The sequence below is a fragment of the Massilia genomosp. 1 genome (assembly GCF_011682185.1).
Lineage (GTDB): Bacteria > Pseudomonadota > Gammaproteobacteria > Burkholderiales > Burkholderiaceae_D > Telluria_A > Telluria_A rubra.
Map to the genome: position 1 here is coordinate 1 of NZ_WHJF01000035.1, position 57,671 is coordinate 57,671.

The 57,671-nt window shown below is 64.4% G+C and carries 45 protein-coding genes (1 of these 45 running past the window's edge); 16 read left to right on the forward strand and 29 right to left on the reverse strand.

Annotated elements, in window-relative coordinates; genetic code table 11:
• Nucleotides 1–123 precede the first annotated feature (123 nt).
• From F1735_RS15050 to F1735_RS15090, 9 genes are all read right to left on the reverse strand, one after another.
• On the reverse strand, nucleotides 124–1,236 hold the full coding sequence (locus tag F1735_RS15050) for an NADH:flavin oxidoreductase/NADH oxidase (RefSeq protein ID WP_167237695.1): 1,113 nt from the start codon (nucleotides 1,234–1,236) through the stop codon (nucleotides 124–126).
• Between the two features lie 56 nt (nucleotides 1,237–1,292).
• A complete protein-coding gene (locus tag F1735_RS15055; RefSeq protein ID WP_167237696.1) occupies nucleotides 1,293–2,312 on the reverse strand; it encodes a succinylglutamate desuccinylase in 1,020 nt (339 codons plus the stop codon).
• Nucleotides 2,313–7,019, reverse strand: coding sequence for an NAD-glutamate dehydrogenase domain-containing protein (locus tag F1735_RS15060; protein WP_167237697.1), 4,707 nt, complete (start codon nucleotides 7,017–7,019; stop codon nucleotides 2,313–2,315).
• A gap of 126 nt (nucleotides 7,020–7,145) precedes the next feature.
• On the reverse strand, nucleotides 7,146–8,486 hold the full coding sequence (gene astB / locus F1735_RS15065) for an N-succinylarginine dihydrolase (protein WP_167237698.1): 1,341 nt from the start codon (nucleotides 8,484–8,486) through the stop codon (nucleotides 7,146–7,148).
• 8 nt (nucleotides 8,487–8,494) lie between these two features.
• Nucleotides 8,495–9,958 carry a succinylglutamate-semialdehyde dehydrogenase gene (gene astD, locus F1735_RS15070; RefSeq protein WP_167237734.1) on the reverse strand — a complete coding sequence of 488 codons (1,464 nt, stop codon included), beginning with the start codon at nucleotides 9,956–9,958 and terminating at the stop codon, nucleotides 8,495–8,497.
• A gap of 22 nt (nucleotides 9,959–9,980) precedes the next feature.
• Nucleotides 9,981–11,015 carry an arginine N-succinyltransferase gene (gene astA, locus F1735_RS15075; protein WP_167237699.1) on the reverse strand — a complete coding sequence of 345 codons (1,035 nt, stop codon included), beginning with the start codon at nucleotides 11,013–11,015 and terminating at the stop codon, nucleotides 9,981–9,983.
• 11 nt (nucleotides 11,016–11,026) lie between these two features.
• Nucleotides 11,027–12,058, reverse strand: a complete 1,032-nt coding sequence (locus F1735_RS15080; protein ID WP_167237700.1) for an arginine N-succinyltransferase — start codon at nucleotides 12,056–12,058, stop codon at nucleotides 11,027–11,029.
• 72 nt (nucleotides 12,059–12,130) lie between these two features.
• A complete protein-coding gene (astC, locus tag F1735_RS15085; RefSeq protein WP_167237701.1) occupies nucleotides 12,131–13,384 on the reverse strand; it encodes an acetylornithine/succinylornithine family transaminase in 1,254 nt (417 codons plus the stop codon).
• Nucleotides 13,385–13,767: 383 nt separating this feature from the next.
• Nucleotides 13,768–14,718 (reverse strand): GlxA family transcriptional regulator, encoded by a 951-nt coding sequence (locus F1735_RS15090; RefSeq protein ID WP_167237702.1) that lies wholly within the window; start codon nucleotides 14,716–14,718, stop codon nucleotides 13,768–13,770.
• Between the two features lie 225 nt (nucleotides 14,719–14,943).
• Between F1735_RS15090 and F1735_RS15095 the strand changes: the two genes are divergently transcribed.
• The 4 genes from F1735_RS15095 (at nucleotide 14,944) to F1735_RS15110 (ending at nucleotide 17,983) form a co-directional block, all read left to right on the forward strand.
• Nucleotides 14,944–15,411, forward strand: coding sequence for a MarR family winged helix-turn-helix transcriptional regulator (locus F1735_RS15095; RefSeq protein ID WP_167237703.1), 468 nt, complete (start codon nucleotides 14,944–14,946; stop codon nucleotides 15,409–15,411).
• A complete protein-coding gene (locus F1735_RS15100; protein WP_126073913.1) occupies nucleotides 15,408–15,689 on the forward strand; it encodes a hypothetical protein in 282 nt (93 codons plus the stop codon). Before F1735_RS15095 ends, F1735_RS15100 begins: the two co-directional genes overlap by 4 nt.
• 128 nt (nucleotides 15,690–15,817) lie before the next feature.
• Nucleotides 15,818–16,651: an HDOD domain-containing protein gene (locus F1735_RS15105; protein ID WP_167237704.1), complete on the forward strand. Its 834-nt coding sequence runs from the start codon at nucleotides 15,818–15,820 to the stop codon at nucleotides 16,649–16,651.
• Nucleotides 16,652–16,954: 303 nt separating this feature from the next.
• The gene (locus F1735_RS15110) at nucleotides 16,955–17,983 is read left to right on the forward strand and encodes a LacI family DNA-binding transcriptional regulator (protein ID WP_167237705.1); all 1,029 of its coding nucleotides are present in this window, start codon (nucleotides 16,955–16,957) and stop codon (nucleotides 17,981–17,983) included.
• 108 nt (nucleotides 17,984–18,091) lie between these two features.
• Here the strand turns inward: F1735_RS15110 and F1735_RS15115 are convergent, their stop codons facing one another.
• The 9 genes from F1735_RS15115 to queA all read right to left on the reverse strand — a co-directional run bounded on the left by F1735_RS15115 (nucleotide 18,092) and on the right by queA (nucleotide 28,838).
• On the reverse strand, nucleotides 18,092–20,443 hold the full coding sequence (locus F1735_RS15115; RefSeq protein WP_167237706.1) for a GH36-type glycosyl hydrolase domain-containing protein: 2,352 nt from the start codon (nucleotides 20,441–20,443) through the stop codon (nucleotides 18,092–18,094).
• 21 nt (nucleotides 20,444–20,464) lie between these two features.
• Complete coding sequence (locus F1735_RS15120) at nucleotides 20,465–21,307, reverse strand: MFS transporter (protein WP_229505794.1); 843 nt, start codon at nucleotides 21,305–21,307, stop codon at nucleotides 20,465–20,467.
• Nucleotides 21,308–21,534: 227 nt separating this feature from the next.
• Complete coding sequence (locus F1735_RS15125) at nucleotides 21,535–22,149, reverse strand: glutathione S-transferase family protein (protein ID WP_167237707.1); 615 nt, start codon at nucleotides 22,147–22,149, stop codon at nucleotides 21,535–21,537.
• 62 nt (nucleotides 22,150–22,211) lie between these two features.
• Nucleotides 22,212–22,907: a helix-turn-helix transcriptional regulator gene (locus tag F1735_RS15130; RefSeq protein ID WP_167237708.1), complete on the reverse strand. Its 696-nt coding sequence runs from the start codon at nucleotides 22,905–22,907 to the stop codon at nucleotides 22,212–22,214.
• A gap of 103 nt (nucleotides 22,908–23,010) precedes the next feature.
• Entirely contained in the window at nucleotides 23,011–24,030 is a 1,020-nt protein-coding gene (secF, locus tag F1735_RS15135; protein ID WP_167237709.1) for a protein translocase subunit SecF, read from the reverse strand.
• 24 nt (nucleotides 24,031–24,054) lie between these two features.
• Nucleotides 24,055–25,938, reverse strand: a complete 1,884-nt coding sequence (gene secD / locus F1735_RS15140) for a protein translocase subunit SecD (protein WP_167237710.1) — start codon at nucleotides 25,936–25,938, stop codon at nucleotides 24,055–24,057.
• Between the two features lie 55 nt (nucleotides 25,939–25,993).
• The gene (gene yajC, locus F1735_RS15145) at nucleotides 25,994–26,329 is read right to left on the reverse strand and encodes a preprotein translocase subunit YajC (protein ID WP_167224776.1); all 336 of its coding nucleotides are present in this window, start codon (nucleotides 26,327–26,329) and stop codon (nucleotides 25,994–25,996) included.
• A gap of 334 nt (nucleotides 26,330–26,663) precedes the next feature.
• On the reverse strand, nucleotides 26,664–27,803 hold the full coding sequence (gene tgt / locus F1735_RS15150; protein ID WP_167237711.1) for a tRNA guanosine(34) transglycosylase Tgt: 1,140 nt from the start codon (nucleotides 27,801–27,803) through the stop codon (nucleotides 26,664–26,666).
• A gap of 12 nt (nucleotides 27,804–27,815) precedes the next feature.
• Nucleotides 27,816–28,838, reverse strand: coding sequence for a tRNA preQ1(34) S-adenosylmethionine ribosyltransferase-isomerase QueA (gene queA, locus F1735_RS15155; protein WP_167237712.1), 1,023 nt, complete (start codon nucleotides 28,836–28,838; stop codon nucleotides 27,816–27,818).
• 114 nt (nucleotides 28,839–28,952) lie between these two features.
• On the opposite strand from queA, the gene recG reads away from it, so the two are divergent.
• Nucleotides 28,953–31,004 (forward strand): ATP-dependent DNA helicase RecG, encoded by a 2,052-nt coding sequence (gene recG / locus F1735_RS15160; protein ID WP_167237713.1) that lies wholly within the window; start codon nucleotides 28,953–28,955, stop codon nucleotides 31,002–31,004.
• A gap of 83 nt (nucleotides 31,005–31,087) precedes the next feature.
• Here the strand turns inward: recG and F1735_RS15165 are convergent, their stop codons facing one another.
• From F1735_RS15165 to pyrC, 3 genes are read right to left on the reverse strand one after another with little or no spacing between them, the layout of a single operon-like run.
• A complete protein-coding gene (locus F1735_RS15165; protein WP_167237714.1) occupies nucleotides 31,088–32,071 on the reverse strand; it encodes a Gfo/Idh/MocA family protein in 984 nt (327 codons plus the stop codon).
• A 9-nt stretch (nucleotides 32,072–32,080) separates the two neighbouring features.
• A complete protein-coding gene (locus F1735_RS15170) occupies nucleotides 32,081–32,872 on the reverse strand; it encodes a DUF3025 domain-containing protein (protein ID WP_167237715.1) in 792 nt (263 codons plus the stop codon).
• Nucleotides 32,873–32,875: 3 nt separating this feature from the next.
• Nucleotides 32,876–33,925 (reverse strand): dihydroorotase, encoded by a 1,050-nt coding sequence (gene pyrC / locus F1735_RS15175; RefSeq protein WP_167237716.1) that lies wholly within the window; start codon nucleotides 33,923–33,925, stop codon nucleotides 32,876–32,878.
• 157 nt (nucleotides 33,926–34,082) lie between these two features.
• On the opposite strand from pyrC, the gene F1735_RS15180 reads away from it, so the two are divergent.
• Nucleotides 34,083–34,355: a YlcI/YnfO family protein gene (locus F1735_RS15180; RefSeq protein WP_167237717.1), complete on the forward strand. Its 273-nt coding sequence runs from the start codon at nucleotides 34,083–34,085 to the stop codon at nucleotides 34,353–34,355.
• Nucleotides 34,352–34,651: a type II toxin-antitoxin system RelE/ParE family toxin gene (locus F1735_RS15185; RefSeq protein ID WP_167237718.1), complete on the forward strand. Its 300-nt coding sequence runs from the start codon at nucleotides 34,352–34,354 to the stop codon at nucleotides 34,649–34,651. Before F1735_RS15180 ends, F1735_RS15185 begins: the two co-directional genes overlap by 4 nt.
• A gap of 17 nt (nucleotides 34,652–34,668) precedes the next feature.
• Here the strand turns inward: F1735_RS15185 and F1735_RS15190 are convergent, their stop codons facing one another.
• A complete protein-coding gene (locus F1735_RS15190) occupies nucleotides 34,669–35,394 on the reverse strand; it encodes an amino acid ABC transporter ATP-binding protein (protein ID WP_167237719.1) in 726 nt (241 codons plus the stop codon).
• Between the two features lie 206 nt (nucleotides 35,395–35,600).
• Here F1735_RS15190 and F1735_RS15195 point away from each other — a divergent pair, with 206 nt between their 5' ends.
• From F1735_RS15195 to F1735_RS15205, 3 genes are all read left to right on the forward strand, one after another.
• A complete protein-coding gene (locus tag F1735_RS15195) occupies nucleotides 35,601–36,860 on the forward strand; it encodes a dicarboxylate/amino acid:cation symporter (RefSeq protein WP_167237720.1) in 1,260 nt (419 codons plus the stop codon).
• Nucleotides 36,861–36,985: 125 nt separating this feature from the next.
• Nucleotides 36,986–38,293, forward strand: a complete 1,308-nt coding sequence (locus tag F1735_RS15200; protein WP_167237721.1) for a metal-dependent hydrolase family protein — start codon at nucleotides 36,986–36,988, stop codon at nucleotides 38,291–38,293.
• Between the two features lie 66 nt (nucleotides 38,294–38,359).
• Complete coding sequence (locus tag F1735_RS15205; RefSeq protein WP_373888530.1) at nucleotides 38,360–39,400, forward strand: type II asparaginase; 1,041 nt, start codon at nucleotides 38,360–38,362, stop codon at nucleotides 39,398–39,400.
• 47 nt (nucleotides 39,401–39,447) lie between these two features.
• Here F1735_RS15205 and F1735_RS15210 read toward each other — a convergent pair whose 3' ends face one another.
• Complete coding sequence (locus tag F1735_RS15210) at nucleotides 39,448–41,286, reverse strand: ABCB family ABC transporter ATP-binding protein/permease (RefSeq protein ID WP_167237723.1); 1,839 nt, start codon at nucleotides 41,284–41,286, stop codon at nucleotides 39,448–39,450.
• 62 nt (nucleotides 41,287–41,348) lie between these two features.
• Between F1735_RS15210 and F1735_RS15215 the strand changes: the two genes are divergently transcribed.
• Entirely contained in the window at nucleotides 41,349–41,798 is a 450-nt protein-coding gene (locus F1735_RS15215; RefSeq protein WP_167237724.1) for an acyl-CoA thioesterase, read from the forward strand.
• The gene (locus tag F1735_RS15220) at nucleotides 41,799–43,364 is read left to right on the forward strand and encodes an alkaline phosphatase D family protein (RefSeq protein WP_167237725.1); all 1,566 of its coding nucleotides are present in this window, start codon (nucleotides 41,799–41,801) and stop codon (nucleotides 43,362–43,364) included. It abuts the gene before it with no gap.
• Nucleotides 43,365–43,379: 15 nt separating this feature from the next.
• Here F1735_RS15220 and F1735_RS15225 read toward each other — a convergent pair whose 3' ends face one another.
• The 4 genes from F1735_RS15225 to F1735_RS15240 all read right to left on the reverse strand — a co-directional run bounded on the left by F1735_RS15225 (nucleotide 43,380) and on the right by F1735_RS15240 (nucleotide 50,241).
• On the reverse strand, nucleotides 43,380–45,068 hold the full coding sequence (locus F1735_RS15225) for a long-chain fatty acid--CoA ligase (RefSeq protein ID WP_167237726.1): 1,689 nt from the start codon (nucleotides 45,066–45,068) through the stop codon (nucleotides 43,380–43,382).
• A gap of 102 nt (nucleotides 45,069–45,170) precedes the next feature.
• Entirely contained in the window at nucleotides 45,171–46,853 is a 1,683-nt protein-coding gene (locus F1735_RS15230; RefSeq protein WP_167237727.1) for a long-chain fatty acid--CoA ligase, read from the reverse strand.
• A 237-nt stretch (nucleotides 46,854–47,090) separates the two neighbouring features.
• On the reverse strand, nucleotides 47,091–48,149 hold the full coding sequence (locus F1735_RS15235) for an aminopeptidase (protein WP_167237728.1): 1,059 nt from the start codon (nucleotides 48,147–48,149) through the stop codon (nucleotides 47,091–47,093).
• 19 nt (nucleotides 48,150–48,168) lie between these two features.
• Complete coding sequence (locus F1735_RS15240; protein WP_167237729.1) at nucleotides 48,169–50,241, reverse strand: molybdopterin-containing oxidoreductase family protein; 2,073 nt, start codon at nucleotides 50,239–50,241, stop codon at nucleotides 48,169–48,171.
• A gap of 152 nt (nucleotides 50,242–50,393) precedes the next feature.
• Here F1735_RS15240 and F1735_RS15245 point away from each other — a divergent pair, with 152 nt between their 5' ends.
• Complete coding sequence (locus F1735_RS15245) at nucleotides 50,394–51,593, forward strand: M20 aminoacylase family protein (protein ID WP_167237730.1); 1,200 nt, start codon at nucleotides 50,394–50,396, stop codon at nucleotides 51,591–51,593.
• On the opposite strand, the gene F1735_RS15250 is transcribed toward F1735_RS15245, so the two are convergent.
• Nucleotides 51,590–52,495: an NAD(P)-dependent oxidoreductase gene (locus F1735_RS15250; RefSeq protein ID WP_167237731.1), complete on the reverse strand. Its 906-nt coding sequence runs from the start codon at nucleotides 52,493–52,495 to the stop codon at nucleotides 51,590–51,592. The genes F1735_RS15245 and F1735_RS15250 overlap by 4 nt on opposite strands.
• A 157-nt stretch (nucleotides 52,496–52,652) precedes the next feature.
• Here F1735_RS15250 and F1735_RS15255 point away from each other — a divergent pair, with 157 nt between their 5' ends.
• Nucleotides 52,653–53,213 carry an acyloxyacyl hydrolase gene (locus tag F1735_RS15255; protein ID WP_167237732.1) on the forward strand — a complete coding sequence of 187 codons (561 nt, stop codon included), beginning with the start codon at nucleotides 52,653–52,655 and terminating at the stop codon, nucleotides 53,211–53,213.
• Nucleotides 53,214–53,281: 68 nt separating this feature from the next.
• Here F1735_RS15255 and F1735_RS15260 read toward each other — a convergent pair whose 3' ends face one another.
• Nucleotides 53,282–55,312 (reverse strand): esterase-like activity of phytase family protein, encoded by a 2,031-nt coding sequence (locus F1735_RS15260; protein WP_167237733.1) that lies wholly within the window; start codon nucleotides 55,310–55,312, stop codon nucleotides 53,282–53,284.
• Nucleotides 55,313–55,481: 169 nt separating this feature from the next.
• On the opposite strand from F1735_RS15260, the gene F1735_RS15265 reads away from it, so the two are divergent.
• The gene (locus F1735_RS15265; RefSeq protein ID WP_229505796.1) at nucleotides 55,482–56,693 is read left to right on the forward strand and encodes a M20/M25/M40 family metallo-hydrolase; all 1,212 of its coding nucleotides are present in this window, start codon (nucleotides 55,482–55,484) and stop codon (nucleotides 56,691–56,693) included.
• A gap of 269 nt (nucleotides 56,694–56,962) precedes the next feature.
• Nucleotides 56,963–57,671, forward strand: partial view of a M20/M25/M40 family metallo-hydrolase gene (locus tag F1735_RS15270; protein WP_187364255.1) — the 5' end (the start) only. Its footprint extends 878 nt past the window's final position; only the first 709 of its 1,587 coding nucleotides appear in the window; the start codon lies at nucleotides 56,963–56,965; its stop codon lies beyond the right edge, outside the window.

A 57,671-nucleotide genomic window follows, 5' to 3' on the forward strand; every position in this document is an offset into this window, starting at 1 on the left:
TTGCTCGTCCTGGGTAAGCACAATCTCCGTCGCAATTCGCATTAGCTTTCTCCTGGTTGATGCACAAGAATAGCGCCTCATCCGCGATATTTCAATACGAAGCACTGAGAATGCAACACTACACTAGCGCTGGCCCAGCGTGGTCGGCCCGAACAAGTCCTTGTACTCGCGCGGCTGCGAGCGCCAGTACTGGGGCGGCGCGTCCACCTGGGCGCCCAGCTGCGCGGCCGCGTGCCACGGCCAGCGCGGATCGAACAGCATCGCGCGCGCCAGCGCCACCACGTCGGCGTCGCCGCGCGCGACAATCCCTTCGGCCTGGCGCGCCTCGGTGATCAGGCCCACGCCGATGGTCGGCATGCCGGTTTCCGCGCGGATGCGGGCGGCGAAGCCGATCTGGTACGACGGCCCCACCGGGATTGTTTGCGCCGGCGAGATGCCTCCGCTCGACACGTGAATGAAGTCGGCGCCGGCGGCGCTCAATTCCTGCGACAAGCGCACACTCTGCTCGATATCCCAGCCGCCATCGACCCAGTCGGTGGCCGAAATACGCACGCCGACGGCCATCGTGGCCGGCACCGCCGCGCGCACGGCCGCGAACACTTCCAGCGGAAAGCGCATGCGGTTTTCCAGCGCGCCGCCATACTGGTCGCTGCGCTGGTTCGACAGCGGCGAGAGGAACTGATGCAGTAAATAGCCATGCGCGGCGTGCAGCTCGATCGCGTCCAACCCCAGCGCGTGGCTGCGCTGCGCCGCCGCCACGAACGCATCGCGCACGCGCGCCAGGCCCTCGTCGTCGAGCGCCAGCGGCACCGTTTCGCCGTCCGCATGCGGTAGCGCCGACGGCGAAACGGTCTGCCAGCCGCCATCGTCGATGGCGATATTGGCGCCGCCTTCCCACGGTACCTGGCTCGATGCCTTGCGCCCCGCGTGCGCCAGCTGGATCGCCAGGCGGATCGGCGCGTGACGGCGCATGGCGGCCACGATCGGCGCCAGTGCGGCGGCATGCTGGTCCGACCAGATACCCAGGTCCTTGGGAGAAATGCGTCCTTCGGGCGAGACGGCGCTGGCCTCGAGGAACAGGATGGCCGCCCCGGACAAAGCCAGGTGGCCCAGATGGATCATGTGCCAGTCGCTGGCGATGCCTTCGTCGGCGGAGTACTGGCACATCGGCGCGATCGCGATGCGGTTGGCCAGCGTGACTGGCCCCATGCTGAAAGGTGTGAAGAGAGTACTCATGGAATGCCCCGAAACGCTTGTAAGAAACGGTACGGGGCGTGCCATGCCCATGCCGGCTAACGCGTCCGCACCACCATCAATCCGGCGCGCAGACCGACGCGCACATCCGGGTTCGGGAATACTACCAGTTCCTCCGGATGTTTGACGGCGTACACGATGTCGCCATCGGTGGCGATCACCTGCCCTTGTTCGAGCGCGGTGAAGTTCTGGGTGCTGCGGTCGAACGCCATCTTGAAGCCGTCACTGTGCTTGATGATTTCCTGCGCCACCGCGAACACGTGCGGTTCGACCTTGGGCCCGGCCGGGCTGGCGCCGCGCAGCAGGTCGTCAAGCGCGGTGCCGACGTCGGCAAACAGGCTCAGGTCGTTCTGGCCCAGGGTACCAACCCGGCCCAGTTCCACCGTGCTGGCCGCCGCACCGTGAAACTCGGCCGAGTAATAACTATACGTTCCAGCCGACTGCGGATTCATGACGATGGCGCCAATCGCCGCCTGGCCCAGCCAGGCAATCAGCGCGCACTTGCCCTCTTCGGCAATCAGGTCCGGCACGATCGCAAAGGTCCGGTAGACCGACGGGCGGATGGCCGTGTGCAGGTCGAGGTGCCAGCGATCCGGCCCGGCGCCGGCGAAAAAGTCCACGGTGGCGGCGATCATGGTGTCCGCCCGCGCCGCTTCCGCCGCGCTGGCGAGCGTACCGCGAACCGGACGGAACATCCGGTTCAGGTCCGCATCGATGAAACGCTTGCCGGCCGCGATGGCGTCGATATTGCCGACGCAGACCATCAGGTCCACCGCCAGCGCATCCGGCCCTTGCGAGAGCGCGTCCAACACATACGCCAGCACTTCGATCGGGCCGGTTTCGTCGCCATGCACGCCGACCGACACGATCACGCTGGCGCAGGCGGGCGCCTGCCCGGACTTGATCGTCACGATGCCCGGCGCCGGTTGCAGCACCGCGAAACCAGCTTCGGTAAAGCGCTTGGCCAGCACAGTGAAGTCGGCGCCGGCCAGCGCCCGCACGGCGGCCGGAAGCGCTTGCGCGCCCCCGTTTGCCGTTGGTGCAACATAGGCGGTCATTTACGCCGCCACCGGCGCCGCGTTGGTCGCCTCGGACAAGGCCCACACGTCCAGCATCGCCTGTTCCAGGTCGAGCGCCGGCGCGTAGCCCGACAAGCCCATGGTGTTGGTCACCACTTCGACCGCTTCCAGGGTGTCGCTGCCGTTGCTGGAACGGGCCAGCACTTGCTGCAGCAGGCGTTGCTGGGTGCGGCGCAGCGCCTGCATCGCGTAGTTGCGCAGCTGCTCTTGCGATTTGCTGTGCGGCGCGAGTTTCAGGCCACGTTCGAGCGTATCGATGCCGGCCTGGCCGCGCAGCGCCATCCCCACCTGCAGGAATTGCGCCAGGCTCATGCCCGCAGGACGGTTGACCGACACCGCCGCGAACAGGAAGGTCGCTACCGCTTCGATCGCGTCGACCGCTTTCCAGGCTTGCGTGAACGACGCAGGCAGGGAAACGAAAGCGTCGGCATCGGCCGTTGCCGGCATCAGCTGCCTGAGCATTTCCGGCTGCGAGAACAGGCGCGACAGTTCTTCCATGCCGCCCGCACGCTGATGATCGCCAGGAACCGACAGCACGCCTTCGACGATCGCCTTGAACAGCACGCGGGTGCGCGCATCGACCTTGATCGACACGGCGCGCGGCACCGTCAGCGCATCGGCGTCGAGCGCGCCGAAAATCGGCGCCAGGTGCAGCGCGGACCACGACTGGCCCCAGGCCTTGACGACGTCGGTCTCGTCGATCTGGTGCGCGCTGGCGAGCTCGCGGATCATCAACGGACCGCAGCGGTTGACCGATTCATTGGCCAGCACGGTGGCCAGGATGGCGTTGGCCAGCGGGTGCGCCAGCGCGTTGCGGGTGGCGACCAGCTGCGCCGGGAAGTAAGGCTTGAGCACCGACTCGGCCCAGCTTTCGTCCGTCAGCGGCAGCGCGGCCAGCAGGCGCTTGAAGCGGTTCTTGACGTTGGCGATCACCACCGCCAGTTCCGGCGCGGTCAATCCCGCGCCCACCGTCTTGCGGCGCTGCAGTTCGGCGTCGGTCGGCAGCTGTTCCAGTTCGCGCGAGAGCGCACCCTCGGCTTCCAGGCTGGTGATCAGCGCGGCGTAAGCGTCCACCACGGCAGGGTCGAGCTGGGCCTGCACTTCGCGCACCAGCAGGTGGGTTTGCAAGGTGTTGTCGCGCAGGACCAGGTGTTCGATCTCGCTCGTCATCTCGTTCAGGATGCGGTTGCGGTCCGCTTCGGGCAGTTCACCGGCATTGACTTCGGTGTCGAGCCAGATCTTGACGTTCACTTCATGGTCCGAGCAATCCACGCCGGCCGAGTTGTCGATCGCATCGGTGAAGATGCGGCCACCGGCGAGGGCGAATTCGATACGGCCGTTCTGGGTTGCGCCCAGGTTGCCGCCTTCGGACACCACCTTGCAGCGCAGCTGGTTGCCGTCGACGCGGATATTGTCGTTGGCGCGGTCCTTGACCTGCGCGTGGGTTTCGGTCGAGGCCTTGATGTAGGTACCGATGCCGCCGTTGTAGAACAGGTCCACGGGAGCGAGCAGGATGCGGTGCATCAGTTCTTCAGGCGGCAGCACGGTCTCGGCGATATCTAGCGCGGCGCGCACTTGCGGCGAGATCTCGATCGAACGGGCGCTGCGCGGGAACACGCCGCCGCCAGCCGAGATCAGGTCCTTGTTGTAGTCTTCCCAGGACGAGCGTGGCAGCGCGAACATGCGCTCGCGTTCCGCGAACGAGGTGACCACGTCCGGCGTCGGGTCGAGGAAGATGTGGCGATGGTCGAACGCGGCCAGCACCTTCAGTTGGCGCGACAGCAGCACGCCGTTGCCGAACACGTCGCCCGACATGTCGCCCACGCCGACCATGCTGATCGGGGTGGTGTTCATGTCGTGGTCCATCTCGTAGAAGTGGCGCTTGACCGCTTCGAACGCGCCCTTGGCGGTAATACCCATCTTCTTGTGGTCGTAACCGTTCGAGCCGCCCGACGCAAAGGCGTCGCCCAGCCAGAAGCCGCGCTTGACCGCGATGCTGTTGGCGATATCGGAGAAGGTTGCGGTGCCCTTGTCGGCGGCCACCACCAGGTACGGATCGTCCTGGTCGTAGCGTACCGTGTCGCTTGGGGGCACGATGACGCCGCGCACGCGGTTGTCGGTCACTTCCAGCAGGCTGGAAATGAACAGGCGGTAGACTGCTTCGCCTTCGGCGGCGATGGTTTCACGCACGGCGTCCTTCGGCATCTGCTTGCAGACAAAACCGCCCTTGGAGCCGGCCGGCACGATGACCGCGTTCTTGACCATCTGCGCCTTGACCAGGCCCAGGACTTCGGTGCGGTAGTCTTCCATGCGGTCCGACCAGCGCAAGCCGCCACGGGCCACAGGGCCGCCGCGCAGGTGTACGCCTTCGAAGCGGCGCGAGAACACATAGATCTCGCGGTAAGGACGCGGTTCCGGCACCAGCGCCAGGCTGCTGGTGTCGAACTTGAAGATGATCTTGTCGCCTTGCTGGTCGTTCTGGAAGTAATTGGTACGCACGGTGGCCAGGATCAGGTCGACCAGGGCGGCGACGATTTCCTCGGTGTCGGCGTGGTTGACGGTGGCCAGGCTGGTCTTGATGGCGGCGACGCGCTCGGCCGCGGCCAGGCGCTGATTCTCCGGCACCGATGGATCGAAGCGCTGCACGAAGCCTTCGACCAGTTCCTTGACCAGCACCGGCTGGCGGCGCAGGGTGTCGGCCATGTAGCGCACCGAGAACTTGCTGCCGGTCTGGCGCCAGTAGCTGATGTAGGCGCGGATCAGCTGCACTTCGCGCATGCGCAAGCCGCCTTCGATCACCAGGCCGTTCATGCGGCCGTCTTCGGCTTCATTGTTGAACAGCGAGGCAAACAATTCCTGCGCCACGGTCACGACGTTCGGCTGGGCCAACTTGGCCGCGCTTTCGGCGTCCACCGCCAGGCTGGTGACGAAATGGCGGCTGCCGTCGGCAACGGCAATCGCGTAGGTCTGTTCGCGGTCGATCGCAACGCCGGCGTTGTGCAGCGCCGGCAGGATGCGCGAGAGCGACGGCACGCCGTCCACCGAGTACAGGCGGATGGTGGCGCTGCCGGCGTCGTCCAGTTCCACGCGCACCGACACGCGGCCGGCGTGGCCGTTGTGCAGGATCGCGTTCAGGTCGCGCAAGGCGACCGCCGGCGCGGTGGCGCTGACGTAGTTGACCGGCAAGGTCGAGCACAGTTTGCGCAGGGTGCCGCGGGTCTGTACATCGAACACGTTGTCGGTCAGGGCGGCGAACTTGTCGTGCCAGCCGTCGAGCACCGCCAGGAGCGGCTGCTGGATATCGGTTTCGAGGTCGAGCGGGTTGCGCGCGGCGTGGGCGATCAGGTACACGCGGGCCAGCGGACCGTCGGCCACCAGGGTTTGCGAACGCACATCGGTCGCGCCCGAGCTTTCTTTCAGCGCGTGGGCCAGGCTGGCGGCCACGCTGGCGCTGTAACGCTCGCGCGGCATGTAGACCAGCACATTCAAGTGGCGCGCGTAGACGTCGCGCCGTGCAAAGACCTTGGCGCGCGGCTGCTTGTACAGCGAGACGACCGAGCTGCACACCTGCGAGAGCCATTCGGCGTCCGCTTCCACCGTTTCGGTGCGCGGCAGCGACTCGAGGATTTCGAGGAATTTCTCGGCGCGGAAGCCTTCCTGGCGTACGCCGGCCAGGCTCAGGACCTTGGCCACGCGGCCGCGCGCGAACGGCAGGCGCGCCAGCGGGGTGGCGGTGGCGGCGCGGGTGAACAGGCCGACGAAGCAGTGCTCGCCGCGGATATTGCCTTGGGCATCGGTGTCGCGCACGCCGATGAAGTCGAGCGGCTGGTCGCGGTGCAAGGTGCCTTCGACGTCGGCCTTGACGATCGAGAGCGCGTCGGGGCGCTTGGACAAGGTGTCGAAGTCGCCCGGGATGTTGGCCAGGCAGGTGCCGTAGACCGGATGCGAGGTATCTTGCAGCACGCCGATGCGGCTCGGGATATCGCGTTCGAGTTCGCGCTCGCCGGCCTTGACGACGTAATAGGCGTAGCCGAACGGCTCGAAGCCTTCGTTCTTGGCCCACTCCAGAAAGGCTGCGACTTCCTGGCCTTCGGTGCCGTTGGCGGCGGCGGCGGCGGCGACGGCGGTGAGGCGGTCGCCCATGGCCACCGAGTCGCGCCGCACCACGGCGGCGTCGCGCGCGACCATGTGCAGCCTGGCGACCAGCGCGGCCAGTTCGTCGGCGCCCAGGTCTTCGGCCAGCAGGCACAGCACCACGGATTCGAGCGGTGCGCCGGCTTCGCCGACGCCGAGCGCGACGCCGCTGGCGTCGCGGCGCACGGCCAGCACGGCGTTCATGACGCCATTCACGGCCACGCGCTGCTTGCGCATCGCCATGACGATGGAGTCGACCAGGTAAGGCATGTCATCGTTGATGACCAGGAGGGCGGTCGCTTGCGCGCCACGCCCGTCGGAGTAGCGCAGCTGCGCGATCTGGCAGCCGGGCGCGGTGCGCCGCGCCGCTTGCGTAAAGCCGTCGCGCAGGACCGGCGCCAGGTTGCCCGGCGACGTGCCCGCAAGGTCTTCGTCGTCGAGCGAACCGAGCCAGGCGCTGATCAGGGCCGTCACCTGGCCGTCATCGGCAGGCTGGCTCGCAGTGATCAGGTCGAGCGTCTGTTTACGCAAATCTTGTGGCATCTGTTTCATCTTTGCTTCTCCGTTGCTTGGTTTGTATTCCATCGTTCCGGCGCCAGCTTGTGACGGCGCTTTCGCGATTTGCAGGCAGGCGGGTTTACCCGCCCAAATAAGGGGCACCGTCCGGCTGGCGGCATTCTACGTCAGGTCATACAGGCCGGGCAGTCCCAGGATGCGGCTCAATTGCTCCAGCGCGGCGCTGCATTCGAGCGCCAGCTGGGGGTCGGCCAGGTCTTTCGGTTCGAGGTGGTCGCGGTAGTATTGTCCGACCCAGGCGACCAGGGTGTGGTACAGGGCGTCGGTCATGATCACGCCCTGGTGCATGGCTCCGATTTCGGCGTCAGTAAGGGCCACGCGCAGGCGCAGGCAGGCCGGCCCGCCGCCGTTGCGCATGCTCTGGCGCAGGTCGAAGTGAATCAGCTCGTCGACCGGGCCGCCGCTGGCGACCAGTTCTTCGAGGTAGCGCGCCACGGCGCGGTTTTCCTGGCATTCCTGGGGAATGACCAGCGCCATCGCGCCATCGGGCTTGGTGAGCAGCTGGCTGTTGAACAGGTAGCTGGCCACCGCGTCGCCCACCGCCACCACCTGGGTATCGACGCGGATCGCGGTCAGTTCGGTGTCGACGCCGGCCAGGGCATTCCTCAGCGCGTTCAGTACCGCGCCTTCATCGTGGAAGGCTTGCTCGTGATAGAACAGCACATTGCCGTTACCGACCGCGATGACGTCGTTGTGAAACACGCCCTGGTCGATCACGTCCGGATTTTGCGAGGCGAACACGGTGCGCGCCGAGTCCAGGCCGTGCAGGCGCGCGATGGCTTGCGACGCCTCCAGGCTCTGGCGGGCCGGGTACTTTTTAGGCGCCGGCGCGGACGGATCGAATTCGACCCGGCCGTAGGTGAAGAACTCGACGCCCTTGCCGCCGTGGGTGGCGCAGAAGCGCGTGTGGTTGGCCGCGCCTTCGTCGCCGAAGGCCGACGTTGGCGGCAGCGCCTCATGCACCGCGAAATGACGCTCGTCCGGGAACAGCGCGCGCAGGGTGCGGGTCGACTGCAGGTGCTCTTCCGAGCGGTGCAGCTTGTTGTTCAGGTTGGCGGCCGTGAAGTGCGCGCGGCCGTCGAAAGTGTCGGCCGACGGGCTGACCGTGGCCGCGTTGGCGGTCCACATGGGGGACGCCGAATAGGCGCACGCCAGGATGACAGGCGCCTCGCGGTAGGCGCGCGCCAGCACGTCGGCGTCGGTCCCGCTAAAGCCGATGCGGCGCAGCAGGCGGAAGTTGGGACGCGCCTGCGGCGGCATGACCGCCTGCGCGAAGCCGCGCGCGGCCAGCTCGCGCATCTTGGCCAGGCCCTGCAGGGCCGCTTCGCGCGGGTTCGACGCGCTCTTCACATTGCTGAAAGAGGCGACGTTGCCGAACGACAGGCCGGCGTAGTTGTGGCTCGGGCCGACCAGGCCATCGAAGTTGAATTCGCGTGCGCTCATGGCGGGTCCTAGAAGCTCAAGCCGGGCGAGAGCTTGGCCGGCAGTTCAAGTTCGCTCGTTTCGATCGAGGCGACCGGGTACGCGCAATAATCGGCCGCGTAGTAGGCGCTCGGGCGATGGTTGCCCGACTTGCCCACGCCGCCGAACGGCGCGCTGCTGGCAGCGCCCGTGGTCGGGCGGTTCCAGTTGACGATGCCGGCGCGGGCCTGCACCGAGAACTGCTTCCACAGCGCTTCGTCGTTCGACAGCAGCGCGGCGGCCAGACCGAATTCGGTGGCGTTGGCAAGCTTGACGGCGCTGGCGAAATCCTTGACGCGGATGATCTGCAACAGCGGGCCAAACCACTCTTCGTCCGCAATGCCGGTAGCGTTGGTGACGTCGACGATGCCGGCCGTGACGAAACCGGCATTCGGATCGAGCTGCTTCATTTGCAGCAGTACCGTGCCGCCCTTGGCGGCCATGTCGGCCTGCGCTTGCACCAGGCGCGCGGCGACCGCGCTCGAGACCACAGGGCCCATGAACGGCTGCGGTTCGGCGTTGGAGGCGCCCACGGTGAGGGTCGATGCCACTTCGACCAGGCGCTTGACGAACGCTTCGCCGGCCGGGCTGTCCTGCACCACCAGGCGGCGCGCGCAGGTGCAGCGCTGGCCGGCCGAGATGAAGGCCGACATGACGGCGTGATGCACGGCGGCGTCGACATCCTTGACGTCCCACACCACCAGCGGATTGTTCCCGCCCATTTCCAGCGCCAGCATCTTGCCCGGCTGGCCGCCGAACTGCTTGTGCAGCGCGACGCCGGTCTGGCAAGAGCCGGTAAACAGCACGCCATCGAGGCCCGCATCCTGGCCCAGGGCGACGCCGGTATTGCGCCCGCCGTTGACCAGGTTGATCACGCCGGCCGGCAAGCCGGCCTGCTGCCACAGCTGCACGGTCTTGATGGCCGTGCGCGGGGCGTATTCGCTCGGTTTGAACACCACCGTGTTACCGGCGATGAGGGCCGGGACGATATGCCCGTTCGGCAGGTGGCCGGGGAAGTTGTACGGTCCGAACACGCCGAACACGCCGTGCGGACGGTGGCGCAGCACGGCATTGCCGTCGGCGACCTTGGCCGCCACTTCGCCGGTGCGCGCGCCGTAGGCCTGCACCGAGATGTCGACCTTGTTGGCCATGGTCGCCACTTCCGTGCGCGCTTCCCACAATGGTTTGCCGACTTCTTCGGAGATGGTCTGCGCCAGCTCTTCGGCGTTGGCCTTGAGCAGGTCGCGGAAACGCCCGCAGAGGGCGACGCGCTCGTCGAGCGGGGTCAATGCCCAGGCCTCGAAGGCCGCGCGCGCGGACTGCACCGCGCGTGCCACGTCGTCGGCGGTGGACTCCAGGCTGGCCCAGGTCTGCTTGCCGGTGGACGGATCGATGGTGACCAGTTCGGCGCCGCCGCCGGCGAGCCATTCGCCGTTGATGAAGTTACTTGCGATGTTACTCACTACCTTGCTGGCATCAGACATGGACATTTTTCCTTACATTGAGTGACAGCGTGCGAACCGTGTCGCCGCCTTGGCAATGCAGCAGCGCCTGTTCGTCCGGCGTCAGGGCGAGCTTGCCCGAGACCGGATTGGCGTGTGCGACGATCATGCGAAAATCATTGAGCTTCGTGTTCGATACCAGCAGCGGATCGGTGTCCGTCGGCGTGGCGGTTTCATCGACCGTGGCCACCGTGCTGTCGCGCATGGCGCGCAGTTCCGACACGCGCGCCTGCAGCACCGGGCCGGCGTCGAAAATATCGACATAGCCTTCGAAGTGCATGCCTTCCTGCTCGAGCAGGCGGCGCGCGGGCGCGGTCGACAGGTGTACCTTGCCGATCACTTCCTGCGCGTCTTCCGGCAGGTAAGCGACGTACAGCGGCTGGCGCGGCATCAGCTCGGCGATGAAGGACTTCTTGCCCATCGCCGTCAAGTGGTCGACGTGGTTGAAATCCATCTTGAAGAAGTGGCGCCCAAGGCCTTCGTAGAAGGGCGAGCTGCCATCCTCGGCCTGGTAGCCGCGCATCTCGGCGATCAGCTTGGCCGTGAACAGGTGCGGGAACTGGGCGATGAACAGGAAGCGGCTTTTCGAGAGCCACTTGCCATTGTTCCCGCTGCGGTAATCCGGATGCAGGAACAGCGAGCACAATTCGGTGGCGCCGGTCAGGTCGTTCGACAGGTACAGGGTGTCCATGCGCGTGAACACATCGAGCTCGCGGCTCGAATGGACCAGGGTGCCGATGCGGTAGTTATAGAACGGCTCGTCCAGCCCCACCGCGCCCTTGATCGCGCACACGCCGGCCAGGCGCCCGCTGGTGGTGTCTTCCATGACGAACATGTAGTCGCGCTGTTCGGGCGGGATGGTCTCGGCAAACGAGGCCACGGCCACCGAGATGCGGTCGCCCAGCATCTTGCGGTCCGGCTTGAGCGTCGTCATGCCGCTGCCGACCTGGTGCGCCAGTTCGATCAGGGCATCCAGATCGGACGCGTGAATTGCGCGTACAACTAGCATAGGGTTCTCTTTCAGATTCTGACGCAAATGACGTTATCGCCCGGGGCCACCATCAGCGCATCCTGCGCGTCCTGCGGCAGGAACACGCTGTCGGACCCTTCGGCGGACGGGCACGAGACGGTAATGGCGCGGAAGTTCTGCTCGTTGCTGGCGGCGACCGCGTAGGTCACCGGCGGCTCGGACGACATGCCCGCATCGAACGGCGCCACGCGGCGCAGCATCGAACCGGCAAAGGTGCGCAGCGCGTTCTTGTGCGCTTGCAGGATCGGGCCGCCATCGAAAATGTCGACATAGTCGTCGGCCTCGAAGCCTTCTTCGGTGAGCAGGTTGAACGCGAGTTCGCCGTCGCCGTGGATCTGGCCCATGGCCGCCTGGGCGTCGCCCGGCAGCAGCGGCACATATACCGGATAGTGCGGCATCAGTTCGACGATCAGGGTGCGGTTACGGGCGCCGCCGATGACCCGTTCGGCCTCGAGGAAATCCATCTTGAAAAATTTGCGGCCGAGCGCTTCCCAGAACGGCGACTGGCCGTTCTTGTCGGTGACGCCGGCCAGCGGCACGAAGAAGCGGTCGCCGAAGCGGTGCGGGGCGAGCACCGCGAACAGCAGGCGCGCGCGCGACAGCAGGGCCGCTTCCAGCCCGGCGTTGCCGCGGTTGCTCACGTAAAAGCCGGACAACTGGGAATAGGCGGTCAGCTCCGAGCAGAGCGTGAGCGCATGCACGCTGTGGCTGATATTGAGGTCGCGCGAGACCTGCTGGATCACATCGTTACGGAATGAAAAATAGGTGCCGTTGGAACCGGCCGACGCGAAGATGGCGGCGGTGCCGACGATGGCGCGGGTGGCCTGCTGTTCGAGCACGAAGAGATACGACTCCTCGCTCGGGATGTCGACATGGGCGGCGAACGAGGCGATCGAACGCTCGACCGAAGCGGCGATTTTTTCGCGCGTCTTCGGCAGGGTATGCACGCCCGGCATCGTCACTGCTGCCAACGTTTCGAGGGCGTCGATATCCGACAGTTCAACCGGACGGACAACAAACATGTGATTTCCCTTTATAGGCAAAGCGTGCCGCGGCCGGCCGCGGCGAGTGCCGCGCCGGCCGTCGGTAACTGATTACTTGGCGGGAGCCGCGTTCAGCATGCCGTCGACGGCGGCGCGCAGGATGCGGTCGGCTTCGTCGATCTGCTCGTCGGTGACGATCAGCGCGGGCGCGAAGCGCACCACGTCGGTGCCGGCGATGAGCAGCATCAGGCCGAGTGCTTCGGCGGCCTTGGTGATGTCTTTGGCTCGGCCCTTGAACGGTTCCGCCACCGGCAGGCCGATCAGCAGGCCGCTGCCGCGCACTTCACCGAACACCTGCGGGTAATCGATGGCGAGTTTGCGCAGCTTGGCGAAGATTTTTTCCGACGCCTCTTTGACGCGCGCCAAAAAGGCCGGCTGGTTGATCGTCTCGAGCACGTTCAGCGCCACGGTGGCCGCCAGCGGATTGCCGCCGTAGGTGGTGCCATGCGAGCCGACGCCGAAGTGCGCCGCGATCTCGTTGGTGGTCAGCATGGCGCCGATCGGGTAGCCGTTGCCGAGCGCCTTGGCGCTGGTCAGGATATCGGGCGTGACGCCCTTGTCCATGTACGCGTACAGCGCGCCGGTGCGGCCCACGCCCGATTGCACTTCGTCGAAAATGAGCAGCGCGCCGGTCTGGTCGCACAGTTCGCGCAGCGCTTTCAGGTAAGCCGGATCGCCCGGAATGACGCCGCCTTCGCCCTGGATCGGCTCGACGATGACCGCGCACACATCGTCGCCGATGGCGGCGCGCGCCGCTGCGATATCGTTGTACGGAATATGGTCGATCTCTTGCGGCAGCGGTTCGAACCCTTCGGTGTACTTCGGCTGGCCGCCGACCGACACGGTAAACAGGGTGCGGCCGTGGAACGACGACAGGCACGAGATGATGCGCGACTTGTGCGGGCCGAATTTGGTGTGGGCGTACTTACGCGCCAGCTTCAGGGCGCCTTCATTCGCTTCCGCGCCGGAGTTACAGAAGAAGGCGCGGTCGGCGAAGGTCGCTTCGGTCAGGGCCAGGGCCAGGCGCAGGACCGGCTCGTTGGTGTAGCCGTTGCCGAGGTGCCAGACCTTGTTCAGCTGAGCGGTCAGGGCGGCGACCAGGGCCGGATTGCAATGGCCGAGGCTCGACACGGCGATGCCGGAGGTGAAATCGAGGTAATGCTTGCCGTTCTGGTCCCACAGGTCGAGGCCGGCGGCGCGCACGGGCACCATGGCGGCGGGCGCGTAGGTTGGGACGAGGACGTCGTCGAAGGTTTGTCTGGTCACCGGCCGCGTGGTTGCACCCGTTTCAAGCTTTGCGTTCATGGCATTCCTCATCCAATGTTAGTAGGCGTCCCCGGGCGAAACCGCTGGGCACGTCGAACCATTATAAGAAGAGCAGCCCCAAACATCTTTTGAATACGCGACAAGCATTTTCATTTTTGCTCGCCGCCAAAACGTCCAAAACCCGCAAACCGGGGTCAGAGCTTTAAATCGAAACATTTCTCGATCGGGCGCAGAGTTCCAACTCGCAACTAATTGCCCACAAACCTATAAAGTCGCGGCCGACGCGCCCCCACAGTGGAAAAGTATTGACGTGCGCGCTCATGACTTAGGAGCGATACGGAGCGCTAACCGCTATAAGGAAACATTTCTAATTAAAGCTCTGACCCCGGTTGTAGGAGGTTGCCGCGATTAACGTTAGGAATTCAAGCGGGCGGGGCGGCGAGTTTGCGCTGGCGTTCTTCGCGCGGGGTGTTGCCGAACAGGGCGCCAAACGCCGTCGAAAAGTGCGAGCCGCTCGAGAAGCCGCACATCAGCCCGACCTGCACAATGGAATAATGCGTGTCGAGCAGCAACTGGCGCGCGCGCTGCAGGCGTAATTCGAGGTAGTAGCGCGATGGCAGGCTGCCCAAATACTGCTTGAACAAGCGCTCCAGCTGGCGCCGCGAGATGCCGACCAGGTTGGCGATGTCGTCCGTCGAGAGCGGCTCTTCGATGTTCGCTTCCATTAAGGTCACCGCTTCGGTCAGCTTCGGTTGCAGCGCGCCGAAGCGGGCCTGCAAGGCCACCCGCTGCCGCTCTTCCTTGCCGCGCACCCGGTCGATGCACAGCGTTTCCTTGATGCGCGCCTGGACCCCCGCCCCGAAGATGATCTCGACCAGGTTCAGCGCAAAGTCGATGCTGGCCGCGCCGCCGCAGCAGGTGAGCCGGTTGTCGTCGATTTCGAACAGGTTCGGTGTAAACATGGCGCGGTCGGCCACCGTGTCGACCTCGGCATACAAGGCCCACGGCAGCGCCGTGCGCACGCCGTTGAGCACGCCAGCGTCGGCCAGCCACAACACCCCCGCCCCGACCCCGCCCCAGAACGGTGCGGCGCGGCAGCGCTCGATCAGGATGCGGCTGTTGGCCGGTTTCAGCGAGGCTTGCGCTTCGTCGGCCACCAGCAGCACCAGGTGCCAGTGGCGCTGGGCGTCGGCGGCGAATTTGTCGGGGCTGCGCACGTCCACGTGCAAGCGCTCGGGACCGAGGATCTTGGCAGCCAGGCGCAGCGGCTGGAACAGGCCGGCCCAGGTCAGCGCGTCAGGCTCGCCGGCATTGATGAGGAGCACGCGCAGCGGTGTTTCTTGCGCCAGGCGGGCGAGTTTAGTGAGTGGCATCGGACGGGCATGGGTGCGGCATGACAAGGGGTGCGGCGCCCGCGAGGCGCCATCGGATTTCATTGGCTCACTATCATACCGGAGATCAACCATCCTGCCCGGACCAGGCTGGCCGCCGGCACGCTGTAGCAAATCAGCATCAACAGCAGGCGCGGTGCGGCGCACAGGCCACACGAGCGAGCGCGCCGCCGTCAAACCGGGCGCAGCCAGCTATAATCACGGCCTATGGGGGAACGATATTTAAGGAGTGTGCGCTTGCTGGCCGAGTGCCTGCAAAGCTTCGAGCGCTTTTCGGGCGAGTCGGTGCGCCAGTGCGGCTTGACGCATGCCCAGTTCGATATCATCGCCACGCTCGGCAATACGCAGGGCATGACGTACAAGGAACTGGGCGAGAAAACCTTGATCACCAAGGGTACGCTGACCGGCGTGATCGACCGCTTGGAACAGAAGGGCCTGGTTGTGCGCGAACGCAGCTGCGACGACAAGCGCTCGTTTTACGTGCGCCTGACCGACCGCGGCGAGGGCGTGTTCCGGGAAGTCTTTCCCAAGGTCATCGCGCATGGCAGGCAACTGTTTTCATCGTTGTCGGACAGCGATTTCGATGACATCGACGCCAGCTTGCGCAAACTGAAACAAGTCATCGCCGACCATGCCGTTTGCCCCACATTACAACAACACAAGGAAGAAGATTGAAAACCACCCTGCTCGAAGGCAAAAAGCCCGCTCACTTTGACAAACACATCATCGGCAACCTGCTGCTCAACGTCGCCACGCCGGACGAAGTGCGCCAGGAAAAAATGTTGATCGGCGTGCGTAACGAAGCCGGGGAAATCTATCGCCTCATCGGCGCAACCAAGCTCAACAGTTTCATGAACGCCGTCGAGGAATTGTTCGACCTGGGCCTGGTCGATGAGCTGGAAGATACCGAAGCGACCCAGGACGGCTGCGACGCCATTTTCAGCGAGCCCTGAACGCAAGCCCGGCCGTGAGCCCGGGGTGAGCCTGCTGGACGAGACGCTCCCCGGCGCCCGCTCAGATAAATGCTTTAGAGCACGTTTTTACGACAAACACGGCTGGGTTATCGGAGTATAATTTTTTCATGGACAGACTCGAAGCGTACAAGAGCATTGCTGCTCAAGCAAGCCGGGGGGAACTGAGTTTCCCGACCAATGTCGACGCCACGCTGAAGTTGCAGCGCGCATTGAACGATCCCGACTGTCATGCCGACGTGGCGGCCCGCCTGGTGCAGGCCGAGCCGCTGCTGGCCGCGCGCACCGTGGCGATCGCCAATTCGGTCGCCTACAACCGATCCGGCAATGAAGTGACCAACGTGCGCACCGCGGTGCAGCGGGTGGGGTTTCGCACCCTCAACGCGCTGGGCGCGGCGGTCATCGTGCGCCAGCTCGACAGCAAGATTACCCAGCCGGCCCTGCGCGCCAAGGCCAACCAATTGTGGCAGCACTCGGCCCACGTGGCGGCGCTGTCGCAGGTGATCGCGCGGCGCGTGGCCAACCTGGACCCGGAAACGGCGATGTTCGCCGGTATCGTGCATGAGGTGGGCGGTTTTTACATGCTCTCGCGCGCGGATGAGTTTCCGGGCCTGTTCGAAGGCGAGCCGGACGACTGGATCGAACATGGCGAACAGATCATCGGCCGCTGCGTCCTGCAACGGCTGGGCGTGCCGGCGCCCGTCATGGCGGCCATCGAGGCGCTCTGGGTCGGCATGCGCGCCTTGCCGCCCGAAACCCTGGGCGACACCCTGCTGCTGGCCAACGACCTGGCACCGGTTCCGTCGCCCCTGTACGAGCGCGCCGCCGCCACCTCGCGCCAGGCGGCGGCCACCATCGACTTCGTCATCGGCGATGGCACCCTCAACAGCATCCTGGAAGAGTCGGCCGCCGAAGTGAGCAGCCTGACCTCGGCCCTGATGTAATCCGCCGGCGCGGCGTCCTGCCGCGCCGCGCCGTTCCCTTTGGACGCTGACACCGCTTTACCTTGCACCGCTTTTCGCCAGGGCAAAAAAATGCCCGCTGTATTAAAGCGGGCGAAGTCCAAAACTAGGGATGTCCTGAAAGAGACAGTTCCACTATAGTCCGCCGCCCGCGCCAGCTCTGTGCGGGAACACACACAAGTAGTTAATTCCCTTAGGCAACTTTAGATGTATTGACGGAAAGCATGCCGGGCGGGGTAAAATCCGGCAAAAGTTTTCAAAAAATTATCGGAGTCGGCCAAGCGCATGAGCAAAACAAGCACGATCAAGAGCCGCGCCAGCGGCAAGGCCACGCTGGCGTCGGTGGCGGCGCGCGCCGGGGTGTCGGCGATGACGGCTTCGCGCGCTTTGAGCCAGCCGGAGCGGGTATCGGACGCCGTGCGGGCGCGGGTCGGGCTCGCCGTTGCCGAACTCGGCTACGTGCCGAACCGCGCCGCGCGCGCGCTGGCCTCGGCCCAGTCGAACGTGATCGTGGTGCTGGTGCCGTCGCTGTCGAACGCGGTGTTCACGGCCGTGCTGGAGGGGATCGAGGATGCGATCGGCTCCGGCAATTACCAGCTACTGATCGGCAACACCCGCTATTCGGATGCCGAGGAAGAAAAGCTGCTGGGTATTTATCTGCAATCGAATCCAGATGGCATTTTGCTCTCCAGCCTGAGCCAGAGTGCGCGCGTGGCCCGGATGCTGGCGGCGTCCAACGTGCCGCTGGTGTCGATGATGGACCTGGGGAGCGCGCCGGGCCAGTTGTCGGTGGGGTTTTCGCAGTTCGACGCGGGCCGGGCGATGACGCGCTACCTGATCGGCAAAGGCCACAGGCGCATCGGTTTCATCGGCGCCCAGCTCGATGAACGCACCCTGCGCCGCGCCGACGGCTACCGCAAGGCCATGGACGAGGCGGGCCTGCTTGATGCGCGCCTGGAGCTGATGGTGGGCGAGCCGTCGACCATCGCGCTGGGAGCGCAGCTGGTGCAACGCATGCTGGCGCAGGCGCCGGACTGCGACGCGGTTTTCTGCTGCAATGACGACCTGGCGCATGGCGCGATTTACCAGTGCCAGCGGCGCGGGATCAAGGTGCCGGAGCAGCTGGCGGTGTGCGGGTTTAACGACTTGCCGGCGTCGGCCTGGATGACGCCGTCGGTGACCACGATCGCCACGCCGCGCTACCGGATCGGGTTCGAGGCGGCCAGCTTGCTGCTGGCGCTGATCAAGGGCGAGGCGCCGCCGGCGGCGCAGGTCGACCTGGGCTTTACGCTGATGGCGCGCGAGAGCGCGTAGCGTCGCCGTCGTCGTACCCGCGCAGGCGGGTACCCAAGTTCCTGTGCGGAGCGGCGATGCCTTGGGTACCCGCCGGGGCGCCCAGCCCTGCGCGGGTACGACGGACGTCTACGGCACGAAGACATCGAGCCGGTAGTGCGCCCCCGCCACGATGCCCGTCATGCGCGCCTGCGGCAAGAACTTTCCCTCATGCCTGACCATCACGCTCTTCACATCGGCGCGCTCGACATGCACCTGGAAGCGCGCCCCGCGAAACTCGCGCTCCACATCCATGCGCTGCCAGGCGGCCGGCATCTGCGGCTTGATCGTCAAGCCGTCCGCATCGCCCCGCAAGCCGCACAAGCCCTCGACGATGCAGCGGTACATCCATGACACGGTCCCGGTATTGAACAACTGGCTCGACCTGCCCGCCGTCCTCGGATACTCGCGGTGCGCCCCCCGGTAGTAATTGGGAATGAACACCGGCAGCTGCCCGCGCCGCAGGTAGTCGGCATCGTCCGGCCCCGGAATCATCTGGCGCAGCAGCATGTGCGCGCGCTCGGTCTGGCCGATGCCGTACAAACTGAAAATGTAGAAAATCGCCGCATGGTTGTACACCGCGCCATTTTCCGCCGACCCGGGATGCTTCTGCGTCACCCGTCCGACGTCGTCGCGCATGGCGCTGTACGGCGGCGCGAACATGGTCACGCCGTAGGGCGAATACAGCTGGCGCTCGACTTCGGCCAGCATGCGCGCCGTCTGCGCGCCGTCCGCCGCCCCGCCCAGGATCGCCCATGCCTGCGGATTGAGGTAGATGCGCCCTTCGGCATCGGTGCTCACGCCGAACTTCACGCCGTCATCCGTGATGCCGCGCGCGAACCAGGCGCCATCCCACAGATGCGCGTTGGCCGCCGCATTCATGGCCGCCGCGCCATCGCCAAAGTGCCGCGCCCGCGCAGCGTCCCCGCGCTGTTCGCACACGCTGGCCCACAGCGTGAGCGCATACGCCGCCGCCAGCGTCAGCCAGCCGGACACGCCGCGCCCCTTGTAGCCGACCATGTTCATCGGATCGCACCAGTCGCCCTGGGCGATGAATGACAGCCCGCGATGGTCGCGTTCGGCCAGCAGCCAGTCCATGGCGCGGCCGACGCGCGCGAACGCGCTTTCGCTGCGGCCCTGCGCATCGTGTACCGCTTCATCGAGCATGGCCATGTCGGCCGTCTCGTCGAGGTAAGCCTGCAGGCACACCGGCAGCCACACGCAATGATCGGTGTGCGGCACCTGGTTGATGTATTTGAGCTGCGCGCCGGCCGCCAGCAAGATCCCGTCGGGCATGGCGCCGGACGCTTCCTGCTGGCTGAGCGCATGCAAAAAGGCCGCGCGCATCACCGACGGGCGCACGAAGCTCATGCCCATATTGTCCTGCAGGTAGTTGCGCGTCTGCGGATCGGTGCTGAGGCGATTCACGTCGCCATGATAGAACACCTGGCGCGGCAGCCAGTGGTTGACGAAGTTGTCAAACTCCTTGTCGGGCGTGGAGATGCGTACGCAACCGCGTCCGCCGGCCACATAGGCCTCGGCCTGCGCGGCGGCGCGCGCGAAGCCGTCTTCGCTCAGCCAGGCGCTGCGCAGGGCCGCGATCTCGGCGTCGTCGAACGCGGGGCCGAACAGGAAGCGCTGGCCGCTGGCCGCGCCGGCGTCGAGCGCCAGCCGGTACTGCACCACCGCCGCCGGCGTCTCGTAGCGGGCGTCGCCACCGGCCAGCGCCGCACCTTGCAGGGCCGACGGATTGTGCAGGCCGCCCTCCCCTTCAAAGGCGGCCTGGTTGGCCTCCCACGAATCGGGCGCCTGCTCGCACAGGAAGAAGGTCTTGTCTTTCAAGTCCTTGTTCTTGAAGTAGTCGGCCACTTTCTGATACGGCGTGACGCTGCTGGCGACGATGCCGCCCAGGTCGGCGCGGTACTCGGCCGACTGGTTCATCCACGACATGTACCCGATCGGGAAATACGGCGTGACGCTGATCCGGCGCGGGCGGCCTGACAAATTGGTCACGTTCAGCGACCACAGTTCGACCACCTCGTCCGGCGGCAGGCAAACGCGCAGCTCGATGCCGATGCCGAGGTGCTCGATGCGCCAGGCCAGGTCGCTCTGGCCGGCAGAGAAGGCAAAGCGCTCGAGCGGCGCGCGTACCGGCTCGTAGGGCGCCGAAAACAGCTCGCCCGTGTCTTCATCCTTCACATAAAAGAAGCGCCCCGGATGGTGCGCGAAATAGGCCTGTTCCGGCTGCATGAAGGAGGTCGCTTCCATGTTCGGCGCATGCGCGTATTTGGCCGGTTCGGGCTGCATGAACCGGGCCACCGCGTAGCCGCGGCAGGTCACCTGGATCATCATCTTGCGGTTCCACAGGAAGCCGGCGGCATGCGGCATCGCGGTCGGGCTGCTCAATTCGTAGCGGGCGCCGTCGTCGGTGGGGCGTAACATAAAACGTCTCCAGAAATGGCCTTACAGCGGCGCCTTGCGCGCCGCCAGGTCGGCCTGGACCTGGCGCAGTCTGGCGCTGTCGAGGTTATAGAAAAACATGACCGCCACCGCGAGCAGGGCGAACATAGCGGGAATGATGGACATCAGCCAGTCGATGCCGGCCTGCGAGCCGCCCGACTGCGCCGCATTGGGCACGTAGCCGAGCTTTGTGAAGACCGCCCCGATGACGGCCAGCGCCAGCGCGGTGCCGAGTTTTTGCGAGAACGTGGCGGCGGCGAAGGTTATCGCGGTGGCGCGGCGGCCGTTGCGCCATTCGTTGTAGTGGGCGCTGTCGGCATACATCGAGAACGCCAGCGGCGACTTCGGTCCCAGCACCAGGCCGAGGGCGACCTGCAGCGCGTACATGGCCGTGATCTGCTCCGGGCCGACGAAGAAGAACGCCGCCGACAGCAGCGCGGTGAGCGACATCAGCACCATCATCAGGGTCTTCTTGTCGGCCAGGCGCGTCAATACGGGCGTGAGCGCGGCGCCGGCGGCGGCGGCCGCCATGTAGGCCGGCAGGAAGGACGCCAGCAGGTCGGGCCGGCCCACCACATATTTGAAGTAATAGGCGGCCGTAGTGGTGCGCAGGGCGATCGACACCATGATGATCAGCGCCAGGAAGAACAGCACCATCGACGGACGGTTGCCGGCCAGGTCGCCAATATCGTCGCGCACGCGGGTCCGCTGGCGCGGCGGCGGCGCGATGCGTTCGCGCGTATTGAAAAAGGTGGCCGCGAACAGCAGGGATGCGAGCACGCCCCACAGCAGCATGGTCAATTGCCAGCCGCGCCGGGTCGCGTCGATTCCATCCCCGCCGCCCAACTGATTTTTTCACGCCACGGCAGCGGTGTTGCAATCAACGGGGGCCCTCCTAGGCGGACGCCGATGTTAGCGCTAACATCAGATGCCTCGAGTATGCCCATTCCGTCCACGCGTGTCAATCAAGAAAAACCGGGGTCAGAGAAAAACCGGGGTCAGAGCTTTAACTTGAAACATTTCTAATTAATGCTCTGACCCCGGTTGCAGGCGCAGTCGCGGCTTGTGCAGGTTTATGCGGGGCCGGAGTTTTTCCAGAGGTCAAGCTGGCGCAGGCGGTCGAACCAGCGCATCAGGTTGGCGAACTCGCCCAGCGGCAGCTTGGCCCGTTCCAGATACATCAGCGGCGTCACGACGCCGATATCGGCCAGGCTGAGCGCGTCGCCCACCAGCCAGTCGCGCTGCGCCAGATGGCCGTCGAGCACGGCGCCGAGCTGGCGCAGTTCGGCTTCGGCCCGTGCTACCGTGGCCGGGTCGGCCTCGCCCATGCCGATCATGGCCTTCCATATGTGTTCGAACGACAGGATGCTGATCGTCTCGGCAAAATGCTGGCTGCCCCAGAACAGCCAGCGGTTCACATCGGCCCGCACCCGCGCATCCTGCGGATAGAGTTGCTGGCCGGGGGCGAGGTCGCACAGGTATTGCATGATCGCGCACGATTCCGACAGCAGGAAGTCGCCGTCCTCGAGCAGCGGCACTTTGCCATTGGCGTTGATTTCGCGCAGGCGCGCGCGCTCGCTGTCGCTCCCCAGGTCGACATTGACGATGTCCAGCGGCAGGCCAAGCTGCTCGGCGACCATCAGTACGCGGCGGCCGTTCGATGACAGGTGGTTGTGGTACAGGCGCATGGCGCAGCTCCGTGAAAAGTTGTTGGAGCGGCCATGATAGGGGCGCTGTGCGTCAGTTTCTGTCAGGAGTCGTCGTCTTCAATGCATAACTCTTCGCGCCAGCGCTTGAGCAAGTCGCGCCGGTGCGCCGGATAGCGCTCGCCGCTGGCCACGGCGGTGGCGATGCGGTCGATGCGGAAGTGGCGGTTGGCGCCGCGCAGTTCGCACCAGGCGGCCAGCACGCGCGCGCCTTCGAAGAACGCCAGCGCGAACGGCCACACGGTGCGCTCGCTCGCCACTCCCGCGGCGTCGCGGTAGCCGATGCGCAGCTTGTGCTGGTCGCGGATGGCTTCGCGCGCGGGCCGCACGAACACGGTGGTATCAAGCGCGCCGGGACCGACCGGCACCCACAGGCTGGTCTCGGCGATGCAGTCGCGCAGGTCCTTCGGGGTGGCCGTGGCGATCTTGGCCAGCGCGTTCGACGCCGCGTCGGCCAGCGCGTCGTCGCCCTGGCGCCGCACCCAGCGCGCGCCGAGCACCAGCGCTTCGAGTTCGTCGGTCGAAAACATCAGCGGCGGCAAGAACAGCCCGGCGCGCATCATGTACCCGACCCCCGCTTCGCCGTCGACCGGGGCGCCCAGTTCGCACAAGGTCTGGATGTCGCGGTAGATGGTGCGTTCGGACACGCCCAGGCGCTCGGCCAGCACGGCGGCGGTGACGGGACGGCGGTGCCCGCGCAGGGCATCGAGCAGCAGGAACAGGCGGTTGGTGCGGCTCATGGCGGCGCGCGGTCGTCAAGCATCATGGTTCGGCTGAGGGCAGGTATGAAAAATGCCGCGCAGCGTGAGCCGGGCGGCATTGTCGAAGCAGGCGAAATGGCGCTTACACGACGGCGCCGTCGGTTTCGTCCTTTTCCTTGATCGGCTTGATCAGGTCTTCACGTTTCACGCCCAGCCACATGGCAATGGCGGCGGCCACGAACACCGACGAGTAGATGCCGAACAAAATACCGATGGTCAGCGCCACGGCGAAGTAGTGCAGCGTTGCGCCGCCCAACAGCAGCATCGACAGCACCATCATCTGGGTACAGCCGTGGGTGATGATGGTACGCGAGATGGTGCTGGTAATCGCATTGTCGATGACTTCTTCGACGCTGGCCTTGCGCTGCTTGCGGAAGTTTTCGCGGATCCGGTCGAAAATGACCACCGATTCGTTGACCGAGTAACCGAGCACCGCCAGCACGCCGGCCAGCACCGCCAGCGAGAACTCCCACTGGAAGAAGGCGAAGAAGCCGAGGATGATGACCACGTCGTGCAAGTTGGCGATGATGGCCGAGACGGCGTACTTCCACTCGAAGCGAATCGCCAGGTAGATCACCACGAACAGCACCACCATGAGCAAAGCGCTCACGCCATTGTGGGCCAGTTCGTCGCCCACCTGCGGGCCGACGAATTCGACCTTCCGGAGACTGAGCACGTCGGCGCCGCTTGGGGAATGGCAGACATCCTTGGCCACGCTCTGGCCCTTGACCACGGTGTCGATGCGGGTGACGGCGCCGCCTTCGGATGCGCACAGCGCGGCGAACACCTTCTGCGAACCGGTCGAGCCGGTCACCGTCTCGATGATCGGCAGGCGCAGCATGACGTCCTGCGCGGTGCCGAAGCTGGACACTTCAGGCTGCTCGTAACCGAGCTTGATCAGGTCCGTGCGGATCTTCTCCTGGTTGGCGGCGGCCGGGTATTTGAGCTCCATCACGGTGCCGCCCTTGAATTCGACCGACAGGTGCAGGCCCCTGGAGAACAGGAAAAACACGGCCGCCACGAAGGTCAGCGCCGAAATCACGTTGAAAATCAACGCATGGCGCATGAAGGGAATATCTTTCTTGATGCGGAAAAATTCCATCTTGAGTCCTGTTGTAGTAAGTGCTTATGATTTCGTGACCGACAGGCCAGGAGTCCAGACGGTACCGATCGAGACCTTGTTCAGCTTTTTCTTGCGGCCGTACCAGAGGTTGACCACGCCGCGCGAGACGAACACGGACGAGAACATCGAGGTCAGGATACCCAGGCAGTGGACCACGGCGAAACCGCGCACCGGGCCGGAACCGAACACCAGCAAGGCGATACCGACGATCAGGGTGGTCACGTTGGAGTCCAGGATGGTGGCCCAGGCGCGGTCGAAACCGGCGGCGATCGCCTTCTGCGGCGATTCGCCGGCGCGCAGCTCTTCGCGGATCCGTTCGTTAATGAGCACGTTGGCGTCAATCGCCATGCCCAGCGCCAGCGCGATCGCGGCGATGCCCGGCAGGGTCAGGGTGACCTGCATCCACGACAGCAGCGCCAGCAGGAACAGCAGGTTCGAGGCCAGCGCGACGACGCTGAAGGCGCCGAACATGTGGTAGTAGATGATCATGAAAATGGCGATCGCGGCGAAGCCGTACACGGTCGAGTACAGGCCTTTGGTGATGTTCTCGGCGCCCAGTTGCGGGCCGATGACCCTTTCTTCGATGATTTCCATCGGCGCCGACAAGGCGCCCGAGCGCAGCAGCAGCGCCAGTTCGTTGGCTTTTTGCGGGGTGCCCATGCCGGTGATCTGGAAGCGGCTGCCCAGTTCACTGTTGATGACCGGCGCCGACAGCACGTTGTACTTGCCTTTTTCCTTGAGCAGGATGGCCATGCGCTTGCCGATGCGCTCGCGCGTGGCGATGCGCATCTTGCTGCCGCCGTTGCCGTTCAGGTCCAGGCTCACCGCCGGCTGGTTGTTCTGGTCCATGGTGCCGATGGCGCTGGAGATGTATTCGCCGGTCAGGATGATGTCTTTCAGGAGCACGATCGGGGCGCCGCGTTCGTCGGTGAACAGTTCCGACGTGAGCGGAATGTTGGCGGCCGATTCCATGCCCGGCACCACGGTATCGTCGACCATGCGCATTTCGAGCGTGGCGGTGCGGCCGATGATGTCCTTGGCGCGCGCCACGTCCTGCACGCCGGGCAGCTGGACCACGATGCGGTCGCGCCCCTGCTGCTGGATGATCGGTTCGGACACGCCCAGTTCATTGACCCGCTTCGACAGGGTCAGGATGTTTTGCTTGACGCCTTCTTCGATGGTGCGCTGCAGCGCTTCCGGCTTGAGCGCGACGATCAGTTTCAGACCGTTGGCATCGGAGGCGTCGGTCAACAGCAGGTCGGCCGACTCGCCGATGATCGAGCGTGCCTTGGCGCGCCGGGCGGCATCGTCAAAACGTACTTCGATGGCCTGGCCGACGCGGGTGATGCCGCTATGGCGCGCCTCGTCCTTGTTGTCCTTGCTGAGCAGCTGGCTGCGCACGCTCTGCTGGATACCCGTGATCTTGGTTTCAGTGGTCGCGGCCACGTCCACCTGCATCAGGAAATGCACGCCGCCGCGCAAGTCCAGGCCCAGGTTCATCGGCAAGGCGCGCAGCACCTGCATCCAGTGCGGCGTGTTCTTCACCAGGTTGACGGTGACGATGTAATCCGGTTCGGCGGGGTTGCGGTTCAGGGCGCGTTCGAGCGCCAGCTTGGCCTTGAACTGGGCGTCGGTGGTGGCGAAACGCGCACGCACGGACGTGCTGTTTTCATTCCCGTCCAGGCTCACACCCTCGTGCGCGATGGCGGCCGCCTTGAGGGCCGCTTCCACCTGTTCGCTCGTGCTGTTGGTGATCTTGAGGATCGAACTGCCGGTCGTCACCTGGAGCGCAGGCGATTCGACGAAGTAGTTGGGCGCCGTGTACAAGGCGCCCAGCAACAGCGCAATGACGATGAGAATGTATTTCCAGACGGGATAGCGATTCATAGTGTTCCAGCGTTCAATGTTGAGCAGTCAGGCGGCGCGCGGCCGCGCGTCGGGCTTACAGGGACTTCAGCGTGTCTTTCGGCAGCAGCGTGGTGATCGAACTTTTCTGCACAACGATATGGGTGTTGTTGGCGATCTCGATGGTGATGTAGCTCTCGTTGACCTTGACGACTTTGCCGAGGATGCCGCCGGCGGTGACGACTTCATCGCCCTTGGACAGGGCGTCCATCATCGATTTCTGCTCTTTGGCGCGTTTTTGCTGGGGGCGGATCATCAGGAAATACATGACCACGAACATCAGGATCAGGGGCAGGAAGGTGCTCATATTACCCATCAAACTGGTATCGGCGGCAGCGGGAGCAGCTTGCGCATAAGCGTTGGAAATAAACACGGGAGACTCCGATATTGAGGTTAGTTTCGTTAAAAAATCAGCGCTGTATTCTAGCACCGCATGCTCGCGGCAAGCCAATCTGGCCTATGTGGCTGCCAACTTCGTTTTTGCAAGCGGGTGAAAGTTATTTAATTTTCAACAACTGCCCGCCATGTTGCTGGTCTTCTACAATCCGTAGCACCGTTTTCGCCCATCATCCTCAAGACCGTCATTCCCGCGCAGGCGGGAATCCAAGGCATCTTAGCTGAGCGACGGTACCTTGGATTCCCGCCTGCGCGGGAATGACGGGCCTTAAGTTAACGCCATTAGGGTCTGTCCCCGGTTTTACAACTTGTTAAACCCCGCGGGCGCGGCCGGCGTTGAATTCGAGACGGAAGGCGTGGAAACGGTCGGCGTCGATGGCGTCGCGCATTTCGCTCATCAGCTTGAGGTAGTAGTGCAGGTTGTGGATCGTGTTCAGGCGCGCCCCCAGGATCTCTTTCGAGCGGTGCAGGTGATGTAAATACGCGCGCGCGAAGTTCTTGCAGCAGTAGCAGTCGCAGCTTTCGTCGAGCGGCCCCTGGTCGTCCTTGTAGCGCGCGTTCTTGATCTTCACATCCCCGAAGCGCGTAAACAGCCAGCCATTGCGCGCATTCCGGGTCGGCATGACGCAGTCGAACATGTCGATCCCGTTGGCCACGCCGGCCACCAGGTCTTCCGGCGTGCCCACGCCCATCAGATAGTGCGGCTTGTTGGCCGGCAGGCGCGGGCCGACGTGTTCGAGCATGCGCATCATGTCTTCCTTCGGCTCGCCCACCGACAGCCCGCCGATGGCGATACCCGGAAAATTGATCTCTTCGAGTCCGGCCAGCGATTCGTCGCGCAGGTTTTCGAACATGCCGCCCTGGACGATGCCGAACAGCGCGTTGGGATTCTCGCCCTGGGTGAACTCGTTCATCGAGCGCTGCGCCCAGCGCAGCGACATGCGCATCGATTGCGCCGCTTCCACCGAGGTGGCCGGACGGCCGTCGATTTCGTACGGGGTGCATTCGTCGAACTGCATGACGATGTCGGAGTTGAGCGCGCGCTGGATCTGCATCGAGATCTCGGGCGACAAAAACAGCTTGCTGCCGTCGATGGGCGAGGAGAACTTGACGCCCTCCTCGGTGATCTTGCGCATCGCGCCGAGCGAAAACACCTGGAAGCCGCCGGAGTCGGTCAGGATCGGCTTGTCCCAGCCCATGAAGCCGTGCAGGCCGCCGAATTTGTTGAGCACCTCGGTGCCCGGGCGCAGCCACAGGTGGAAGGTGTTCCCCAAAATGATCTGCGAGCCGACCTCCTTGAGTTCGACCGGCGACATCGCCTTGACCGAGCCGTAGGTCCCGACCGGCATGAAGATCGGGGTGTCGATGACGCCGTGATTGAGCGTGAGGCGACCGCGCCGCGCGTGCGACAGGCCGCTGGTGTCGGTCTTGAGAAGTTGGAAGTCGAGCATAGGGTGTGGGATCTACTTGTTGTCGGTCGTGAGCAGCATGGCGTCGCCATAGCTGAAGAAGCGGTATTCGCTGGCGATGGCGTGCGCATAGGCGGCGCGGATGGCCTCATACCCGGCAAAGGCCGACACCAGCATCAGCAGGGTCGACTTGGGCAGGTGGAAGTTGGTGATCAGGCGCGTCACCGTCTTGAAGGTGTAGCCGGGCGTGATGAACAGGGCCGTGTCGGCGCTGCCGGCCACCAGTTCATCCGACTGCGACGCCGATTCGAGCGCGCGCAGGCTGGTGGTGCCCACCGCCACGACATCGCGCCCGGCCGCTTTGGCGGCGCGCACGGCGTCCACGGTTTCCTGCGGCACGGTGTACCACTCGGTGTGCATCTTGTGCTCGGCCAGCGCTTCGACCCGCACCGGCTGGAAGGTGCCGGCGCCCACGTGCAGGGTGACGTAGGCGAAATTGACGCCCTTCGCGCCCAGGGCGGCCAGCAGCGCCTGGTCGAAGTGCAGGCCGGCGGTCGGCGCGGCCACCGCGCCCGGCGCGCGCGAATACACGGTCTGGTAGCGCGTTTCGTCGAATTCGTCGGCATCGTGTTCAATATAGGGCGGCAGCGGCAGGCGCCCGTGCGCTTCGATCAGTTCGAACACGTCGCCATCGAACACGAGGGTGAAGAATTCGCCGGCGCGCTCGCCGGCGGTGACGTTGAAGGCGTCGGCCAGGCGGATCCGGTTGCCGGGCTTGGGCGACTTGGAGGCGCGCACCTGGGCCAGCACGGTGCGGCTGTCGAGGATGCGCTCGACCAGCACCTCGACGTTGCCGCCGGTTTCCTTGACGCCGAAAAAGCGCGCCTTGAGCACGCGCGTGTCGTTCATCACCAGGAGGTCGCCGGGGGCGAGCAGGTCGACCATGTCGGCGAACTGGCGGTCGACCAGGGCCGTCCCGTCCAGGTGCAACAGGCGGGAGGCGCTGCGGTTCGGCAGCGGTGTTTGCGCGATGCGCTCGGCGGGCAGGTCGAAATCGAAGTCGGAGAGCGAGTACATTCTGCTAATTTTGTAAAAAAGAGGGTCAAGAGCCGTACAATAAGGGCTCACGCGTGCAGGGCAACCCTCTATTTTACCCGCTTACGCACCGCCGTTGCTTCACCTTGCTTCAATATGCCGCCAACCAAACCGAAAACGCCACCGAAAACCAACGAAAGCAAGCTCGCCAAGCTGGGCCTGCACACCGACATGGACCTGGTGCTGCACCTGCCCATGCGCTACGAGGACGAAACCGTCGTGGTGTCGATCCGCGAAGCGTGCCTGCGCGGCGGCCATGTGTCGCAGGTCGAGGGCATCGTGACGAAAAACGAGATCAGCTTGCGCCCAAGGCGCCAGCTGCTCGTCACCATCGCCGACGAGAGCGGCGACCTGCTGCTGCGCTTCATGAATTTTTACGGCAGCCAGGTCAAGCAACTGGCCGAGGGCACGCGCGTGCGCGCCCGGGCGGAACTCAAGCATGGCTTCTTCGGGGCCGAGATGGTGCATCCATCGTACAAGGTGATTAACGAAGGCGCGCCGCTGCCGACCGTGCTCACGCCCGTGTATCCGTCTGGCGAAGGCTTGTCGCAGGCGATCTTGCGGCGCGCGATCGCCGATGCGATGAAGCGCATCGACTGGCGCGACACCCTGCCGCCGGCCCTGCGCGAAGAAATGAACCTGACCGATTTCGAGCCGTCGGTGCGCCTGCTGCACTATCCGCCGCAGGAAATCGACGCCCATTCGCTGGTCGAGCGCTCGCACCCGGCCTGGATCCGCATGAAGTTCGACGAACTGCTGGCGCAGCAGCTTTCGCTCAAACGCGCGCAGCGGGCGCGCCGGGTCAAGGGTGCGCCGGTGCTCAAGGCCGTCGGCGCGCTGTCGGAGGCGTTTCTGGGGCAGTTGCCGTTCAAGCTGACCGGCGCGCAGCAGCGCGTGCTGAAAGAAATCCGGGCCGACCTGAAAAACGGCTATCCGATGCAGCGCCTGCTGCAGGGGGATGTCGGCAGCGGCAAGACGGTGGTGGCGGCGCTGGCCGCCGCGCAGGCCATCGACAGCGGCTACCAGGCGGCCCTGATGGCGCCGACCGAAATCTTGGCCGACCAGCACTTCCGCAAGATCGCCGGCTGGATGGAGCCGCTCGGGGTGAAGGTGGCGTGGCTGACCGGCAGCCTGAAAAAGAAGGACAAGCTGGCCGCCACCGCCATGGTGGAGTCGGGCGAGGCGCAGCTGGTGATCGGCACGCACGCGCTGATCCAGGATACGGTGCAGTTTGCGAAACTGGGGCTGGTGATCGTCGACGAGCAGCACCGTTTCGGCGTGGGCCAGCGCCTGACCCTGCGCAACAAGGGCAGCAACGGCAAGACGCCGCACCAGTTGATGATGTCGGCCACGCCGATTCCGCGCACCCTGGCGATGACCTATTACGCCGACCTGGAAGTGTCGATCATCGATGAACTGCCGCCGGGGCGCAGCCCGATCGTCACGCGCGCGATCGACCAGAACCGGCGCGACGAAGTCATCGAGCGGGTCCACGCGGCGGCGCTGGAGGGGCGCCAGATTTACTGGGTGTGTCCCCTGATCGAGGAGTCGGAGGCGCTGCAGTTGCAGACCGCCACCGATACGCACGCGATGCTGGCCGAGGCCCTGCCCGACTTGCAGGTGGGGCTGGTGCATGGGCGCCTCAAGGCGGCCGAGAAGCAGGAGGTGATGGATGCGTTCACCGCGAACGAGGTGCAGGTGCTGGTGGCCACCACCGTGATCGAGGTGGGGGTGGATGTGCCGAATGCGTCGCTGATGGTGATCGAGCACGCGGAACGCTTCGGCTTGTCGCAGCTGCACCAGTTGCGCGGCCGGGTGGGACGCGGCTCGGCGGCCAGCGTGTGCTTGCTGCTGTATCAGAGCCCGCTGGGGCCGATCGCCAAGCAGCGCTTGATGACCATGCGCGAGACCACCGATGGATTCGAGATTGCGCGCAGGGACCTGGAGATTCGCGGGCCGGGCGAGTTTTTAGGGGCGCGCCAGTCGGGCCAGGCGATGCTCAGGTTCGCCGACCTGGAGACCGACCAGTGGCTGGTGGAACAGGCGCGCGACGTGGCGCACAAGCTGATTCACGAGGCGGTCGATGATGTGGTGGAAGCGCACCTGGCGCGCTGGCTGGGGGGCAAGGAAGAGTTTTTGAAGGTGTAGCGCTCGTCGCCGCCGTCCCTGTTGTTCCCGCCGCCGTCCCCCGTCGTTCCCGCCGAGTGCCGCCTTGGCGCGGGAACGACGTGTCAAAGGTCCGCCGGATAGCGCAAGCCGATCTGGCCGCGCATCGTATCGAGGACCCCCATCAGATGCAGCGTCTCGTCGAGCGGCATGCCGGGGCTCTCCAGCAGCCCTTCTTTCAAACAGCGCCCCACTTCCATCGCCTCATGCACATACCCGTTGCCCAGGTACGGCGTATCAATCGTGCGCGCGCCGTCCGCCGTGGTCACGGTCACCGACTGCGCCCGGTGGAACATGGTGTTCATCCGTACCTGCCCCAGGCTGCCGGACACGGTCAGCTCCGCCGGCGTCCTGGCCCTGAGCGAGCAACTGCACACCGACATGCCTCCACCTTGGTGCCGCATGGTGAAGCCGGTCTGGATATCGACCCCGGTCTCGCCCATCAGCGCCATGGCCCGCACCTCGGCCACGGGTCCGAGCAGCGCAGCGGCAATCGAGAGCGGATAAATCCCCAAATCGAGCAGCCCGCCGCCGCCCAGCGCCGGATTGTTCAGGCGATGCAGCCGGTCCTGCGTGCCCGCGAAACCAAAATCGGCCGTCACCTGGTGTACGGTGCCGATCTCGCCGGACGCGATGATGCGCCGCACTTCGGCCAGCGCCGGCATGAAGCGCGTCCACATCGCCTCCATCAGGAACAGCTTCTTCTCGCGCGCCAGCGCCACGATGTGTTCCGCTTCGCCCAAGTTCATGGTGAAGGGCTTTTCGCACAGCACGCCCTTGCCGCCATTGAGGGCCATGACGGCATTGTCGACGTGCATCGGGTGCGGAGTGCCGATGTAGACCACGTCGATGTCCGCCGCGTCGGCCAGCGCCTGGTACGAGCCGTAGCTGGCAAGCGCGCCAAATTCGGCGCCGAAGGCTTGCGCGCTTTCCAGGCTGCGCGAGGCCACGCCGGCCAGCAGCGCGCCCGGCGTGTCGCGCAAGGCCGTCGCAAACGCGCGCGCAATCTTGCCCGTGCCCAGAATTCCCCAACGTACCGCTTCAGTCATGTGTTCTCCTCAAACGGCCCGCTTGGGCCGAAATACCGTGGTGTCGGCGTAAAACGCGTGGTCCTGCCCTTCCCACCAACCGGGCACGCCAAGCACCGGCAAGGGAGTAAAACAGGCAGTGCTCAATCCTTGGTCCGCCAGTTCGGCGGCGACCCGGCCGTCGATCCAGGCGCGCCGCTGGTCGTGCGACAGCGCGAAGTAATCGTCGCCGGCCACCACCACGCGCGTGTGCGCGGTGATCGCCTTGCGCGGCGCGACCAGCTTTTCCATCAGCGCGTGCCCGAACAGCCAGACTTCGGCGTCCGGCCCAAAGGCGCCACGCCGTTCGTATAGTGCCTCAATCCAGCCGTGCGCGCGCAGGGCGGCCACCAGGCGCTCGCCCTGGCCGCCGGTCCGCACCACCAGCAGCGCCGCGTTTTCGTCGAAAATGGTGGCGCCGTCGCGCGCCGCGCCACGCGACTTGCCCACCCCGGCCAGCGCGATCTGCGCCGCCTGCAGGGCGTTCAATTGCTGCTTGATGCGCGGGAAGGTCAGCCACACAAGGCCATTGAAGAAGTCGTGCAGGTTCTCGCGCGTGGGCACGCAGCCGGTGGCGCCAATGAATTCTTCGTAGGCGCGCCCGTCCGGCAACTGGTCCTGCGGCACGAAGCGCAGCGGCAGGCCGCGCTGGTTGACCAGCGCCAGCGGCGCGGCAGCCGCGTTCAGGGCCTCGGCCACGCTGCCGACCTCAAGACCCAGGCGCGCAAACGCGGGGCGCACCGCGTCGTACCACGGGCGCGCCCAGTCGATCTGCGAGAGCATCGCTTACAGCAGCTTCCAGTTAATCTGTTCGCCGGCGTTGAGCGGCGCCAGGGTGGAGTCGGCCATCGGCACGGTCTGTGGCAAGGTCCAGGCTTCGCGCTTGAGCGTCACCTGCTCGGTGTTGCGCGGCAGGTCGTAGAAATCCGGGCCGTGGAAGCTGGCGAAGGCTTCGAGCTTGTCGAGCGCACCGGCGCGTTCGAACGCTTCGGCATACATCTCCATCGCGTGCAGCGCGGTGTAGCAGCCGGCGCAGCCGCACGAGGTCTCCTTGGCGCCCACCGCGTGCGGGGCCGAATCGGTGCCCAGGAAAAAGCGCTCGTCGCCGCTGGTGGCGGCCGTCATCAAGGCCAGGCGGTGTTCTTCGCGCTTGAGCACCGGCAGGCAGTAGTAATGCGGTCGAATGCCGCCCTTGAAGATCTCGTTGCGGTTGTACAGGAGATGGTGCGCGGTGATGGTGGCGGCGATCGGGCCGTCGGCTTCGGCCACGTACTGCGCCGCGTCCCTGGTGGTGATGTGCTCGAAGACGATTTTCAGTTCCGGCATATCGCGCCGCAGCGGACGCATGACGCGCTCGATGAAGACTGCCTCGCGGTCGAACAGGTCGATCTCCTGGTCGGTCACTTCGCCATGCACCAGGAAGGGCATGCCGACTTCCTGCATGACGTCGAGCGTCTTGTAGCAGCGCGTCAGGTCGGTCACGCCGGCGTCGGAATTGGTGGTGGCGCCGGCCGGGTAGAGCTTGACGGCGTGGACAAAGCCGCTGTCCTGGGCGCGCCGGATGTCGTCCGGGTCGGTATTGTCGGTCAGGTAGAGCGTCATCAGCGGCTCGAAGCGCATGCCGGCCGGCAGCGCGGCCAGGATGCGCTCGCGGTAGGCCTGGGCCATGGCGGTGGTGGTGACCGGGGGTTTGAGGTTGGGCATGACGATGGCGCGGGCGAACTGGCGCGCGCTGTGCGGCAGCACGCTGGCCAGGGCGGCGCCGTCGCGCAGGTGCAGGTGCCAGTCGTCGGGACGGGTGATGGTCAGGCTCTGGGGGGTATCGATGGTGGACATGGCGGCTTTCGGAAAACGGATGCGGTATTTTAACCTCCGAAGGCGACCAATCGCTCGTGATTCATCCAAGAAACATGGCGCACGTTTGAACCTGCTGCTTGCATCCACATCAGAAGCTTGAGATACTGCGTTGCAAATGCAACGCATGGAGGTCACCTTGAAAACTGCCAACTTTCCTTCTCTACGAGTCGCACCAGAATTGCGCGAAGCAGCCGAAAGCGTACTGGAGAGCGGCGAATCCCTGTCCAGCTTTGTCGCGCAATCGGTGACACTGCAGATTCGGCAGCGCCGCGCGCAACGCGACTTTATCGAACGCGGTCTCGCCTCGCGCGACGCGGCACTGCAAAGCGGCGAGTATTTCAGTGCCGACGATGTCCTGCGCGACCTCGATGAAGTCATTGCCGACGCCGAGGCCCGGGCGGTCAAATGAGTTTTCGCGTCAGGTATACAAAAGAGGCTCGGGCCGACTTGCGCCGCCTGTATGCCTACCTGGCCGCCAAGGACATTGGCGTGGCCAGGCGGGCGCGTACGATCATTGCCAAAGCCATGACGCTACTGGAGGAATTTCCCTTCACCTGCAGAAAAGCGGCTGCCGACTCGCCCCGTCTCAGGGAGTTGCTCATTGATTTTGGCGGCGCAGGGTATGTCGCCCTGTTCGAGATCGAAGACGCACACACCGTCACCATTCTCGCGGTGCGGCACCAGCGAGAAGACGACTTCCTGTAATCGCAGGCGCGCCAGCGTCAGTGAATGATCCGGGCCAAAAACTCGCGCGCGCGCTCGGAACGCGGCGCGGTGAAGAATTCCTGGGTCGGGCTGTCTTCGACGATGCGGCCGTGGTCCATGAACAAAATGCGCCCGGCCACCTTGCGCGCAAAGCCCATTTCGTGGGTGACGACCATCATGGTCATGCCTTCCTGCGCCAGGCCGACCATCACGTCGAGCACTTCGTTGATCATTTCCGGGTCGAGCGCGGAGGTGGGCTCGTCGAACAGCATGGCGATCGGGTCCATCGACAGCGCGCGCGCGATCGCCACGCGCTGCTGCTGGCCGCCCGATAACTGGCTGGGGTATTTATCCTGCTGCGCCAGGAGGCCCACCCGGTCCAGGTACTGCAAGCCCTTGGCGGTCGCTTCTTCCAGGCTGCGCCCGAGCACCCGGGTCTGGCCGAGCGTCAGGTTGTCGCGTACCGACAGGTGCGGGAACAGCTCGAAATTCTGGAACACCATGCCGATACGCGCGCGCAGTGCCGACAGGTCGGTCTTTTTGTCGCCCACCGAGACGCCGTCGACCCGTACTTCGCCCTGCTGAAACGGTTCGAGCCCGTTGACGGTCTTGATCAGGGTCGACTTGCCGGACCCGGACGGGCCGCAGATGACCACCACGTCGCCCTTGCCCACCTCGGTCGTGCAGTCGGCCAGCACCTGGAACTGGCCATACCACTTACTGACATTTTTTAGTTCGATCATGTTGTTTTTCGTCTGTTCTAATAGAGAAGGTGCGAGCTTGACAGCACCTGCGGCCCCTAGGATACTGCGGAACTTGCCAAGAAAATCATCACATAACTGGCTGGTTCGCTCACAAAATACCGCTATTTTGCCCGAGAATGCAGGGAAACCGGCTTTCCGCTGTCCCTGACGCCACCGAATCGACTCAAATACAGGACGCACAGCCCATGAACCAGAAAAACCGCCTTACCCTCTACATCCTTCTGGCCCTCGTGCTCGGGGTGGTGCTCGGGTATGTCATCAATGTCAGCACGCCAAACCCGGCCGCCTTCGCCGAATACATGTCGCTGGTAACCACGCTGTTCCTGCGCCTGATTAAAATGATCATCGCGCCGCTGGTGTTTTCGACCCTGGTGGTCGGCATCGCCAAGATGGGCGACGCCAAGGAAGTCGGCCGCATCGGCGCCAAGGCGCTGGGCTGGTTCGTGCTGGCCTCGATCATGTCGCTCTCGCTCGGCCTGATCCTGGTCAACCTGTTCCGTCCCGGCGACGCCATGGTGGCTCACCTGCCGCCGGCCGGCGCGGTATCGGGCATCGTCACCAGCAGCCTGACGCTGAAGGAATTCGTCACCCACCTGGTGCCGTCGTCGATCGTGGACGGCATGGCCAAGAATGAAATCCTGCAGATCGTGATCTTCTCGCTGTTCTTCGGCACCGCCGCCGCCGCGGTCGGCGCGCGCGCCAACCCGATGATCGAAGCCATCGACGGCGTTGCCCACGTCATGCTCAAGGTGACCGGCTATGTGATGAACCTGGCCCCGATCGCGGTGCTGGCGGCGGTGTCTGGCATCATCGCCAAGAGCGGCATCGGCATCCTGTCGACCTACGGCATTTTCATGGGCGAGTTCTACATCGCCATCGGCGTGTTGTGGGTGGCGCTGACGATTGCCGGCTTCCTGTTCCTGGGACCGCGCGTGTTTGCGCTGCTGCGCGAAGTGCGCGAGCCGACCATCCTGGCGTTTTCCACCGCGTCGTCGGAAGCGGCTTTTCCAAAGACCCTGGAAGGCCTGGAGCGCTTCGGTGTGCGTAACCGTATCGCCGCGTTCGTGCTGCCGATCGGTTATTCGTTCAACCTCGATGGCTCGATGATGTACTGCACCTTCGCCACCGTGTTCATCGCCCAGGCCTACGGCATCGAAATGACGCTGTCGACCCAGCTGACCATGATGCTGGTGCTGATGCTGACCTCCAAGGGCATGGCCGGCGTGCCGCGCGCCTCGCTGGTGGTGATCGCCGCCACCCTGGGCCAGTTCAACATCCCTGAAGCGGGCTTGCTGCTGTTGCTCGGCATCGACCACTTCCTCGACATGGCGCGTTCGGCCACCAACGTGATCGGCAATGCCATCGCCACGGCGGTCGTGGCCAAGTGGGAGGGTGAATTGAGCGACCCTGGCATGGTCGAACCGGCCACCTCGCCGCTTAAGTAAAGACACGCATGCCCAGGGGCGGAAAAGCACAGCTTTTCCGCCCTTTGCTTTTGGGCCTTGGCCGCACTTCTGCATATCGCATTCATGTATGCTCTTTTGCCATCATTTTTCTCGGGAGACCCGCAATGCTCAAGCTGTCCGCCATCGGTATTTTGCTCGCTTGCGGTAGTGCGCAAGCGGCCACCCAGACCGTCGATTGCGGACGCCTGCTCGATGTCAAAACCGGTGCCTGGCGCGACAAGGTGAGCATCGTCATCGAGGATGGCTCAATCAAGTCGGTCGGGCCGATGAGCGCGGGCGCGAACGCGGACGCTAACCCGACAGCGGGCCACATCGACCTGTCTGCCCACTCCTGCCTGCCCGGCCTGATCGACATGCACGTGCATCTGACCGGCGAAACCCAGAAGCAGGCCGACGCCCTGCGCGACGCCATCAGCCTCAATCCCGCCGACCATGCCTACCGCTCCGTCGTCTTCGCCGAACGCACCCTGAAAGCCGGTTTCACCACCGTGCGCGACCTGGGCGCGAGCGATGGCCTGAACGTCTCGCTCAAGCGCGCCATTGCGGCCGGCAGCATTCCCGGCCCGCGCATGTTCACGTCGGGCAAATCGATCGCGACCACCGGCGGGCACGCCGATCCGACCAATAATTTTTCGCAGCGCTTGAGCCATGCACTGGGCACGCCGGGACCGAACGAAGGCGTGGTCAATAGCGCCGAAGGCGCGCGCGAAGCGGTGCGCGCGCGCTACAAGGAAGGCGCGGACCTGATCAAGGTCACCGCCACCGGCGGCGTGTTGAGCCAGGCCCGCAACGGCCAGAACGCCCAGTACACCGAGGACGAACTGCGCGCCATCGTCGGCACCGCCAAAGACTACGGCTTCCGGGTCGCGGCCCATGCGCACGGCACCGAAGGCATCAAGCGCGCGCTGCGCGCCGGGATCGACTCGATCGAACACGGCACCATCATGGACGACGACATCATCGCCCTGTTCAAGAAGCACGGCGCCTGGTACGTGCCCACCATGTCGGCCGGCCGCTACGTGGCCGACAAGGCCAGGGACCCGGATTACTATTCGCCGCTGGTGCGCCCGAAAGCGGCCGCCATCGGCCCGCAGATCCAGGCCACCTTCGCGCGCGCCTACAAGGCCGGCGTGAAGATCGCCTTCGGCACCGACGCCGGCGTGTTCCCGCACGGCGAGAACGCCAAGGAATTCGCCTACATGGTCGAAGCGGGCATGGCGCCGCTCGAAGCGATCCGCGCGGCCACCCTGAACGCCGCCGCCCTGCTCGACCAAAGTACCCGCCTCGGTTCGGTGGAACCGGGCTACGCGGCCGACATCATCGCCGTTGCCGGCGACCCGCTGCGCGACATCGCGCTCCTGCAGCAGGTGCGCTTTGTGATGAAGGACGGCGTCGTCTACAAACAACCATAAACATCAATCCAAGGAGAACCCATGCTGTATCAAAAAACCACCCGATCGATGATCGCCCTGTTCGCCATGCTGGTGGCGGTGAGCAGTGCGGTGCAGGCCGAAAGCGCCGCGCCCAAGCTGGCCAACGTGACCATCCTGGCCACCGGCGGCACCATCGCCGGCACCGGCGCGAGCAGCACCACCACGGTCGGCTACACCGCCGCCACGGTGGGCGTGCAAAACCTGATCAAGGCGGTGCCGGAACTGTCGAAGGTGGCCAACGTCACCGGCGAGCAGGTGTTCCAGATCGCCAGCGAAAACATGAGCAACGAGCATTGGCTCACGCTGGCCAAGCGGGTCAACGTGCTGCTGGCGCAGAACAACGTCGATGGCATCGTCATCACGCACGGCACCGACACGCTGGAAGAAACCGCGTACTTCCTCAACCTGGTGGTCAAGAGCCGTAAACCGGTGGTGCTGGTCGGGGCGATGCGGCCATCGACGGCGCTGTCGGCCGACGGCCCGATCAACCTGTATAACTCGGTGATGCTGGCCGCCAGCCCGGAAGCGGTCGGCAAGGGCGTGCTGGTGGCGATGAACGACCAGATCCAGTCCGCGCGCGATGTCACCAAGGTCAATACCTCGACCCTGGACTCTTTCCGCACGCCGGAACTGGGCCTGCTCGGCTACATCCAGGGCAGCAAGCCTTTCTTCTATCGCCAGTCGGTGCGCAAGCACACGACCGAGACCGAGTTCGATATCGGCGCGCTGACGTCGCTGCCGCAGGTCGACATCGTGTACGGTTATGCGAACATGAATCCGGTCGCGGTGGACGCCTTCATGGCGGCCGGCGCGAAGGGCATCGTCCACGCTGGCGTGGGCGACGGCAGCCTGGCCGGCAAGGTGGTGCCGTCGTTGAAAGCGGCACGCGCCAAGGGCGCGATCATCGTGCGCGCCAGCCGCGTGGGACAGGGCATTTTGGCACGCAACGGCGAAGCCAATGACGATCAGCTGGACTTCGTGGCGGCCGATACGCTCAATGCGCAAAAGGCGCGCATCCTGCTGATGCTGGCGCTGACCAAAACCAGCAGCACCAAGGAAATCCAGCGCATGTTCTACACCTACTAACTGCGCTTTAACACTGCTTTGGCGGTGGGCACGGCGTGCCCACCCGCTTATTCCACGTCGAGCGGCGACTCCACCTCTTCCTCATCCTGCCTGGCCTGCTGCCGTTCCCACATCTGGGCGTACAGGCCTTTCGCCGCCAGCAGCGCGTAATGCGTTCCCCGTTCCACGATGCGCCCATGATCGAGCACCAGGATCTGCTCGGCGTCGGCCACCGTCGAGAGGCGGTGCGCAATCACCAGGGTGGTGCGGTTCTTCGCGATTTCCTTCAACTGGGCCTGGATCGCCTGTTCGGCCTTGGAGTCGAGGGCGGAGGTGGCTTCGTCAAAAATCAGGATCGCCGGGTCCTTGAGCAGGGTGCGCGCGATCGCTACGCGCTGCTTTTCGCCGCCCGACAGTTTCAGTCCGCGCTCGCCCACCATGGTGGCGTAACCGTCCGGCAGCGTTTCGATGAAGTCGTGGATGGAGGCGGCGCGCGCGGCGGCGACGATGTCGTCCTTGCTCGCTCCCGGCTTGCCGTAGGCGATGTTGTATTCGATGCTGTCGTTGAACAGCACCGTATCCTGCGGCACGATGCCGATCGCCCGGCGCAGCGATTCCTGGGTGACGTTGCGCAAGTCCTGGCCGTCGATGGTGATGGCGCCGCTGTTGACGTCATAAAAGCGGAACAACAGGCGCGACAAGGTCGACTTGCCCGAGCCGCTGTGGCCCACCACGGCGGTGGTGGTGCCGGCCGCAATCGTAAAATCGACGTCGAACAAAATCTGGCGCTTGGTTTCGTAGCTGAAGTGTACGTTCGAGAACGCGACCTGGGCGCCGTGGGTGGCGAGCGCCCTGGCCCCGGCGCTGTCGGCCACTTCGCGGTTCTGGTCCAGCAGCGAGAACAGGCGCTCCATGTCGGCCAGGCTCTGCTTGATTTCGCGGTAGATCACGCCCAGGAAGTTGAGCGGGATGTAGAGCTGGATCATGAAGGAGTTCACCAGCACCAGGTCGCCCAGGGTCATGCTGCCGGCGATCACGCCTTCGGTCGCGCGCCACAGAATCAGGGTGACGGCGGTGGCGATGATCAGCGATTGCCCGGTGTTCAGGACCGACAGCGAGGTTTGCGACTTGACGCCGGCGTTCTCGTAGTGTTTCAAGCCTTCGTCGTAGCGCGCCGCTTCGTAATCTTCGTTGCCGAAGTATTTGACGGTCTCGTAGTTGATCAGCGAGTCGATCGCCTTGGTGTTGGCCTTGGAATCGAGGTCGTTCATGGTGCGCCGGAAGTGGGTGCGCCAGTCGGTCACGATGACGGTGAACGCAATGTAGGTCACCAGCGCCACGCCGGTAATGGCGCTGAACCAGATGTCGTAGTGGGTCACCAGGTAGCCCAGCACCAGGGTGATTTCGACCAGGGTCGGCAGGATGTTAAACAGGGTGTACGAGATGAGCGAGCTGACGCCGCGCGTGCCGCGCTCGATATCGCGCGTCATGCCGCCAGTCTGGCGGTTCAGGTGAAAGCGCAGCGACAGCGCGTGCAGGTGGCGGAACACGCGCAGGGCGATGGTGCGCACGGCGCGTTGCGTCACGCGCGCGAACAAAAATTCGCGCAGCTCGGTGAAGACCGTGGTGGACAGGCGCAGCAGGCCGTAGGCGACCAGCGCGCCGAGCGGCAGCACCAGCAGCGCCTTCGGGTTCGATGGATTGATGGTCAGCTGGTCGATCAGCCGTTTCATCACCAGCGGCACGCCGACGTTGGCCAGCTTGGCGGCGATCAGGCAGCCCAGGGCCGCCATCACGCGCCATTTGTAGACCCACAGGTAGGGAATCAGGGTCTTCAAGGTGCCCCAGTCGCTGCGGCGCGGGGCGGTCGGGTCGACGGGAGGCGGAGGGGAGGAATGACGGCGCATGGCGGAGCTCGGGTATTTGTGGTTCAATTCCGGTCGATTGTAGCCCTTCAAGAGAATTTACGATGACCACGCCAGAAAACACAGTACCCGCTCCCGCCCCCCGCGGTCTCCCAGCCGGCAAGATGCCCGAGCTGCGTGTCATGCCCGCGCCCTCCGACGCTAACGTCTACGGCGATGTGTTCGGCGGCTGGATCATGGCGCAGGTCGATATCGCCGGCTCGCTGCCGGCCACCCGGCGCGCCAACGGGCGCGTCGCCACCGTCGCGGTGAACTCGTTCGTCTTCAAAAATCCGGTGTTCGTCGGCGATCTTCTGTCTTTTTATGCCGATATCACCAAGGTGGGCAACACCTCGATCACGGTTTACGTGGAAGTCTACGCCGAGCGTAACCGACTGCAGGCCAACACCGTCAAGGTAACCGAGGCCACCTTGACCTATGTCGCCACGGGCGACGACCGCAAGCCGCGCAAGGTGCCGGCGCTCGATGAGCTGATGTTCCCGCAAGAGCGCTGAGTGGACGCGCCGCGCCGCCACTTCCTTCAGTACGCGGCGCTTGCCGCCGGCGGCATCGCCCTGCCGGGCGCCTACGCGCGTCCAGCCGGTACCAGCTATCCATTCAGCCTGGGGGTGGCCTCCGGCTCTCCCCTGCCCGACTCGGTGCTGCTGTGGACGCGCATCCTGAACGATCCATTGAACGCCGCGGCCACGCCGCCGGTCGCCTTTTCGGTGCGCTGGGAAGTGGCGCACGACCAGGCGTTCACCCGCATCGCGGCCAGGGGCACGGCCAGCGCGCTGCCGGCGCTGGCGCACAGCGTGCATGTGGACGTGCGCGGACTGGAACCGGCGCGCTGGTACTGGTATCGCTTCATGCTGGGCGAGGCGGTCAGCCCGGCCGGACGCACGCGCACCGCGCCGGCGCCCGAGTCCATGCCGGCCGCGCTCAAGCTGGCGGTGGCCTCATGCCAGCACTGGGAATTCGGCAGCTACGCCGCGCACCGCCACATCGCCGCCGCCGCGCCCGACCTGGTGGCGTTTTTGGGCGACTATATTTATGAGTGGGGGCCGTACCAGCTGGCGCACCCTGCTTCGGCCGTGCGCACGGCGGAATCGTTTTCGCTGGCCGAGTACCGCGCGCGCTACGCCCAGTACAAGAGCGACCCCGATTTGCAGGGCGCGCACCTGGCGGCGCCGTGGATCGTGACCTGGGACGACCACGAGGTGGCCAACGATTACGCGGGCGAGCGCGACGAACGGCTCGATGCCGGCTTTGCATTGCGGCGCGCGGCGGCCTACCAGGCGTTTTATGAGCATATGCCGCTGCGACTGGTGCTGGCGCGGCCGGGCGAGTACGCCGGCATGCGCATGTACCAGCGCTACGACTGGGGGCGGCTGGCGCGCTTTCATGTGCTCGACGACCGCCAGTACCGCGCCACGCATGCTTGTGCGCCGGCAGGGCGGGGTGGTTCGAGCTCGGTCACGCGCGCCTGCGCGGCGCTGCGCGACCCGGGCCGCTCGATGCTGGGACGCGCGCAGGAGGGGTGGCTGGCCGAGGGGTTCACTTCGTCGAAGGCGCGCTGGAACCTGATCGCGCAGCAGACGCCGATGGCGCAATCGAGCCAGGTGCCGGTACACAAAACCGCCGACGGGCGCTTCTGGAATGATGGGTGGGATGGCTATCCGGTGGCGCGCCAGCGGCTGTTCGAGGCGCTGGGCAAGAGCGGCGCGGCCAATCCGGTGGTGCTGGCGGGCGATGTACACACGTTTTATGCGTCGGACTTGCTGGGTGACTTTAACCGGCCCTCGTCCAGGCGCAATCCGGTCATCGCGACCGAGTTTTGCGGGACCTCGGTGACGTCGGGCTCACGGCCGCAGGCGCGCACCTTGCAGTATCTGGAGATGAACCCGCATACCAAATACGGGCGCAGCGACAAGCGCGGGTTCATGCTGATGGATGTGACGCCGGACAAGACCACGACCGTGTTCGTCGGGCTGGACGATGTGCGCATTGCGCAGTCGGGCAAGGCGACGCTGGCGAGCTTTGAAGTGGCCAACGGCAAAGCGGGAGCGCGCCAAGTCTAGCGGCTCCCGTCGGGATCAAGCCGTGACGACCGGCGCCGGGTCGCGCAGTTCGCGGCGCAGGATCTTGCCGACGTTGGTCTTCGGAAGATCGGTGCGGAACTCGATGTACTTCGGCTTTTTGTAGGCCGTGAGCTGCTCCTTGCAGAATTCGAGCAGGTCTTCCGCCGTCAGGTTCGGGTCCTTGCGCACCACGAACAGCTTGACCGCTTCGCCCGAATTATGGTCCGGCACGCCGATGCACGCGCATTCGAGCACGCCCGGATGCGACGAGATCACGCTTTCGATTTCGTTCGGATAGACGTTAAAGCCCGAGACCAGAATCATGTCTTTCTTGCGGTCGACAATCTTGGTGTAGCCACGTTCATCCATGATGCCGATGTCGCCGGTCTTGAAGAAACCGTCGGCGGTCATCGACTTGGCGGTTTCGTCGTCGCGCTTCCAGTAGCCCGCCATGACCTGCGGGCCGCGGATGCCGATTTCGCCGCGTTCGCCGAGCGCCACGTGATTGCCGTTGTCGTCGAGGATGGCGATGTCGGTGGACGGATACGGCAGGCCGATCGAGCCGGTGAATTCCTTGATGTCGCAGCGGTTGGCGGTGGCCACCGGGGACGTTTCGGACATGCCGTAGCCTTCGATGATCGGGGTGCCGGTCAGCTTGAGCCAGCGGTCCGCCACCGACTGCTGCACCGACATGCCGCCGCCGTTGCACACCTTGTAGCTGGAAAAATCGAGCTTGGCGAATTCGGCGTTGTTGAGCAGGCCGTTGTACAGGGTATTGACCGCCGGGAACACGTTGATGCGGTATTTGCTCAATTCCTTGACGAAGCCCGGCATGTCGCGCGGGTTCGGAATGAGCAGGTTCATGCCGCCCAGGCGGGTGGACATGAGCGAGCACACGGTGAGCGAGTAGATATGGTACAGCGGCAGCGCACACACGAATTGCAGTTGCTGGTTCTTGGGCAGGGTGTCGAGGGTCGGCTGCAGCCAGGCTTCGTTCTGCAGCACGTTGGCGATCACGTTCTTGTGCAGCAGGACCGCGCCCTTGGACACGCCGGTGGTGCCGCCGGTGTACTGCAAGAAGGCGATGTCGTCGTGGCCGAGCGTGGCCGGCGTGAGCGTCAGGCGCGCCCCTTCGGCGAGCACCTTGTTGAACGGGACCGCGTCCGGCAGCGAAAAGGCCGGCACCATTTTTTTGACCTTGCGCACCACCAGGTTGACGATCATGCCTTTCAGGGGGCCGAGCAGGTCGCCCATGGTGGCCATGATGACGTGCTTGACCTGGGTCTTGGCCAGCACTTCCTGCACCGTGTGGGCAAAGTTTTCCAGCACCACGATGGCTTCGGCGCCCGAGTCGATCATCTGGTGCTGCAGCTCGCGCGGGGTGTAGAGCGGGTTGACGTTGACGATCACGTAGCCGGCGCGCAGCACGGCGGCCATGGCCACCGGATATTGCAGCACATTGGGCAGCATGATGGCCACGCGCGCGCCCGGTTTCAGGCCGCGGCTTTGCAGCCAGGCGCCCATCTGCGCCGACATGCGGTCCAGTTCCGCGTAGGTGATGGACTTGTCCATGCAAACGTAGGCCTTGCGGTCGGCGTACTTGCGGAACGCTTCTTCCAGCAGGTGGGTGAGCGAGCGGTATTGCGTGTAATCGATTTCCGCAGGCACGCCCTCCTGGTACGACTTAAGCCAAAACTTGTCCATCTATGCCTCGTCTTTTTTACTGTAACTGTGAATGCAAAAGACCGCCCGCGGGCGGTCGTGCCGCTAAATAAGCGAATGTATTATTCTCCGTGGCGATGCCGCTTACGCCGCATGCTTTTCATCGCGCAGCACGCGGCGCAGGATTTTGCCGACATTGGTTTTCGGAAGCTCGCTGCGGAATTCGATGTACTTCGGCTTCTTATAGCCGGTGAATTCCTGCTTGCAGTAAGCCATCAATTGTTCGACCGTCAGGGTCGGGTCTTTACGCACCACGAACACCTTGACCGCTTCGCCCGAATGCTCGTCCGGCACGCCGACACAGGCGCATTCAAGCACGCCCGGATGCTTGGCGATGACTTCTTCGAGTTCGTTCGGGTACACATTAAAGCCGGAGACCAGGATCATATCCTTTTTGCGGTCGACGATTTTTATGAAGCCGTGCTCGTTCATGATGCCGACGTCGCCCGATTTGAAGAAGCCGTCGGCCGTCATGACCTTGGCCGTTTCGTCCGGACGGTTCCAGTAGCCGGCCATGACCTGCGGGCCGCGGATCGCGATTTCGCCCGACTGGCCCAGCGCCACCGGCCTGCCGTCGTCGTCGAGGATCGCAACGTCGGTCGATGGCACCGGCATGCCGATGTGGCCCGTGAATTCGGTCAGGTCGGAACGGTTGCAGGTGGCCACCGGCGACGTTTCGGACAGGCCGTAGCCTTCGATGATGCAAGTGCCGGTCGCCTTTTTCCATTTGTCGTTGACGGCCTGCTGGGTCGCCATGCCGCCGCCGTTGGAAATCTTCAGGCCCGAGAAATCGACCTTGGTGAAATCGGGATGGTTGAGCAGCGCGTTATACAGGGTATTGACCGCCGGCAGCATGTTGATCTTGTATTTGCAAAGTTCCTTGATAAAGCCGCCGATATCGCGCGGATTGGGAATCATGATATTCAGGGCGCCCACGCGCATGCCCCACATGGCGCAGCAGGTCAGTGCGAAGATATGGTACAGCGGCAGCGCGCACACGATCACCACCTGCTCGACCACGGGTGCCTTGACCAGCGCCGGCTGCGACCAGGCTTCGCTTTGCAGGACGTTGGCGATCACGTTGCGGTGGGTCAAGGTCGCCCCTTTCGATACGCCCGTGGTGCCGCCCGTGTACTGCAGGAAGGCGACATCGGTGGCGCTCGCCTTGACCGGGGTAAAGGTCATTTTTTCGCCCTGCGCCAGCACGTCCTTGAAGCGCACGGCGTTGGGCAGCGAAAAGGCGGGCACCATTTTCTTGACGTTGCGCACGACAAAATTGACGATCACGCCTTTCACGCCGCCGAGCAGCTCGCCCATGCTGGCCACCACGATGTGCTTGACCGGGGTTTTGACGAGGACTTGTTCGAGGGTATGGGCAAAATTTTCCAGGACGATAATCGCTTCGCTGCCGGAATCGCTGAGCTGGTGCTCCAGTTCGCGCGGCGTGTACAGCGGGTTGACGTTGACCACGGTGTAGCCGGCGCGCAGGATGGCGGCGATGGCGATCGGATATTGCAGCACATTGGGCATCATCACGGCCACGCGCGCGCCCTTGGAAAGGCCGCGGCTCTGGAGCCAGGCGGCCATGCGTGTCGAATACTGGTCGAGCTCGGCATAGCTGAGGAATTTGTCCATGCAGACGTAGGCGTTGCGGGTCGCGAATTTCTTGAAGGACTCTTCGAGCAATTGCACCAGCGAGCCGTACTGGTCGGGATCGATCTCCGCAGGGACGTTCGCGGGATAGGATTTCAGCCAAATCTTGTCCATATGTGCCTCAGTCTCAATATTATCGTTATGTGGGTTCGGCGCACATTGCCGACCAGTATTTTTTGCACTCAAGAAAATAAACCGAGCGTGCGCTTTATTACGCTGTCTGTGATGCTATCGGGCGATGCGCTTCGATGCAAGCGCTTTTGCTGCTATTTCAGACAGGCTTGATGCACACAGCTTTTGGTGCAGTGCCGCAACACCCATTGGTATGGCGGAAAAATTGCCGGCGTTTGTTCAGGCGCCGGCCAGCGCTTTCAGGCGGCGGTGGCGCTCGTCGCGGTCGAGTTCGGCCAAGGCCTTGGCGGCGGCGTAGAAACGCGCAAACGTTTTTTCGCGCGCCAGCAGGGCGCGGAAGGCCGGGATGAAATCGTTGTAGGTGGCGATCGAGGCCAAGTGGGCGTTCGAGAGCGGCTCGGCGAAGAAGCGGTCGTAGCCGGCATAACCGCCCCAGCTCGCCTTGAGCAGCTGGTAATCGTCCTGCAACTTCTGGAACAGGCGGGCTTTGGCGGCGCGTTTTTCGGCGACGCTGGCTTTGGACGCGTAGGCTTTGTCGAGCGCATCGCGGCAGCCCAGCAGCAGGGAGAGAAATTGTTTCTTGCGCGCCGAAATGGCGAGGTAGTTCGCGCGCATGGTGTCGTTACCGTAACCGCTGAGCCAGCGTTCCACGCCGGCCTCTTCCACCGCGCTGGCGAAGGATTCGTTAAATTGCGAGTCGCCCGCCACGTAGACCACCTGGTGCGACAGCTCGTGGAAAATCAGGCGCGCCAGTTCGGCGTCGGGATAGTGGATGAAGGTGGAAATGAGCGGGTCGTTGAACCAGCCCAGGGTGGAATACGCCGGCACGCCGCCGACCGAGACATCGTTGCCTTCCTCGCGCAACACGCGCGCATACTCGGTGGCGTCTTCCTTGCTGTAGTAGCCGCGGTAGGTGACGCAGCCGGCCACCGGGAAGCACCACTGGATCGGTTTCAAGGACAGTTCCGGCGCGGCCACCACGTTCCACAGCACAAACGGCCGGCTCAGGGCCGCGTAATTCTTGTAGCTGTTGTTGTCGGGCAAGCCCAGTTCCTTGACGGCGAAGGTGCGGATCTGGCGCGCCGTGGCCAGGCGCATGCGCAGCTTGGCGTCGGTGGCCTGGTCGTTCAGCCAGTCGTCGATGGAGCGCGCGTCGGACAGCAGGGTCAGCTGGCCCTGGGCCGCCTGGCGGTAATAATTCAGGCTGGAACAACTTGCCAGCAGCAATGCCGCCGTGCCTGCCATCAGGCCGTTGCGGGCCCGTCTGCTGAGTTTCATCGCGCACCCCCTTTGGGTTTTACACCTTTTCCACCTGCACCAGCGTATCGTAAAAGGTCGGCGCGCGGCCCATGTCGGTCAGGCGCTGGCTGGTCACTTCATTGGCGTTCTTGCCGTCGCTGGCAAGTTTCTTCCACCATACCGACAGGCCCACCACCAGCCCGGCGCGCGCTTTCGGCGTGACCCGCGCCCTGGCGACAAAGGCGCCGCGGTCGTTGAAAATGCGCACCATCTGGCCATGCTCGATGCCGCGCGCGGCGCTGTCGTCGGGATGGATGTCGAGATGCGGTTCGCCTTCGGTCGCGCGCAGGCTGGTCACGTTCACAAAGGTCGAGTTCAGGAAATTGCGCGCCGGCGGGGAAATCATGGCCAGCGGATATTTTGCCGCCAGCACCGGGTTGCTCGCCACCGATTCGTAGGGCGCAATATGCGCCGGCAGCGGGTCGAGTCCGTCGGCGAGCATGCTGGCCGAATAGAATTCGCATTTGCCCGATGGCGTGGGGAAACCGCCTTCAGCAAAGGGCGCGGCCGGCATCGCCAGTTTTTGCCAGCCTTTGCGCTTGAGCGATTCCCAGTCGAAATGAATCGCGCGCGGATGGCTGGCATCGAACGATTGCGCGGCCAGCTGGTCGTCGGTTTCCTGGAAGCACGGGTCGGTAAACCCCATGCGCGCGGCCAGCAGGCGGAAGATTTCGGTGTTGGGCTTGGCTTCGCCCAGCGGCGCGATGGCGGCGTTGTTGGCCATCATGTACAGGTGGCCGTAGGTGCTGTGGGCGTCCACGTGTTCCAGCTGGGTGGTGGCGGGGAGCACAATGTCGGCGTAGTCGGCGCTGTCGGTCTGGAAATGTTCGAGCACGACGGTGAACAGGTCCTCGCGCGCAAAGCCGCGCATGACCTTGCCGGAATCGGGGGCGATCGCCAGCGGGTTGGCGTTGTAGACGATCACGGCCTCGATCTTCGGGCCGAATGCGCTTGATGTGTCGCGCAGCAAATCGTCGCCGATGGTGGTCATGTTGATGGTGCGTACCGGTTGCTTGAGCAAGTCTGGACGTTGCAGCTTTTGCTTGTTGGTCGGGAACGAACCCGACAACGACAACTGGACCCCACCGGCAGGATGGCGCCAGGCGCCGACCAGGGCCGGCAGGCAGGTAATGTTGCGCACAGCCATGCCGCCGCCGCGTACGCGTTGCACGCCGTAATTGGTGCGGATCGCCACCGGTTCGCCGCGCCGGGCCGTTTCGCCGTACTCGCGCGCCAGGTTGTCGACTTCCTCGGGCGTAATGCCGCAGGTCTCGGCAACCCGCTGCGGCGGCCATTCGGCGGCGCGTTCTTTCAGTTGCTCGTAGCCCAGGGTGTAGCGGGCGATGTAATCGTCGTCGACCAGATTGTCGCGAATCAACACATGCATGAGGCCCAGCGCCAGCGCGGCATCCGTGCCGGGCAGCAGGGCAATGTGCTGGTGGCATTTTTCGGCCGTCAGGGAACGATACGGGTCGATCGCGATCAGGCGTGCGCCCTTGCGCTTGGCTTCCTGCGCGCGCATCCAGAAATGCAGGTTGGAGGCGATCGGGTTGCCACCCCAGATGATGATCAGTTTGGCATCCTGGAACTGCTCGACATCGGTGCCGATGGTGGCGCCGATGGTGTATTTATAGCCGGTAAAGCCGGCCGTGGCGCAGATTGTGCGGTCAAGCAAGGAGGCGCCGAGATGGTGGAAAAAGCGCGCCGACATCGAATCGCCCTGCACCAGGCCCATGGTGCCGGCGTAGCTGTACGGCAAGATCGCTTGCGGGGCGCGCGCGGCGATTTCTGTTAACCGGCTGGCAATGGTGTCGATCGCCTCGTCCCAGCTGATGCGCTCGAACTTGCCCTCGCCCTTGTTGCCGATCCTGCGCATGGGGTGCAGCAGGCGTTCGGCGTGGTAAGTGCGTTCGGCATAGCGCGAGACCTTGGTACACAGCACGCCGGCTGTGGTCGGATGGTCGGGGTCGCCTTTGACTTCGGTGGCGACGCCGTCTTCCACGGTGATGAGCAGGGCGCAGGTATCGGGACAGTCGTGCGGGCAGGTGGCCCTCACTTGGGTGGTGGTCATTGCAAGATCCAGGGAAACAGGTGTTGAAACCCTTACTCTATACGATTCCGGGACTGTTGATGAGAAGCAGGTCCGGTCTGCCAGCCTGATGCCCAGAAGGACTACAAAACTGCCACAAATGGGTTAACATTCCAGCATGAGTGGAGAATGATATGAACCTTGTTGAACCGATTATCGCCTTCCAGGGTGCGCTCGAGCAGATCCGGCGCGACCTGCATGCGCACCCGGAATTGTGTTACGAAGAAGTCCGCACCGCCGACGTGGTCGCGGCCCGCCTGACCGAATGGGGCATCCCCATCGTGCGCGGCCTGGGCCTGACGGGCGTGGTGGGCATCATCCGCAACGGCAGCTCCACCCGCGCGATCGGATTGCGGGCCGACATGGATGCCTTGCCGATGCAAGAAATCAACAGCTTCGAGCATGCCTCGCGCCATCCGGGCAAGATGCACGCCTGCGGTCACGACGGCCATACGGCCATGCTGCTGGGCGCGGCGCATCATTTGGCGAAACACCGCAATTTCGACGGCACCGTGTACCTGATTTTCCAGCCGGCCGAAGAAGGCGGCGGTGGCGCACGGCGCATGATGCAAGACGGCCTGTTCGAGCAGTTTCCGATGGATGCCGTGTACGGCATGCATAACTGGCCCGGCATGCCGATGGGCACGTTCGGCGTGGTGGCGGGGCCGATGATGGCGTCCAGTAACGAGTTCCGCGTGGTCGTCAAGGGCAAGGGTTGCCATGCGGCCCAGCCGCATCGTGGCGTCGACCCGGTCATGGTGGCGGTGCAGATCGCCCAGGCGTGGCAAACGATCATGTCGCGCGAGAAAAGTCCGCTCGATACGGCGGTGTTGTCGATCACGCAAATCCACGCGGGCAGCGCCACCAATGTGATTCCCGACGAAGCGGTGCTGATCGGCACCGTGCGCACCTTCACCACGCCGGTGCTGGACCTGATCGAGCAGCGCATGGGCGAGATGGCGCGGCATTGCGCGGCGGGCTTCAATGCCACGGTCGACTTCCAGTTCAAGCGCAACTATCCTCCGCTGGTCAATCATGCGCGCGAAACCGCCTTTGCGGTCGAGGCGATGACAGCCGTGGTGGGGCTGGACAAGGTCGATGCGCATACCGAGCCGACCATGGGTGCGGAGGATTTTGCCTTCATGCTGCAGGAAAAGCCGGGTTGCTATGTGTTCATCGGCAATGGCGAAGGCGACCATCGCGCCGGCGGTCACGGGCTGGGGCCATGCCAGTTGCACAACGCCAGTTACGACTTCAACGATAATTTGTTGCCGATCGGCGCCAGCTACTGGGTGCGGCTGGCCGAAATGCAGTTGGCGCCGGCCAAAGGCTAGTCCGGCGGCAACTGGTCCGGCGCCGTTCCCAGGCGCTGGCCCGGATTCATTTTCTCCAGCGCCAGCAGGGCGGCGGCGTGGTCGGCGCGCGGGTGCGCGTCGGCGATGCTGCGATAGTTGGCGGTGACGACCGAGGTGAGCGGCAGCACCAGGCCGGCCTCGGCGGCGGCCACCAGCACGTTTTGCAAGTCCTTGAGCTGGCTCGTGACCTGCCCGCCGGGAATGAAGTTGCGGTCCAGCATGCGCTGGCCGTGCAAGTCGAGGATGCGGCTTTCGGCAAAGCCGCCGCGGATCGCGCTGCGCACGGCGGCCGGATCGGCGCCGGCCGCCTGGGCCAGCAGCAGCGCCTCGGCCACGATGTTCAGGGTGCCGCCGACGATTAACTGATTACACAATTTGGCAACCTGGCCGCTGCCGGCGGGGCCGACCAGGGTGGGCCGCCCCATCGCGCGCAGGACGGGTTCTGCCCGGGCAAAGTCATCGAGCGCAGCGCCGGCCATGATCGCCAGGCTGCCGGCTTGCGCCCCTGCAACGCCTCCAGAGACGGGCGCATCGAGAAAACGGACCTGATGGGCAGCCAGGCGCGCGTGGAAGGCCAGCGCTTCGCCGTGCTGGGTCGAACTCATGTCGATCCAGAGCGTGCCGGGGGGCAGGCTGGGCAGCGCGGCGTCGATGACCTCGCTCACCACGGCCCCGGACGCGAGCATGGAAATGACGATATCGGCCGCGCGCACGGCTTCATCGAGCCCGCTGCAGGGCTCGATACCGGCGCAACGCAGGGCTTCGGCCTTGTCGGGAGAGCGGTTCCAGGCGCGTACGGTCCAGCCGGCTCCAGCAAGGCGGATGGCCATGGGATGGCCCATCAGGCCGATGCCGAGAAAGGCGATGGTAAGGGTGGTCAAGGCGGCCTCCTGGGATGGCAGTCAATGCGGCGTTAAGCATGTCATTTTATCAAATTGCGCGCACACGCGATGCAAGGCGAGGTTTTCGCTTCGCCGGTACAATACCGGACACGCTAATCATGATGAATTAGCGTGCCTATCTCAGAAAGCCCTACCTATGTCCCTGTTAAACATGAAGCTGTGTGCCTCGCTGGCAGCGCTCGCGGTGATGGCCGCAACCCCGTGCGCGTTTGCGTCCGACAAAGTTATTGACAATGCCTCGCTGGAAGTCGGTGGCGGCGCCAAGGTCCAGATGGTCCGTTTTGGCGTGCAAAAAGACTGGAACCAGCGCTGGTTCCAATCGAACGGCACCCACCTCAGCGGTTACTGGGATGCCTCGATTGCCCAATGGCGCGGCAATGCGTATCAAGACGTGGACGGCCAACACCAGAACATCACGAATATCGGTTTCACGCCGGTGTTCCGGTTCCAGGCCGACGACATGAGCGGCTGGTATGGCGAAGCGGGCATTGGCCTCAATTTGCTGTCGAAGCGCTATGACAACGATTCGAACCGGTTGTCGACCGCGTTCCAGTTCGGCGACCACCTGGGCGCTGGCTATGTCTTCGCCAATCAATGGGATGTCGGCATGAAGATTCAACACTTCTCGAACGGCGGCTATAAAAAGCCCAATAGCGGCGTGAACTTCCTGGTACTGAAGGTTTCGCGCGCGTTCTGATAAACGCTGCGTGTGGATGGTGCAAAACGGCGCCCGATGCGAATCGGTCGCCGTTTTGCCGTGGGCGATCAGTAGGACGACAGGGCTTTGTCGAATTTGATCAGCCACAGGCGGCTCGGGCGTTCCTTGTCGGCGCCACGGCCGACGCGGATGCGGTTGGCTTCGCCACAGCCGGCGGCGCTGCTCGCGATGAGCTTGCCGGCGGCGTTGACGTTGCATTTGGTGACGTCGGCGGCGGCCACGGTCTTGCCGTCCGGGCCGGTGACGCGGGTGACCATGCCGAAGTCATTGTCGTTGGTCAGCGCCAGGGTCATGCCGTCGACCAGGGCCAGCCCTTCCGCCTTTTCAGCCAGCCAGCCGAGCGCGTTCAGGTCCAGCAGCAAGGTCTTTTTCAGGGGCGTCACGCCGGCCCAGCTGGCGCCGTTGAGCGCCGTGCCGCTCATGCTGCTTTTTTCCAGGTCGGACGTGTCCGGATTGAAACCAGGGGCAAGAATGTTGCTGGCCTCGCCGATCTGGACCAGCATCAGCTTGTTGAACACCTCGCCGTCGGGTCCGGCGCCCTGCTCGATGACGACGAATTTGCCATTGCCCAGCGCCACCATGTCGCCCAGCTTGGCGTTGCCGGTACGCCCGTCCGCGTAATCCTTGCCGTCCAGCGGGTAGGCGAACATGCGGGTGGTCGCGCCGGTCGCCGGGTCGAATTCGATCCAGCGCGTAAAGCGGGCAAAGCGCTCGACCTGCTCTTTCTTGCCGGTCACCGTGTAGGCCGCCGTGCCATCGCTGAGCGGGCTTTGCAGAAAGGCGTGGATCTTGTCGCTGGCCGTGTCGAGCGTCATCCCTTCCATGCCGCGGTTGGCGCGGCGCTTGGCGAGAATGGCGGGCAAGCCGCTGCCGGGGGCGTATTTGGCCTGGATGATGCCCGTGCCGACGTCGATGCGCGCCAGGAAGGGGCCGTACTCATCGCTGACCCACAGGGCGTTGCGGCGCTGGTCGACGGCGATGGCTTCGCTGTCGATGCCGCCGGCCTTGAACACGGCCTTGCCGGCGGGATCAAATGTCATCGCGTCAAACACCGGGATTTCGGCCGAGTTGCCAAGCGATCCGGCCGGCACCGGCAAGCCTGACGCGTGTACGCCGGCCGCCACCTTGATCGGCAAGCTGGCGCTCAGGGTAGCGCCCTGTTTGCCGATGGTGAACACGCCGATCGATGGCGTGAAGCTGGGCGAAGGGAAAATCTTGCTGCCCATCGTACCCTGGCCGTCGAGCGCGGGGACATTCGGACCGTCGCCGTTGGGGCCGCGGTCGGTCAGGCCGTAGAACTCCAGTTCGCCGTTGGCATTCTTGCCCTTGAAAGCGAGCCCGGAACCGTAGGATGGCAGGAAGCCTTGCGGAAACTCGGCCTTCACGGCCGCATTGGCGCCTTCGTAGGGGACGTGGAAACTGGCGGCCGCCCTGACCTGATAGCGCGTCACGCTGGTAGCCACCTTGCCCAGCGGCGTGGACTGGGTAAATTGCTCGACCGCGGGCGTGCCGAGGCTGGCGGCGAGGGTATCTTCGAAATGTTCGCGTGCCAGCATGCGACGGTCGTCGTCGATGGTGCGCTCGCCGTAGGCGCTGCCGGCCAGGCTGCCTGCCAGCGCGGCGTTGAAGACGGGCGCGGCCGCATTGACGTCGAGCTGTTTGCCGGCCAGCGCGGCTTTTGCGTCGGCGCCGAGCTTGATGCCGTTGGATGGGTCGTTATCGTCGTCGAGCAATTGCAGGGCCAGCAAGCGGTTCACTACCTTGGGATCGGTCACGTCGGTTCCTCCCGAAAGCGACAGCGGCGTCAACAGCGTGCCGCAGCTCGCACTGCCTAATGCCATCCCGCCAATGCTGAAGGCAACTGTTTCGCCGACTATACAGGAGAACTCGCCTTTGGCATTGGTGCTGGCGCGCGCGTTCGTGCCGGCGACGTAGTCGAGCCCTTCGACGGCGGCGTCGAGGAAGACGCCGGTGTGCGCCGCCGGCGCGGTACGCACGGTGTCGCTGCTGCCGCCGCAGCCAGCCATGGCCATGGCCGCCGCAATGGCGATCAGGGAAAGTTGCGGGAGAAACTTCATGCAAGCCTCATCAGGGATGTCATTCGAAAACGAAAGAGTGTACTGAGCGAGCGTGACGGCCGGATGACATGCGCGTTTGACAAAGATCAACCATCCCACATTCAAAATTGAACTTTTACTGAACAACCGCAGTAAGCTTTTTCCATCGAGCAGGAGGGAGGGCTTTGCGATGCGGATACTGATCCTGGCAATGCTGTTGGCGGCGACGCCGCGCGCGCTGGCGCAGACCAGCTGGCTGACCGTGGACGAGGCGGCTTACCGCCTGTTAAGCCCGCTCATGCCGGCGGCACGCTTGCATGCGACTCCCAGCGCCGCAGCCATCAGCCCGGCGCCGGTGGTGCTGGTGGAAGTGCCGTCCAGGGAAGTGGGCCGGGTGGCGCGCTTGCTGCATCAACAGCTGGGGCATTGCGGCGGCTTCATGGTGCATGCGGACCAGGCCAGCGCGCAGCGCAGCCTGGCACAGGGCGCGGCGGCGCCGTTAGCCGGGCTGGTGCGACCAAGCTATCTGATCGCTCACCAGGCAACGGTCACGCCCATGCTGGCCAGCATGAACGCCAAGCATATCGCAGGCACGATCGCGGGCTTGTCGGCCTTTCCCGACCGCTTTTATAACAGCCCGCACGGCGCGCGTGCCTCCGAGTGGCTGCGGCAAGGCTGGGCCGCCACCGGCGCGCGCCACGGCGGCGTGCTGGTCGAGACCTTTGCCCACCCAGGCTTTCCGCAGGGATCGGTGATTGCCACCATCGACGGCACCGACCTGGCCGATGAAGTCGTCGTGATCGGCGCCCATCTCGATTCGATCAACACCAACGCCATGGACGAGCCGGGATCGGCGCAGGCTCCCGGCGCCGATGACGACGCCTCCGGCGTGGCCGGCCTGACCGAGGTGCTGCGCGCCATAAGCGAAAGCAAGTACCGGCCGCGCCGCACCATCAAGCTGATCGCTTACGCGGCGGAAGAAGTCGGCCTGCGCGGCTCGCAAGAGCTGGCGCGCGCGTTCCGGCAAGCCGGCATCCAGGTGGTCGGCGTGCTGCAGCTGGACATGATCAATTACAAGGGCGCGGACAAGGATATCTATCTGCTGCACGATTACAGCAGCGCCGAGCAGAATGAATTCCTGCGTAAATTGATCGCCGCATATTTGCCAGGTGTTACCGTCGGTAGCGATTCCTGCGCTTACGCCTGTTCCGACCATGCCTCCTGGCACGCCGAAGCTTACCCGGCCTCGATGCCCTTCGAGTCCTCGCTGGCACGCGCCAATCCCCCTATCCACAGCAAGAACGACACCTTCGCCAGCTCAGGCGGACAAGCCATGCACGCGCTCAAGTTCGCGCGCCTGGCGGCCGCCTTCGCCGTGGAGCTCGGCAGTTCCTCGCCATAACGGCTCATGCTTAACGGATACAAACTTGCCGTAAGTCATTGATTTGTATATAGATTTACTGTGAACAAATTCCTACAATCTAGTTTGTGCGGTACTTCCACGTGATAATATTTTTTGCAAAGTATGTACAACCATTTAGCAACGCAGGCATCCGACCGGTGCGGCCATTTCGGCTGCATTGTTTTTTGGATGAGCGCGGTCTGACCCACCAGTCACGCCATCGCTCGACAAATGGGCTACAACGCCCATCTATAAAAAAGGAAAATCCGATGGAGAACCAAGTGCATCAATTCCAGCGTCGCGCGATGCCTGCCCTGCTTGCAGTCCTGATTTCCGGGCTGCTGGCGACCACCAGTGCCAGCGCCGCCCCCGGCAAAGGCTGGATCACGGTGGGCGACACCGCGTACACGCATTTGCAAAAAGTTGCACCGCAAGCGATTGCGCGCCAGAGTCAGGTTGTGAGGACCAATGACCAGGCCGGGCTAGTCGCTGCGGAGCGAGTTCACCTGGTGCAAGTGAACGAAGAAGAGATGCTGAAGCTGAACGAATCGATCCACCATGAGCTCAAGCGTTGCGGCGGGTACATGTATCACGAGACCGAAGCCGACGGCAAGCGCGCGCTGGCCAAGCTGGCGGCCCCAAGCACCAACGCCAGCCTGGCGGCGTTGGCCCGGCCGAGCTACGTGATCGACAATCAAGCGCTGGTGACGCCGGTCTTGTCGCAAATGCAGGCCAGCAATATCGCCACGACGATTACCGAACTGTCGTCGTTCACGAACCGCTTTTATACGACCACGGGCGGCTCCGACGCGTCCAACTGGCTCAAGCAGAAGTGGGCCGGGATGGCCACCGGGCGCGCCGATATCGCGGTGACGCAATTCGCGCATACCGGCTACAACCAGAAATCGGTGATCTTGACCATTACCGGGACCGATAATCCGTCCGAGGTGATTGTGCTCGGTGGCCACCTCGATTCCA

Bases quoted from the DNA above. Each gene is read 5' to 3' on its own strand.
- F1735_RS15200 (WP_167237721.1), top strand. From the start codon at position 36,986: ATGCTCAAGCTGTCCGCCATCGGTATTTTGCTCGCTTGCGGTAGTGCG.
- F1735_RS15230 (WP_167237727.1), bottom strand. From the start codon at position 46,853: ATGGACAAGATTTGGCTGAAATCCTATCCCGCGAACGTCCCTGCGGAG.
- secD (WP_167237710.1), bottom strand. From the start codon at position 25,938: ATGAATCGCTATCCCGTCTGGAAATACATTCTCATCGTCATTGCGCTG.
- F1735_RS15240 (WP_167237729.1), bottom strand. From the start codon at position 50,241: ATGACCACCACCCAAGTGAGGGCCACCTGCCCGCACGACTGTCCCGAT.
- F1735_RS15190 (WP_167237719.1), bottom strand. From the start codon at position 35,394: ATGATCGAACTAAAAAATGTCAGTAAGTGGTATGGCCAGTTCCAGGTG.
- F1735_RS15115 (WP_167237706.1), bottom strand. From the start codon at position 20,443: ATGTTACGCCCCACCGACGACGGCGCCCGCTACGAATTGAGCAGCCCG.
- queA (WP_167237712.1), bottom strand. From the start codon at position 28,838: ATGTACTCGCTCTCCGACTTCGATTTCGACCTGCCCGCCGAGCGCATC.
- F1735_RS15130 (WP_167237708.1), bottom strand. From the start codon at position 22,907: ATGAGCCGCACCAACCGCCTGTTCCTGCTGCTCGATGCCCTGCGCGGG.
- F1735_RS15105 (WP_167237704.1), top strand. From the start codon at position 15,818: ATGGACAGACTCGAAGCGTACAAGAGCATTGCTGCTCAAGCAAGCCGG.
- astB (WP_167237698.1), bottom strand. From the start codon at position 8,486: ATGAGCGCACGCGAATTCAACTTCGATGGCCTGGTCGGCCCGAGCCAC.
- F1735_RS15235 (WP_167237728.1), bottom strand. From the start codon at position 48,149: ATGAAACTCAGCAGACGGGCCCGCAACGGCCTGATGGCAGGCACGGCG.
- F1735_RS15060 (WP_167237697.1), bottom strand. From the start codon at position 7,019: ATGAAACAGATGCCACAAGATTTGCGTAAACAGACGCTCGACCTGATC.
- F1735_RS15055 (WP_167237696.1), bottom strand. From the start codon at position 2,312: ATGACCGCCTATGTTGCACCAACGGCAAACGGGGGCGCGCAAGCGCTT.
- F1735_RS15260 (WP_167237733.1), bottom strand. From the start codon at position 55,312: ATGAAGTTTCTCCCGCAACTTTCCCTGATCGCCATTGCGGCGGCCATG.
- F1735_RS15090 (WP_167237702.1), bottom strand. From the start codon at position 14,718: ATGCCACTCACTAAACTCGCCCGCCTGGCGCAAGAAACACCGCTGCGC.
- F1735_RS15080 (WP_167237700.1), bottom strand. From the start codon at position 12,058: ATGTTTGTTGTCCGTCCGGTTGAACTGTCGGATATCGACGCCCTCGAA.
- astC (WP_167237701.1), bottom strand. From the start codon at position 13,384: ATGAACGCAAAGCTTGAAACGGGTGCAACCACGCGGCCGGTGACCAGA.
- F1735_RS15095 (WP_167237703.1), top strand. From the start codon at position 14,944: ATGGGGGAACGATATTTAAGGAGTGTGCGCTTGCTGGCCGAGTGCCTG.
- F1735_RS15265 (WP_229505796.1), top strand. From the start codon at position 55,482: ATGCGGATACTGATCCTGGCAATGCTGTTGGCGGCGACGCCGCGCGCG.
- tgt (WP_167237711.1), bottom strand. From the start codon at position 27,803: ATGCTCGACTTCCAACTTCTCAAGACCGACACCAGCGGCCTGTCGCAC.
- F1735_RS15165 (WP_167237714.1), bottom strand. From the start codon at position 32,071: ATGACTGAAGCGGTACGTTGGGGAATTCTGGGCACGGGCAAGATTGCG.
- astA (WP_167237699.1), bottom strand. From the start codon at position 11,015: ATGCTAGTTGTACGCGCAATTCACGCGTCCGATCTGGATGCCCTGATC.
- F1735_RS15195 (WP_167237720.1), top strand. From the start codon at position 35,601: ATGAACCAGAAAAACCGCCTTACCCTCTACATCCTTCTGGCCCTCGTG.
- F1735_RS15125 (WP_167237707.1), bottom strand. From the start codon at position 22,149: ATGCGCCTGTACCACAACCACCTGTCATCGAACGGCCGCCGCGTACTG.
- secF (WP_167237709.1), bottom strand. From the start codon at position 24,030: ATGGAATTTTTCCGCATCAAGAAAGATATTCCCTTCATGCGCCATGCG.
- F1735_RS15210 (WP_167237723.1), bottom strand. From the start codon at position 41,286: ATGCGCCGTCATTCCTCCCCTCCGCCTCCCGTCGACCCGACCGCCCCG.
- F1735_RS15225 (WP_167237726.1), bottom strand. From the start codon at position 45,068: ATGGACAAGTTTTGGCTTAAGTCGTACCAGGAGGGCGTGCCTGCGGAA.
- F1735_RS15110 (WP_167237705.1), top strand. From the start codon at position 16,955: ATGAGCAAAACAAGCACGATCAAGAGCCGCGCCAGCGGCAAGGCCACG.
- F1735_RS15215 (WP_167237724.1), top strand. From the start codon at position 41,349: ATGACCACGCCAGAAAACACAGTACCCGCTCCCGCCCCCCGCGGTCTC.
- F1735_RS15185 (WP_167237718.1), top strand. From the start codon at position 34,352: ATGAGTTTTCGCGTCAGGTATACAAAAGAGGCTCGGGCCGACTTGCGC.
- F1735_RS15205 (WP_373888530.1), top strand. From the start codon at position 38,360: ATGCTGGTGGCGGTGAGCAGTGCGGTGCAGGCCGAAAGCGCCGCGCCC.
- pyrC (WP_167237716.1), bottom strand. From the start codon at position 33,925: ATGTCCACCATCGATACCCCCCAGAGCCTGACCATCACCCGTCCCGAC.
- F1735_RS15255 (WP_167237732.1), top strand. From the start codon at position 52,653: ATGTCCCTGTTAAACATGAAGCTGTGTGCCTCGCTGGCAGCGCTCGCG.
- recG (WP_167237713.1), top strand. From the start codon at position 28,953: ATGCCGCCAACCAAACCGAAAACGCCACCGAAAACCAACGAAAGCAAG.
- F1735_RS15245 (WP_167237730.1), top strand. From the start codon at position 50,394: ATGAACCTTGTTGAACCGATTATCGCCTTCCAGGGTGCGCTCGAGCAG.
- F1735_RS15050 (WP_167237695.1), bottom strand. From the start codon at position 1,236: ATGAGTACTCTCTTCACACCTTTCAGCATGGGGCCAGTCACGCTGGCC.
- F1735_RS15170 (WP_167237715.1), bottom strand. From the start codon at position 32,872: ATGCTCTCGCAGATCGACTGGGCGCGCCCGTGGTACGACGCGGTGCGC.